The sequence below is a fragment of the Polynucleobacter sp. 78F-HAINBA genome (genome assembly GCF_018882325.1).
Classification (GTDB): Bacteria; Pseudomonadota; Gammaproteobacteria; order Burkholderiales; family Burkholderiaceae; genus Polynucleobacter.
The window spans coordinates 1-57,671 of record NZ_JACVOQ010000008.1; the positions used below are offsets into that span (position 1 = coordinate 1).

The 57,671-nt window shown below is 47.7% G+C and carries 50 protein-coding genes (1 of these 50 running past the window's edge); 20 read left to right on the top strand and 30 right to left on the bottom strand.

The genetic code is table 11. The features are described from left to right. From ICN11_RS10800 to groL, 3 genes are all read left to right on the top strand, one after another. Positions 1 to 108 (top strand): IS3 family transposase (locus ICN11_RS10800; RefSeq protein ID WP_370623601.1); only part of this gene is annotated, 108 nt, incomplete at its 5' end. Positions 109 to 634: 526 nt separating this feature from the next. Beyond that, a complete protein-coding gene (locus tag ICN11_RS08660; protein ID WP_015421939.1) occupies positions 635 to 925 on the top strand; it encodes a co-chaperone GroES in 291 nt (96 codons plus the stop codon). 26 nt (positions 926 to 951) lie between these two features. After that, positions 952 to 2,604 (top strand): chaperonin GroEL, encoded by a 1,653-nt coding sequence (gene groL, locus ICN11_RS08665; protein WP_015421938.1) that lies wholly within the window; start codon positions 952 to 954, stop codon positions 2,602 to 2,604. A 153-nt stretch (positions 2,605 to 2,757) separates the two neighbouring features. Here the strand turns inward: groL and ICN11_RS08670 are convergent, their stop codons facing one another. The 3 genes from ICN11_RS08670 to ICN11_RS08680 are packed head-to-tail and all read right to left on the bottom strand — an operon-like array spanning position 2,758 to position 5,651. Continuing rightward, positions 2,758 to 4,125, bottom strand: a complete 1,368-nt coding sequence (locus tag ICN11_RS08670) for an NAD(P)(+) transhydrogenase (Re/Si-specific) subunit beta (RefSeq protein WP_216230038.1) — start codon at positions 4,123 to 4,125, stop codon at positions 2,758 to 2,760. Positions 4,126 to 4,157: 32 nt separating this feature from the next. Further along, the gene (locus ICN11_RS08675) at positions 4,158 to 4,496 is read right to left on the bottom strand and encodes a proton-translocating transhydrogenase family protein (RefSeq protein ID WP_011903634.1); all 339 of its coding nucleotides are present in this window, start codon (positions 4,494 to 4,496) and stop codon (positions 4,158 to 4,160) included. Between the two features lie 24 nt (positions 4,497 to 4,520). Continuing rightward, on the bottom strand, positions 4,521 to 5,651 hold the full coding sequence (locus tag ICN11_RS08680; protein ID WP_216230039.1) for a Re/Si-specific NAD(P)(+) transhydrogenase subunit alpha: 1,131 nt from the start codon (positions 5,649 to 5,651) through the stop codon (positions 4,521 to 4,523). Positions 5,652 to 5,827: 176 nt separating this feature from the next. Between ICN11_RS08680 and mnmA the strand changes: the two genes are divergently transcribed. After that, positions 5,828 to 6,943, top strand: coding sequence for a tRNA 2-thiouridine(34) synthase MnmA (gene mnmA, locus ICN11_RS08685; protein WP_216230040.1), 1,116 nt, complete (start codon positions 5,828 to 5,830; stop codon positions 6,941 to 6,943). 4 nt (positions 6,944 to 6,947) lie between these two features. Here the strand turns inward: mnmA and ICN11_RS08690 are convergent, their stop codons facing one another. Continuing rightward, positions 6,948 to 7,562, bottom strand: a complete 615-nt coding sequence (locus tag ICN11_RS08690; protein WP_216230041.1) for a glutathione S-transferase N-terminal domain-containing protein — start codon at positions 7,560 to 7,562, stop codon at positions 6,948 to 6,950. Between the two features lie 94 nt (positions 7,563 to 7,656). Between ICN11_RS08690 and purB the strand changes: the two genes are divergently transcribed. After that, positions 7,657 to 9,036 carry an adenylosuccinate lyase gene (gene purB / locus ICN11_RS08695; RefSeq protein WP_216230042.1) on the top strand — a complete coding sequence of 460 codons (1,380 nt, stop codon included), beginning with the start codon at positions 7,657 to 7,659 and terminating at the stop codon, positions 9,034 to 9,036. Beyond that, positions 9,033 to 10,415: a 3-deoxy-D-manno-octulosonic acid transferase gene (locus ICN11_RS08700; RefSeq protein ID WP_370623620.1), complete on the top strand. Its 1,383-nt coding sequence runs from the start codon at positions 9,033 to 9,035 to the stop codon at positions 10,413 to 10,415. The genes purB and ICN11_RS08700 overlap by 4 nt, the downstream gene beginning before the upstream one ends. 11 nt (positions 10,416 to 10,426) lie before the next feature. Here the strand turns inward: ICN11_RS08700 and secF are convergent, their stop codons facing one another. From secF to queA, 5 genes are all read right to left on the bottom strand, one after another. Beyond that, the gene (secF, locus tag ICN11_RS08705) at positions 10,427 to 11,401 is read right to left on the bottom strand and encodes a protein translocase subunit SecF (protein ID WP_216230044.1); all 975 of its coding nucleotides are present in this window, start codon (positions 11,399 to 11,401) and stop codon (positions 10,427 to 10,429) included. Positions 11,402 to 11,404: 3 nt separating this feature from the next. Further along, positions 11,405 to 13,264 (bottom strand): protein translocase subunit SecD, encoded by a 1,860-nt coding sequence (gene secD / locus ICN11_RS08710; RefSeq protein ID WP_216230045.1) that lies wholly within the window; start codon positions 13,262 to 13,264, stop codon positions 11,405 to 11,407. Between the two features lie 25 nt (positions 13,265 to 13,289). Beyond that, on the bottom strand, positions 13,290 to 13,616 hold the full coding sequence (gene yajC, locus ICN11_RS08715) for a preprotein translocase subunit YajC (protein WP_215375725.1): 327 nt from the start codon (positions 13,614 to 13,616) through the stop codon (positions 13,290 to 13,292). Between the two features lie 122 nt (positions 13,617 to 13,738). Beyond that, positions 13,739 to 14,896, bottom strand: a complete 1,158-nt coding sequence (tgt, locus tag ICN11_RS08720) for a tRNA guanosine(34) transglycosylase Tgt (protein WP_216230046.1) — start codon at positions 14,894 to 14,896, stop codon at positions 13,739 to 13,741. After that, positions 14,889 to 15,929 carry a tRNA preQ1(34) S-adenosylmethionine ribosyltransferase-isomerase QueA gene (gene queA / locus ICN11_RS08725; RefSeq protein WP_216230047.1) on the bottom strand — a complete coding sequence of 347 codons (1,041 nt, stop codon included), beginning with the start codon at positions 15,927 to 15,929 and terminating at the stop codon, positions 14,889 to 14,891. Before queA ends, tgt begins: the two co-directional genes overlap by 8 nt. A 30-nt stretch (positions 15,930 to 15,959) precedes the next feature. On the opposite strand from queA, the gene recG reads away from it, so the two are divergent. Together recG and ubiA are read left to right on the top strand one after the other, a co-directional pair. Further along, the gene (gene recG / locus ICN11_RS08730; RefSeq protein ID WP_216230048.1) at positions 15,960 to 18,047 is read left to right on the top strand and encodes an ATP-dependent DNA helicase RecG; all 2,088 of its coding nucleotides are present in this window, start codon (positions 15,960 to 15,962) and stop codon (positions 18,045 to 18,047) included. A gap of 36 nt (positions 18,048 to 18,083) precedes the next feature. Beyond that, positions 18,084 to 18,941: a 4-hydroxybenzoate octaprenyltransferase gene (ubiA, locus tag ICN11_RS08735; protein WP_216230049.1), complete on the top strand. Its 858-nt coding sequence runs from the start codon at positions 18,084 to 18,086 to the stop codon at positions 18,939 to 18,941. On the opposite strand, the gene proC is transcribed toward ubiA, so the two are convergent. Genes proC through ICN11_RS08760 form a run of 5 tightly spaced genes read right to left on the bottom strand, consistent with a single transcriptional unit; the run spans position 18,938 to position 24,465 of the window. Continuing rightward, the gene (gene proC / locus ICN11_RS08740; protein ID WP_216230050.1) at positions 18,938 to 19,798 is read right to left on the bottom strand and encodes a pyrroline-5-carboxylate reductase; all 861 of its coding nucleotides are present in this window, start codon (positions 19,796 to 19,798) and stop codon (positions 18,938 to 18,940) included. The two genes, ubiA and proC, sit on opposite strands and share 4 nt — an antisense overlap. Further along, complete coding sequence (locus ICN11_RS08745) at positions 19,795 to 20,520, bottom strand: YggS family pyridoxal phosphate-dependent enzyme (protein WP_216230051.1); 726 nt, start codon at positions 20,518 to 20,520, stop codon at positions 19,795 to 19,797. The genes proC and ICN11_RS08745 overlap by 4 nt, the downstream gene beginning before the upstream one ends. After that, a complete protein-coding gene (gene glcF, locus ICN11_RS08750; RefSeq protein WP_216230052.1) occupies positions 20,520 to 21,797 on the bottom strand; it encodes a glycolate oxidase subunit GlcF in 1,278 nt (425 codons plus the stop codon). Before glcF ends, ICN11_RS08745 begins: the two co-directional genes overlap by 1 nt. A gap of 17 nt (positions 21,798 to 21,814) precedes the next feature. Beyond that, positions 21,815 to 22,960: a glycolate oxidase subunit GlcE gene (gene glcE, locus ICN11_RS08755; RefSeq protein WP_216230053.1), complete on the bottom strand. Its 1,146-nt coding sequence runs from the start codon at positions 22,958 to 22,960 to the stop codon at positions 21,815 to 21,817. Next, the gene (locus tag ICN11_RS08760) at positions 22,960 to 24,465 is read right to left on the bottom strand and encodes an FAD-linked oxidase C-terminal domain-containing protein (RefSeq protein WP_370623621.1); all 1,506 of its coding nucleotides are present in this window, start codon (positions 24,463 to 24,465) and stop codon (positions 22,960 to 22,962) included. The genes glcE and ICN11_RS08760 overlap by 1 nt, the downstream gene beginning before the upstream one ends. Before the next feature lie 27 nt (positions 24,466 to 24,492). On the opposite strand from ICN11_RS08760, the gene ICN11_RS08765 reads away from it, so the two are divergent. Then, positions 24,493 to 25,062: a cob(I)yrinic acid a,c-diamide adenosyltransferase gene (locus ICN11_RS08765; protein WP_216230054.1), complete on the top strand. Its 570-nt coding sequence runs from the start codon at positions 24,493 to 24,495 to the stop codon at positions 25,060 to 25,062. A 51-nt stretch (positions 25,063 to 25,113) separates the two neighbouring features. Here the strand turns inward: ICN11_RS08765 and ICN11_RS08770 are convergent, their stop codons facing one another. From ICN11_RS08770 to ICN11_RS08785, 4 genes are read right to left on the bottom strand one after another with little or no spacing between them, the layout of a single operon-like run. Next, a complete protein-coding gene (locus ICN11_RS08770) occupies positions 25,114 to 26,238 on the bottom strand; it encodes a 3-deoxy-7-phosphoheptulonate synthase (RefSeq protein WP_216230055.1) in 1,125 nt (374 codons plus the stop codon). A gap of 19 nt (positions 26,239 to 26,257) precedes the next feature. Next, a complete protein-coding gene (tldD, locus tag ICN11_RS08775) occupies positions 26,258 to 27,748 on the bottom strand; it encodes a metalloprotease TldD (protein ID WP_255539929.1) in 1,491 nt (496 codons plus the stop codon). A gap of 24 nt (positions 27,749 to 27,772) precedes the next feature. After that, complete coding sequence (locus ICN11_RS08780; protein ID WP_216230056.1) at positions 27,773 to 28,606, bottom strand: carbon-nitrogen hydrolase family protein; 834 nt, start codon at positions 28,604 to 28,606, stop codon at positions 27,773 to 27,775. A gap of 4 nt (positions 28,607 to 28,610) precedes the next feature. After that, positions 28,611 to 32,780 carry a YhdP family protein gene (locus ICN11_RS08785; RefSeq protein ID WP_216230057.1) on the bottom strand — a complete coding sequence of 1,390 codons (4,170 nt, stop codon included), beginning with the start codon at positions 32,778 to 32,780 and terminating at the stop codon, positions 28,611 to 28,613. A gap of 78 nt (positions 32,781 to 32,858) precedes the next feature. Here ICN11_RS08785 and glnE point away from each other — a divergent pair, with 78 nt between their 5' ends. Then, complete coding sequence (gene glnE / locus ICN11_RS08790; protein ID WP_216230058.1) at positions 32,859 to 35,675, top strand: bifunctional [glutamate--ammonia ligase]-adenylyl-L-tyrosine phosphorylase/[glutamate--ammonia-ligase] adenylyltransferase; 2,817 nt, start codon at positions 32,859 to 32,861, stop codon at positions 35,673 to 35,675. Between the two features lie 5 nt (positions 35,676 to 35,680). Here the strand turns inward: glnE and recN are convergent, their stop codons facing one another. Next, positions 35,681 to 37,351, bottom strand: a complete 1,671-nt coding sequence (gene recN, locus ICN11_RS08795; protein ID WP_216230059.1) for a DNA repair protein RecN — start codon at positions 37,349 to 37,351, stop codon at positions 35,681 to 35,683. 26 nt (positions 37,352 to 37,377) lie between these two features. Further along, on the bottom strand, positions 37,378 to 38,283 hold the full coding sequence (locus tag ICN11_RS08800) for an NAD kinase (protein ID WP_216230060.1): 906 nt from the start codon (positions 38,281 to 38,283) through the stop codon (positions 37,378 to 37,380). Positions 38,284 to 38,320: 37 nt separating this feature from the next. Here ICN11_RS08800 and hrcA point away from each other — a divergent pair, with 37 nt between their 5' ends. The 5 genes from hrcA to dnaJ all read left to right on the top strand — a co-directional run bounded on the left by hrcA (position 38,321) and on the right by dnaJ (position 44,464). Continuing rightward, complete coding sequence (hrcA, locus tag ICN11_RS08805) at positions 38,321 to 39,343, top strand: heat-inducible transcriptional repressor HrcA (protein ID WP_216230061.1); 1,023 nt, start codon at positions 38,321 to 38,323, stop codon at positions 39,341 to 39,343. 44 nt (positions 39,344 to 39,387) lie between these two features. Beyond that, positions 39,388 to 40,482 carry a ferrochelatase gene (hemH, locus tag ICN11_RS08810; protein WP_216230062.1) on the top strand — a complete coding sequence of 365 codons (1,095 nt, stop codon included), beginning with the start codon at positions 39,388 to 39,390 and terminating at the stop codon, positions 40,480 to 40,482. Between the two features lie 82 nt (positions 40,483 to 40,564). After that, positions 40,565 to 41,125: a nucleotide exchange factor GrpE gene (grpE, locus tag ICN11_RS08815; protein ID WP_216230063.1), complete on the top strand. Its 561-nt coding sequence runs from the start codon at positions 40,565 to 40,567 to the stop codon at positions 41,123 to 41,125. A 174-nt stretch (positions 41,126 to 41,299) separates the two neighbouring features. Then, a complete protein-coding gene (gene dnaK, locus ICN11_RS08820) occupies positions 41,300 to 43,234 on the top strand; it encodes a molecular chaperone DnaK (RefSeq protein ID WP_015421906.1) in 1,935 nt (644 codons plus the stop codon). Positions 43,235 to 43,333: 99 nt separating this feature from the next. Continuing rightward, on the top strand, positions 43,334 to 44,464 hold the full coding sequence (dnaJ, locus tag ICN11_RS08825) for a molecular chaperone DnaJ (RefSeq protein WP_015421905.1): 1,131 nt from the start codon (positions 43,334 to 43,336) through the stop codon (positions 44,462 to 44,464). Between the two features lie 14 nt (positions 44,465 to 44,478). Here the strand turns inward: dnaJ and panB are convergent, their stop codons facing one another. The 6 genes from panB to ICN11_RS08855 form a co-directional block, all read right to left on the bottom strand. Then, positions 44,479 to 45,294, bottom strand: a complete 816-nt coding sequence (gene panB, locus ICN11_RS08830; protein WP_216230064.1) for a 3-methyl-2-oxobutanoate hydroxymethyltransferase — start codon at positions 45,292 to 45,294, stop codon at positions 44,479 to 44,481. Positions 45,295 to 45,311: 17 nt separating this feature from the next. Then, the gene (gene folK / locus ICN11_RS08835) at positions 45,312 to 45,839 is read right to left on the bottom strand and encodes a 2-amino-4-hydroxy-6-hydroxymethyldihydropteridine diphosphokinase (protein ID WP_216230065.1); all 528 of its coding nucleotides are present in this window, start codon (positions 45,837 to 45,839) and stop codon (positions 45,312 to 45,314) included. Positions 45,840 to 45,909: 70 nt separating this feature from the next. Then, entirely contained in the window at positions 45,910 to 47,310 is a 1,401-nt protein-coding gene (gene pcnB, locus ICN11_RS08840) for a polynucleotide adenylyltransferase PcnB (RefSeq protein ID WP_216230066.1), read from the bottom strand. Beyond that, complete coding sequence (locus tag ICN11_RS08845) at positions 47,307 to 47,987, bottom strand: HAD family phosphatase (protein ID WP_216230067.1); 681 nt, start codon at positions 47,985 to 47,987, stop codon at positions 47,307 to 47,309. Before ICN11_RS08845 ends, pcnB begins: the two co-directional genes overlap by 4 nt. A 4-nt stretch (positions 47,988 to 47,991) precedes the next feature. After that, positions 47,992 to 48,750, bottom strand: coding sequence for a DnaA regulatory inactivator Hda (gene hda, locus ICN11_RS08850; RefSeq protein ID WP_216230068.1), 759 nt, complete (start codon positions 48,748 to 48,750; stop codon positions 47,992 to 47,994). Between the two features lie 12 nt (positions 48,751 to 48,762). Beyond that, complete coding sequence (locus ICN11_RS08855; RefSeq protein WP_216230069.1) at positions 48,763 to 49,752, bottom strand: AI-2E family transporter; 990 nt, start codon at positions 49,750 to 49,752, stop codon at positions 48,763 to 48,765. Positions 49,753 to 49,825: 73 nt separating this feature from the next. Between ICN11_RS08855 and purM the strand changes: the two genes are divergently transcribed. After that, a complete protein-coding gene (gene purM / locus ICN11_RS08860) occupies positions 49,826 to 50,878 on the top strand; it encodes a phosphoribosylformylglycinamidine cyclo-ligase (protein WP_216179680.1) in 1,053 nt (350 codons plus the stop codon). A 14-nt stretch (positions 50,879 to 50,892) separates the two neighbouring features. Here purM and miaA read toward each other — a convergent pair whose 3' ends face one another. Beyond that, positions 50,893 to 51,897: a tRNA (adenosine(37)-N6)-dimethylallyltransferase MiaA gene (gene miaA / locus ICN11_RS08865; protein WP_216230070.1), complete on the bottom strand. Its 1,005-nt coding sequence runs from the start codon at positions 51,895 to 51,897 to the stop codon at positions 50,893 to 50,895. A gap of 67 nt (positions 51,898 to 51,964) precedes the next feature. Here miaA and ICN11_RS08870 point away from each other — a divergent pair, with 67 nt between their 5' ends. After that, on the top strand, positions 51,965 to 52,624 hold the full coding sequence (locus ICN11_RS08870) for a DedA family protein (protein WP_216230071.1): 660 nt from the start codon (positions 51,965 to 51,967) through the stop codon (positions 52,622 to 52,624). 32 nt (positions 52,625 to 52,656) lie between these two features. On the opposite strand, the gene ICN11_RS08875 is transcribed toward ICN11_RS08870, so the two are convergent. Together ICN11_RS08875 and murJ are read right to left on the bottom strand one after the other, a co-directional pair. After that, positions 52,657 to 53,499, bottom strand: a complete 843-nt coding sequence (locus ICN11_RS08875; protein ID WP_216230072.1) for a SirB1 family protein — start codon at positions 53,497 to 53,499, stop codon at positions 52,657 to 52,659. Between the two features lie 5 nt (positions 53,500 to 53,504). After that, positions 53,505 to 55,058, bottom strand: coding sequence for a murein biosynthesis integral membrane protein MurJ (murJ, locus tag ICN11_RS08880; RefSeq protein ID WP_216230073.1), 1,554 nt, complete (start codon positions 55,056 to 55,058; stop codon positions 53,505 to 53,507). A 153-nt stretch (positions 55,059 to 55,211) separates the two neighbouring features. On the opposite strand from murJ, the gene rpsT reads away from it, so the two are divergent. Continuing rightward, complete coding sequence (gene rpsT, locus ICN11_RS08885; RefSeq protein ID WP_015421893.1) at positions 55,212 to 55,478, top strand: 30S ribosomal protein S20; 267 nt, start codon at positions 55,212 to 55,214, stop codon at positions 55,476 to 55,478. Between the two features lie 75 nt (positions 55,479 to 55,553). On the opposite strand, the gene ICN11_RS08890 is transcribed toward rpsT, so the two are convergent. Beyond that, the gene (locus ICN11_RS08890) at positions 55,554 to 55,868 is read right to left on the bottom strand and encodes a DUF3579 domain-containing protein (protein WP_216230074.1); all 315 of its coding nucleotides are present in this window, start codon (positions 55,866 to 55,868) and stop codon (positions 55,554 to 55,556) included. A 153-nt stretch (positions 55,869 to 56,021) separates the two neighbouring features. On the opposite strand from ICN11_RS08890, the gene argF reads away from it, so the two are divergent. Both argF and ICN11_RS08900 read left to right on the top strand, forming a co-directional pair. After that, positions 56,022 to 56,969: an ornithine carbamoyltransferase gene (gene argF, locus ICN11_RS08895; protein WP_216230075.1), complete on the top strand. Its 948-nt coding sequence runs from the start codon at positions 56,022 to 56,024 to the stop codon at positions 56,967 to 56,969. Between the two features lie 54 nt (positions 56,970 to 57,023). Further along, positions 57,024 to 57,671: the 5' portion of an argininosuccinate synthase gene (locus tag ICN11_RS08900; protein WP_215333849.1), read on the top strand. 582 nt of this gene lie beyond the right edge of the window; the window shows 648 of its 1,230 coding nt (coding positions 1-648); the start codon lies at positions 57,024 to 57,026; the stop codon falls past the right edge of the window.

The following is a 57,671-nucleotide window of genomic DNA, read 5'->3' on the forward strand; positions in this document are numbered from 1 at the left end:
GATTACATCGAAATGTTTTACAACCCGGTTAGACGCCATAGCTACAACAATGGGCTTTCTCCGGTAAGATTTGAACAGCAGTACCAAGCGAGGTTGGGAAGTGTCTAGGATATTGGTAGCGATTCAAATCTCTATCTTCTTTAATTCTGAAATTGTAATTAAATGAGTTCAGTTACTAGAATTGCAGTGACTAGTTCTGGCCGATTTCTGCCCCATAGGAACCCCGAATATCCCATTTTGAATAACTGCAATTGAACGAAAAACGGCCTGTACCTAATTAACCGTTGTCATGACTTTGGTTACTGACGGCATTATTTACAGAAAAATTAGATAACTTCCCTCAATAAATATTCGCCTATATTTAATGTCAAAATTTGTAGAAAAATCATATCTCTATGATTTTTATGGATTTCTCAGTTCAATCACGGGTATCCAGAGTTCAATCCTTAAGAAACTCCAACATTTGCCCTTGAAATCCCTGGAATCAGACCTATATAATCAGCACTCCCTACACGCGAGTGCTAAAACAGGCTTATTCAGCTGAAAAGCTTGTTGCCTTCGTGTTAAGAGATTGCAACACATTGATTTATATTAGTTTTTTAATTAGTTAACACTTACTAACATAGGAGAAGGAATGAATCTGCGTCCTTTACATGATCGCGTAATCATTAAACGTTTAGATCAAGAATCAAAAACTGCCTCTGGAATCATCATTCCGGATGCTGCTGCTGAAAAGCCGGACCAAGGCGAAGTATTGGCAGTTGGCCCAGGCAAACGTGATGACAGCGGTAAGTTGAATGCACCAGACGTCAAAGTTGGCGATCGCGTGTTATTTGGCAAATATGCAGGTCAAACAGTTAAGGTCGGCAGCGACGAACTTCTCGTAATGCGCGAAGAAGACATCATGGCTGTTGTACAGAAGTAATCGGTACCTAAGAAAGGAACTCAATCATGGCAGCAAAAGACGTCGTATTTGGAGATAACGCCCGTACCAAGATGGTAGAAGGCGTAAACATTCTTGCGAACGCAGTAAAAACAACTTTGGGACCAAAAGGTCGCAACGTCGTTATCGAGCGTTCATTTGGCGGCCCAACCATCACTAAGGATGGCGTATCCGTAGCAAAAGAAATCGAACTCAAAGACAAGCTCCAGAACATGGGTGCTCAGATGGTGAAGGAAGTTGCTTCCAAAACTAATGACATCGCTGGTGACGGTACAACTACCGCTACTGTATTGGCTCAGTCTATCGTTCGCGAAGGCATGAAATACGTAGTTTCTGGCCACAACCCAATGGACTTGAAGCGCGGTATCGACAAAGCTGTAGCAGCTGCAATCGAAGAACTCAAGAAAATCAGCAAGCCTTGCACAACTACTAAAGAAATCGCTCAAGTTGGTTCAATCTCAGCTAACAGCGACCACAGCATTGGTCAGCGTATTGCTGAAGCAATGGAAAAAGTAGGTAAAGAAGGTGTTATCACTGTTGAAGATGGCAAGTCATTGGAAGATGAGCTTGAAGTTGTAGAGGGTATGCAGTTTGACCGCGGTTACCTCTCCCCATACTTCATCAACCAACCTGAAAAGCAAGTTGCCGTATTGGAAACTCCATACGTTCTCTTGTTTGATAAGAAAGTAAGCAATATTCGTGATTTGCTCCCAGTACTCGAGCAAGTAGCAAAGTCTGGTCGCCCATTGTTGATCATTGCAGAAGATGTTGAAGGCGAAGCCTTGGCAACTTTGGTTGTGAACAACATTCGCGGCATCATCAAGACTTGTGCTGTTAAGGCCCCAGGCTTTGGCGATCGTCGTAAAGCCATGTTGGAAGACATCGCGATTTTGACTGGCGGTACAGTAATCGCTGAAGAAATCGGACTCACACTCGAGAAAACAACTCTTGAGCATTTAGGTCAAGCGAAGCGTATCGAAGTTGGCAAAGAAAACACCATCATCATTGACGGTGCTGGCGATGCTAAAGCAATCGAAGCGCGCGTGAAGAACATCCGTGTTCAGATCGAAGAAGCGACTAGCGACTACGACAAAGAGAAGTTGCAAGAGCGCGTTGCCAAGTTGGCAGGCGGTGTTGCAGTGATTCGTGTTGGTGCTGCTACTGAAGTTGAAATGAAAGAAAAGAAAGACCGCGTTGATGATGCATTGCACGCAACTCGTGCAGCGGTTGAAGAGGGTATTGTTCCTGGCGGTGGCGTAGCATTGTTACGCGCGATGCAAGGTATCAAAGGCTTGAAAGGCGATAACGCTGACCAAGACGCAGGTATCAACATCGTATTGCGCGCAATGGAAGAGCCAATTCGTATCATCGTTTCTAACGCAGGCGATGAAGCTAGCGTAGTTGTTAATGCAGTGTTGGCCAGCAAGGGCAACAACGGTTACAACGCAGCAACTGGTGAATACGGCGACCTCGTAGCTCAAGGTGTGATCGACCCAACTAAGGTAACAAAAACTGCATTGGTTAATGCCGCTTCTGTTGCAGCCTTATTGTTGACAACCGATTGCGCAATCTGCGAAGCCCCAAAGGATGATTCCGCTGGTGGTGGCATGCCTGATATGGGCGGCATGGGTGGTATGGGTGGAATGGGCGGCATGATGTAATGGCCGTAAATTTCCTCAGCTATCAAGCTGTAGAAACTAAAACGCCTAGTTCAAAAGACTAGGCGTTTTTTTATTGATATATAGACCACAAACTTTAGACATTAAAAAACCGCCCGAAGGCGGTTATTTATTTGTAGCTGGTTAGATCGATCTTTAAGAAACTGATTTCACCATGTCTTCAACCACTTTCTTCGCATCACCGAAGACCATCATGGTTTTGTCCATGTAGAAGAGTTCGTTATCTAGGCCGGCATAACCAGCTGCCATCGAACGCTTGTTCACGATGATTGTCTTAGCTTTGAATGCTTCTAGAATTGGCATGCCGAAGATTGGGCTACCCGGTGTACGTGCAGCAGGGTTCACCACGTCGTTCGCACCCAGCACAAGCACTACGTCAGCCTGACCAAAATCACTATTGATGTCTTCCATCTCAAATACCTGATCGTATGGAACTTCAGCTTCAGCCAAGAGAACGTTCATGTGTCCAGGCATACGACCTGCCACTGGGTGAATCGCATACTTCACGGTTACGCCATGGTGGGTGAGCTTCTCTGTTAATTCTTTCAGAGCGTGTTGAGCACGGGCAACTGCCAAGCCGTAGCCAGGAACAATCACAACGGTGTCCGCATTCTCCATGAGGAAAGCTGCGTCTTCTGGGGAGCCAGTTTTGTAGTTCTTTGGACCGCCGTCATCAGCGCCACCAGCAGAAGCTTCAGCACCAAAGCCACCTAGCAATACCGCCAAGATGGAACGGTTCATCGCTTTACACATAATGTAAGACAGAATTGCACCAGAAGAGCCTACGCAAGCACCAGCAATAATCAATACTGGGTTGTTCAATGTGAAGCCAATACCTGCAGCCGCCCAACCAGAGTAGCTATTGAGCATGGATACAACGACTGGCATATCTGCGCCACCGATTGGGATGATCAAAGTCACACCCAATACCAAGGCGATCGCACACATTACTAAGAATGCTTCGTGGCTTCCTGTCATGAAGTACATGACGCCACCAGAAACCATACCAATAGCAAGAACGAGGTTGAGTAAATGTTGGCCAGCAAATGTCACTGGCTTACCGCTAACCTTGCCGGATAGTTTTCCGAATGCAATAACGGAGGCAGTAAAGGTAATTGCACCAATAAATGCGCCAATAAAGAGCTCAATCTTTTGCGCGCCAGTATGGTCATGCGCTGGATTGTAAACAGCTGCAATCGCAATCAATACTGCTGACAAACCAACAAAGGAGTGCATGAGCGCTACGAGCTCAGGCATCTTGGTCATCTGTACACGCTTAGCTGCGAGTGTTCCAATGATGGCGCCGCCAACAATTGCACCAATGATCAATGAGAAAACTGGCTTAAAGTCAGGAATCATGAAGGTGGTGATCACGGCAAGCAACATGCCGATCATGCCAAAGGTGTTGCCTTGACGTGAGGTTGTTGGTGATGACAATCCACGCAAGGCGAGGATGAATAGCACCGATGAAATGAGATAGGAAATCGCGGTTATGTTTGACATTATTGTGGTCTCTATAAGATCTTGTTCTAGTTTTATTTAGTTCCAGCCGCATCAGCCTTTGGGGCTTTTTTCTTGAACATCTCAAGCATGCGACGGGTGACCATAAAGCCACCAAAAATATTGATTGATGCTAAGAAAACTGCCACTGCTCCAATGATGCTGGTGAGGGTGATCTCATCGCCACCAATTACTTCAGTTTGAAGTAGGGCGCCAACAATAATGATTCCAGAAATAGCATTAGTAACCGCCATGAGTGGAGTATGCAGTGCAGGTGTCACATTCCAAACTACGTGGTAGCCAACAAAAATGGCCAATACAAACACGGTGATGTTTTGGACTGTGAGGATGCTTTGAAACGCAGCGAGATCCATGATGTTTCCTTTGAAAATTCTTTATTAGTTTTTACGGACGGCTTGGCCATCACGACACATGAGGCATGCACTTACGATGTCATCATCAGCTGGGATAACTAGCTTCGCTTCTGCATCAACGATGAGTTTCATGAAGTCGAGCAAGTTGCGTGCGTAGAGGGCGGAGGCATCTGCAGCCACCATGCTTGCAAGGTTGGTGTAACCAATGATCTTCACACCATTCTTTTCAACAATCTTGTCTGCCTCTGTCAAAGGACAGTTACCTGAACCGTTATCGCCACGACCAGCTGCTAAGTCGATCACGATGGAGCCCGGTTTCATGTTGGCAACGGTGTCGCTGTGCAATAAGACTGGCGGCTTGCGACCTGGAATCAAGGCGGTAGTAATCACGATGTCAGCTTGTTGAACACGCTCTGCAACTAAGGCTGCTTGACGTTTCATCCAAGCTTCTGGCATTGGACGGGCGTAGCCGCCAACACCTTGAGCGATTTCACGCTCTTCATCTGTTTCATAAGGCACGTCAACAAACTTGGCGCCGAGGGATTCAATTTGCTCTTTGGCAGCAGGGCGCACATCAGACGCTTCGATGACGGCGCCTAAACGCTTCGCAGTTGCAATAGCTTGCAGGCCGGCAACACCAGCACCCAAGATCAGTACACGCGCTGCTTTAACGGTTCCTGCTGCAGTCATGAGCATGGGCATAAAGCGTTGGTATTCATTTGCACCAACCATCACCGCTTTGTAGCCAGCGATGTTGGCTTGTGAAGACAAGACGTCCATGCTTTGTGCGCGAGTAGTGCGAGGGGCAGCCTCTAATGAGAATGCAGTCACACCTTGTGCAGCCATAGCAGCAATATTGTCGTTATCAAATGGATCGAGCATGCCAAGGAGCACGCTGCCGGATTTAATTTGCTTGAGCTCTGCAGCTTCAGGCGCGCGTACCTTGAGAACGATCTCCGCCCCAAAGGCATCAACTGCGCTACCAATCGTTGCACCAACTGCTTCATAAGCAGAATCAGGTTGGCTGGCTTTAACGCCCGCATCTTTTTGAATAACGACTGTGTGGCCTTGGCCAATCAGTTTCTTTACGGTTTCTGGTGTCGCGGCAACACGAGTTTCCCCGGGTCTGATTTCCAGCGGTACGCCTATGCGCATGGCATGTCTCCAAATGCTAATGTTTCAAAAAATCTATTTTAGGTATATATACGCGAATACACATATATATGCATACCCTTATGTTTTATCCCGCCTCATTTCAGCTATTGAGGCTAACTTGAGTTAAGGCTTCTACAATGGGGTTTTTAGTTTATATTGAATTCTCGCATTTTTTGATGATCCCGCTCAATTCTTCCGCAATACCAGCCTCAAAACCATCCAAAGTCGTCGTTGGCATGTCTGGAGGGGTGGATTCGTCGGTAGCAGCCTGGATGCTCAAGCAGCAAGGCTATGAAGTAATTGGCCTTTTCATGAAAAATTGGGAAGATGACGATAGCGATGAGTATTGCTCCGCACGCCAGGATTGGTTGGATGTTGTGTCTGTAGCGGACATGATTGGCATTGATGTTGAAGCGGTCAATTTCGCTGCTGAGTATCGCGAGCGTGTTTTTGCTGAGTTCTTGCGAGAATATGCTGCTGGCAGGACGCCAAATCCCGATGTTTTGTGCAATGCAGAAATTAAGTTCAAAGCCTTTTTAGATCACGCCATGAGTTTGGGCGCAGATGCCATCGCCACCGGCCACTATGCGCGGGTTCGGCATGAAGGCGGTCAAGTGCAATTATTAAAGGCAGTGGACGCCAGTAAAGATCAAAGTTATTTCTTGCACCGCTTAAGCCAAAGCCAATTAGCAAATGTACTTTTTCCTTTGGGAGAGATTCCAAAAACAGAAGTGCGCAAGATTGCTGAGCAAATTGGCCTGCACAATGCGCGTAAAAAAGATTCCACCGGTATTTGCTTTATTGGTGAACGCCCTTTCCGAGAATTCCTAAACCGCTACCTGCCACGTACTCCAGGCCCTATCAAAACGCCTGAAGGTAAAACGGTTGGAGAGCATATGGGGCTTGCTTTCTTTACCCTGGGGCAGCGTAAAGGCATTGGCCTAGGCGGTAGTCAAGATGGCAATGGTGATGCTTGGTATGTGGCCCGTAAAGACGTAGCGAACAACACTTTGTATGTTGCTCAAGGTCACGAGCACCCATGGTTACTGGCTAATCAGCTTTCTGCAATTGATGCCAGTTGGGTCGCAGGCTCCGCACCCACCCCAGGACAATATTCAGCAAAAACCCGTTATCGCCAATCAGACTCTGCGTGCTCACTTGCGGCAGGATTGGAAGGGCCTCTCAGTTTTGAGCTGGCTTTCCCGGAGGCCCAGTGGGCAGTCACCCCGGGTCAGTCTGCCGTTTTGTACGACGGTGATATTTGCTTAGGCGGCGGAATTATTTCCACCTAAGGATTTAGGCTGCTGGGGGCGCTGTTTGGGCAAAGGAAGGTCTTTGCATTAACTTTTGATACAAGGCATCCAGATTGGGGTATTGAGCCTGCCAAGCGACATCCGGGAAGCGGAATAGCATATAACCTAGCGCACAACCCACGGCAATATCAGCCAAAGTCATCTGGTTGCCGTGGCACCAGGCGTTTTCACCTAATTCACGGGACATTTGGGCTAAAGCGGAGTCAATTTTGCCCATTTGACGTGTAAGCCAGTCCGGACTTTGCTGCTCTGGAGGGCGTAAGGTCACTTCTAAGCGGGCCAAAATACCGGCATCTTCCACCCCATCAGCCAGTGCTTCCCAGGTTTTAACCGTAGCGCGTTCGCGACTACCTACTGGAATAAGCTTGCTGACAGGGCTGAGGGTGTCTGCATACTCAGCAATCACCCGAGAGTCATAAATAGCCTCACCATCATCCAAAATCAAGCAAGGAATCTTACCCAAAGGATTGTTATGGGCAATTTTGGTGTCTGCGGCCCAGACATTCTCGAGTTCTAGGTCTACATCAACCTTCTTTTCCAAGAAAACAATGCGTACCTTGCGTACGTAGGGGCTAGTGAGGGATCCGATGAGTTTCATGTGGCTCAGTATAGCCATCCCAGCCAAATTGGGTTGCTTTCAAGAACGATTAAAATCAGGGTTTATTGACACATTCAATGTAAAGGCAATATTCGTGAGTCAGCCGATTTCTACCCTCAACGCACTTTCCCCTTTAGATGGCCGTTATGCTGGAAAACTAGACGCCTTGCGCCCTTGGTTATCCGAGGCTGCATTTATGCGTCAACGGGTGTTTGTGGAGATCCATTGGCTCCTAGCTTTGGCCTCCGCAGGTTTGCCAGATGTTCCAAAAATTAATGCGGCCGATGAAGCGTTTTTATTGTCCTTGCCAGAAAATTTCTCAGATGCGGATGCTCAACGCATTAAGGATATCGAAGCGGTTACTAACCATGATGTCAAAGCGGTCGAATATTTCTTAAAAGAAAAAGTCGCCGGCCGTCCAGACTTATTGAAGGCCAGTGAATTTATTCACTTCGCTTGCACCTCTGAAGATATCAACAATACCTCGCATGGTTTGATGTTGCGTGGGGCGCGTGACGAAGTCTTGTTACCGCAACTCAGAAAAGTACTTTCTGTATTAACGGATTTGGCGATTGAGAATGCTAAGGTGCCTTTGTTGTCACGCACTCATGGCCAGCCTGCCTCCCCAAGTACATTAGGTAAAGAGTTGGCAAATATTGCCAAACGTTTAGAGCGTGCGATTGCAACCATTGCCGCAGTTCCACTCTTAGGAAAAATGAATGGTGCAGTTGGTAATTACAACGCGCATTTATCTGCTTATCCAAATTTTGATTGGGAAAACTTTTCTAAGAACGTAGTTGAAAAACGTTTAGGCCTTACATTCAATCCCTATACGATTCAGATTGAGCCACACGATGGTATGGCCGAGTTGTTTGATGCGATTGCTCGTGCCAACACAATCTTATTAGATATGGACCGTGACTTCTGGGCTTATATTTCAATTGGCTACTTTAAGCAACGCACTAAAGCGGGTGAGATTGGATCTTCAACCATGCCGCATAAAGTGAACCCAATTGACTTTGAAAATTCTGAGGGTAACTTGGGTGTAGCCAATGCCTTGTTGCGTCACCTCGCTGAGAAGCTGCCGATTTCTCGCTGGCAGCGTGACCTCACGGATTCAACTGTATTGCGCAATCTCGGACCAGCTTTTGGCCACAGCGTTTTAGCTTATGACAGCGCCTTGCGTGGATTAGGTAAGCTGGAAGTGAACCATGCTGCTATTGCCGCTGACTTAGATGAGTGCTGGGAAGTATTGGCAGAGCCAGTACAAACCGTGATGCGCCGTTATGGCATCGAGAACCCGTATGAGCAACTCAAAGAGTTAACTCGTGGCAAGGGTATCAACCAAGCTGATTTACAAGCCTTTATTCGTGGATTGCAGATCCCGGATGATGCAAAAGCCTTATTACTTGAGATGACTCCATCTTCTTATTTAGGCAAGGCGGTCGAATTGACCGAACGTCTGAAAAAGTGAGTTTGACTCCAAACCTTGGACGCGCACCGCAGGATTCGCAATACGGTGCCCGCCCCAAGTTCTGGTTTGCTGTTTATCAATTGCTTTGGCATCTACTCTTGCCATTCGCATTTATTCGTCTGGCTTGGCGTACACGCCACTCATCTGAATACTTAAGTCATTTCGCTGAGCGCCTAGGCTTTGCTTATGGGAAAAATATTACTCAGCGCTCAGTATGGATTCATGCGGTATCCGTTGGTGAGACTAGAGCTGCTCAGCCTCTGGTAGAGGCTTATCTGGAGCGTGGTGAAACAGTTCTGCTAACCCACATGACTCTCAATGGCCGTCGCACCGGCGCCACCTTATTTGCAAATGCAATTGCTGCAGGTCAGCTACGCCAAGTTTATTTGCCCTATGACCTTTGTTGGTCTGTAGCTAATTTCATTCGTGCATTCAAGCCCAAATTCGGTTTGTTTATGGAGACTGAAGCCTGGCCAACCATAGTGTTCTATTGCGCGGAAATCGGCCTGCCCTTGTTTTTGGTTAATGCACGCTTATCTGAGCGTAGTGCTCGTCGAGTGAATCGATTTGGCAAGGCCGGCAGATCTTTATTTCAGGCGTTTGCAGGGATCATGGCGCAAACGCAATTCGATGCTGATCGCTATCGCAGTCTTGATGTCAAAAAAGTGGACATCGTTGGTAACCTCAAGTTTGATGTGCCGCTGGATCCAAGCCTAGTTCAACAAGGTAAATCTTGGAAGCAAGAGTTACATACTGAACAGCGCCTGATGGTCTGCGCTGCTAGCACTCGGGATGGTGAAGAGGAAATCATTCTGAAGGCTTGGAAGGATTTGCTCCTGAGCAATGCTTTTGATGTGGCTCCATTGCTTTGCCTGGTTCCCCGTCACCCTGAACGCTTCTCAGAAGTAGCCAATCAAATTCATGATGCTGGTTTGAAGTTTCGACGCCGCACAGAATGGATGGAAACGCCAAAGAGTGATATAGGGATAGATGTGATTCTCGGTGACTCGATGGGCGAGATGCCCATGTATTACAGCGCTGCTGACTTGGTAGTTATGGGTGGCAGCCTACTTCCCTTTGGCGGCCAGAATCTGATTGAAGCTTGCGCTGCTGGTTGCCCCGTATTGCTCGGTGAGCATACTTATAACTTCCAGCAGGCTGCATTAGATGCAATAGAGATGGGTGCTGCAAAGCGTATCCAGGGCGAACTGCTATTGAGCGAGCCAATTGCTCTTATGGAAGCTTTAAAAGAATTGCTATTGAATGCTGCCGAGCTGGAAAAGATGTCGAGTGCTGCAACGGCCTACTCGATTAAGCATCAAGGTGCGACTAAAAAAATATTAGCCGCCCTTGAGCATCAGAATTTCACACTTAACTAAGTAATTAAAGCTTAAACCTGTGCCCCAAAGTTTGGGTCATCATTGCGGCCTGTGTCTTCAGGCTTGCGTTCACCTTTAACCAAATCCTCGCGGGTCACTCCAAGCCACATCGCTAGAGCCGCTGCCACGAACACTGAAGAGTAAATACCGAACAAGATACCAATGGTGAGTGCCAGGGCAAAGTAGAAGAGGGTAGGGCCACCAAAAATCAACATAGCCAAAACCATCATCTCAGTACTACCGTGAGTAATCACGGTACGGCTGATTGTGCTGGTAATCGCATTGTCAATAATCTCGCGGGTATTCATCTTGCGGTATTTGCGGAAGTTCTCGCGAATACGGTCAAAGATCACCACGGACTCGTTTACTGAGTAGCCTAATACGGCTAGTACAGCCGCCAATACGGAGAGTGAGAACTCCCACTGGAAGAAGGCAAAGAAGCCAAGAATGATCACAATGTCATGCAAGTTCGCAATGATGCCGGCGACAGCAAATTTCCACTCAAAGCGGAAAGAGAGGTAAACAACAATGCCGATGATCACAAATAGCAGAGCCATCAATCCGTCTATTGCCAGCTCACGCCCAACCTGTGGGCCTACGAACTCAACACGTTGCAACTTCACGCCGGAAGTTGCTGGTTCAAGCGCCTTCATCACTGCTGCACTTTGATCTGCAGAGGAAATCATTTTTCCTTCAGCATCTTTTTGTAGCGGCAGGCGAATCATTACATCGCGTGAGCTACCAAAGTTCTGAATTTGGGTATCGGCGTAACCTAATTTTTCTACATTTGACCTAATGGAATCTAAAGGGGCTGTCTGGGGGTAAGAAACCTCCATCACCGTACCACCTGTGAATTCGATCGATAGATGCAGTCCGTTATGCCAGAGGAAGAAAACAGCAGCTAAGAAGGTGATTAGAGAAACCGCGTTGAGCGCCAATGCATGGCGCATAAAGGGAATATCTTTTTTGATCCGGAAAAATTCCATGACTTATTTCTCCTGTGGGCGCCAAACTTGGCCGATAGCGAGTTTCTGAACTTTTTTACCTCTGCCGTACCAGAGGTTAACCAGGCCACGTGAGAAAAAGACTGCTGAAAACATTGAAGTCAAAATACCAAGGCAATGCACTACCGCGAAGCCTTTGATTGGGCCGGAGCCGAATGCGAGCAATGCAAGACCAGCAATTAAGGTGGTGACGTTTGAATCCAAGATGGTTGCCCAGGCTTTATCAAAGCCAACAGCGATCGCCGTTTGTGGAGCCGCGCCATTGCGCAACTCCTCACGAATACGTTCGTTAATCAAGACGTTGGAGTCAATCGCCATACCCAGTGCCAGGGCCATCGCAGCAATACCTGGCAGGGTTAAGGTGGCTTGCAGCATCGACAACACAGAAATCAATAGTAGCAAGTTCACTGCCAGAGCTACCACTGAGAAGGTGCCAAACAATAGGTAGTAGGCAATCATGAAGACGGAGATGGCTGCAAAACCAATAATGAGGGATTTAAAACCTTTCTCAATATTTTCTGCGCCAAGGCTTGGTCCAATTGTGCGCTCTTCAATGATTTCCATTGGAGCCGCCAGTGAGCCTGCGCGCAACAAGAGGGCTAAGTCATTTGCACTCTCGGTAGTTGGTTGACCAGTGATCTGGAATTTAGAGCCGAACTCACCTTGAATCGTAGCAATCGTGAGAACCTCACCTTTGCCTTTTTCAAACAAGATCATGCCCATTGGCTTGCCAATGTTTTCACGAGTTACTTCTTGCATCACGCGACCACCAGCGGCATCCAAGGAGATGTTGACAGCAGGACGTTGGTTTTGATCAAAGCCGGCGCTTGCATCGGTAATGCGATCACCACTGAAAATGACGGATTTTTTGAATACACCTTGGCGAGTTTCGCCAAAGCGGAATACATCCATGCCTGGCGGTGGAGTCTCACCAATAGCAATCGTAGAAACAATGGGGTCAGCTAGTCTGGATTCAAGAGTTGCGGTACGACCAATAATGTCTTTGGCGCGTGCAGTATCTTGTACGCCTGGTAACTGAACAACAATACGTTCAGCGCCTTGCTGTTGAATCACTGGTTCTTTAACTGCCAATTCATTCACGCGCTTATTGAGAGTGACGATATTTTGCTTGACTGCGTTATCTTGAATTTCTTTCAAGGCAGTAGGTTTAAATTCACCAACTAACTTAGGAGACAGGCCGGTAGGCTTAATTTGCCAAATGAGCTCAGGCTGGCTGGTCATCAATACAGAACGCGCCTTCTCTGCGTCCTCAATACTGCCGAAAGTCAAAGTGATGGAGTCTGATCCACGCTCAATACCTTGCTGGCGAATCGATTTGTCGCGTAACTGGCTGCGAATATCGGTTGCCAAAGAAGTTACCTTCTTTTGAACTGCGCCCTTCATATCTACTTGCAGCAAGAAGTAAACGCCGCCACGTAAATCAAGGCCGAGTGGCATTGGTAATGCATTAAGCGTATTCAACCAGCTCGGAGTATTGGAGAGTAGGTTTAATGCAACTGTGAAATTAGGTTCGTTTTGATCGATATTCAATTTTTGTTGCAGCAAATCGCGGGCGCGCAATTGAATGTCGGTATTGTTAAAACGAATTTTGATTGAACCTACATTGCCTGCGGACTCAAAGAAGATGCCGGTATTGCTGATGTTGTCATCAGTCAGAATCTTTTCGACTCGAGACTGTGTCGCCAAATCAACCTTGATGGTTGGTTTGGCGGACGAGACTTGAACCGCTGGCGCCTCACCGTAGAAATTGGGTAATGAATATAGTCCTCCAATTAATAAAGCAAATAGGATGACTATGTATTTCCAGAGAGGGTAGCGATTCATATTGAGATACTTTTAAACAAACGTATTAAGCAGACTTCAGTGAGCCTTTTGGCAATACTGTTGTGATGGCGCCTTTTTGCATCTGCACTTCAGTGCCAGCAGAAATTTCAACAGTAACAACTTGATCTTTCAATGCAGTTACTTTGCCGATGATGCCGCCAACAGTCACTACTTCGTCGCCAACAGATAAAGACTCAAGCATTGCTTTAGTTTCTTTTTGGCGCTTCATTTGCGGGCGAATCATGATGAAGTACAGAACTGCAAACATCAAAATAAGGGGAAGGAAGCTCATCAAGCCACCAGAATCTGCACCCGCGGCTGGAGCCTGGGCAAAAGCGTTACTAATCCACATACAAAACCTCCATTAATTACCAATTGGAAACTGCTTCAGTTTTAGGCTTTTAAAGCGTAGCCGTAAACCCGCAATTCTAAACTGTATGGGGCTTTGAGGGCTGATTTACTGCCCTAGGGGTATTAATCCTGCCCGGGCTCCACGCCTCGTTGGCGATTCCGATGAAATTCCTCACGATAGGCGCTAAAACGGTCTTTAGCCAGGGAGTCTCTGACCTCCTCCATCAACTGGAGGTAGTAGGAAAGATTGTGGATGGTATTGAGCTGTGATCCAAGGATCTCATTCGCCTTTTGGAGGTGATTTAAGTAGGATCTAGTGAAGTTTTGGCAGGTATAGCAGGCGCAGGTAGGGTCAACAGGGCGATCATCGTCCTTGTATCCTGAATTACGCAGCTTCAGGTCGCCGAAGCGGGTAAATAGCCAACCATTGCGGGCATTGCGAGTCGGCATCACGCAGTCAAACATGTCGATACCCAGGCTGACGCCCAGCATCAGATCCTCAGGTGTCCCAACCCCCATCAAGTAATGGGGCATATGCTCTGGCAGTTTAGGTGCTGTGAAATTGAGGATGCGCTCAAATTCTGGTTTTGGTTCGCCCACAGATAGTCCGCCAATAGCAATGCCATCAAAGCCTTGTTGGCTGACAGCATCCAAGGAGAATTCCCGCAAATTCTCAAACATGCCGCCTTGAACGATGCCAAAAAGGCCATTGCCTGTCTCGAGCTCGCGAAAGCGTTTTAAGGAGCGATCGCCCCAGCGTAGGGACATTTCTAGTGAAGCACGCGCAGTTTTTTCTGAAGTTGCCTGTCCTTTAACTTCGTAAGGTGTGCACTCATCAAACTGCATGGCAATGTCACTATTGAGTACCGCCTGAATTTCCATGGACACTTCTGGCGACATGAATAATTTATCGCCATTGATAGGGGAGGCAAAGGTCACACCTTCTTCGGAAATTTTTCTCAGCGCTCCCAAGCTAAAGACCTGAAAGCCACCTGAGTCAGTGAGGATGGGTTTGTCCCAGCCCATGAAGCGGTGTAGGCCGCCATGCTTCTTAATCACATCCAAACCCGGTCTTAGCCATAGATGAAAGGTGTTACCCAAAATAATTTGTGCTTTGGCCTCATTTAAATCCCGCGGAGTCATTGCCTTCACGGTGCCATAAGTTCCCACTGGCATAAAGATCGGTGTTTGTACGCTACCGTGAGGAAGGTCAAGCTGGCCAAGGCGTGCAGGGCTCGCTGAGTCGCGTGCCAAGATATTGAAGTGAACGGGTTTAGTCATGAGCTTGTCTAGTTAAGAACATCGCATCGCCGTAGCTAAAAAAGCGATATTCATTTTGAATGGCATGTTGATAAGCATTGCGGATATTGTCTACGCCAGCAAAAGCGCTCACCAACATTAATAGGGTTGATTTTGGCAGATGAAAGTTTGTAAGCAAGCAATCCACGGTTTTAAATGTGTAGCCAGGTGTAATAAATAAATTGGTTTCGCCGCTGGCTTGTTGGTTTTGAGCTTGGCTCTCTAGGGCACGCAGGCTGGTTGTCCCGACGGCAATGACTCTGCCACCTGCTTTGTGAGTAGTTTGAATTGCCTCAATGGTTTCCGTCGGAACTGAAAACCACTCGTAATGCATTTTGTGTTTACTGAGATCTTCTTCGCGAACCGGCGTAAAAGTGCCTGCGCCCACATGCAGGGTAACGGTAGCCTGCTGAACTCCGAGTTCATTGAGCTTTTTGAGAATAGCTTCGTCAAAGTGCAAGCCTGCCGTAGGGGCTGCCACAGCGCCGGGATTCTTGGCAACGACGGTTTGATAGCGATTGGCGTCTTCTTGATCTGGCTGATGCTCAATGTACGGCGGTAGTGGCAATTCACCGAAGCGCTCAAGCAACTCAAATACATTCTCAGGGAAGCGCACTTCATAGAATCGGCCGTCATAGCCAATCATTTCTACTGGGAAGGTTTCCCCAGCCTTATTGTGTATGTGAACAATGCTGCCGGTCTTAGGAACCTTCGAGGCTCTAATTTGTACCCAGGCCTGCTTATCACCGCTAATGCGTTCGATTAGGAGCTCAACGTTGCCCCCAGTCTCTTTTTTGCCATGCAGGCGAGCAGGAATGACCTTGGTGTCATTAAAGACGAGTAAATCCCCAGGCTTGATAAGGTTAAGAATGTCGGGGAACTGCCGATCGATCAATTGGGCGACATTATCCCCATTCGCCCTCAGCTCCAGGAGGCGACTATCCGTTCTATTGGCCAGGGGATGCTGGGCAATTAGTTCGGGCGGGAGGTCGTAATTGAAGTCGGAAAGTTGCATAGCATTACCATCAGGTATTGGATTTTAACGATGACGACAAAGCGACCGCCAACTGCACTCGAAAAGATGGGTTTAAACAGCCCTATGGCACTTGCTTTGCACCTGCCATCCCGTTATGAGGACGAGACTGAGCTCTTCACTATCGAGGAGGCTTTGGGGCTTGGAAGATTTCATTCGATTCAGACTCAGGGTGTCGTGATTCGCAATCAAGTCACGTTTCGGCCGAGAAGGCAGCTCTTAGTCACGATTGAGGATGACACTGCTTCGCTGCAGCTCCGATTCCTGAATTTCTACCCGAGCCAGCAAAAGCAAATGGCGGTAGGCGCCAATGTGCGGGTCCGAGGTGAGGTTCGGGAGGGTTATCAAGGCGCAGAGATGGTTCACCCAACGGTACGCGCAGTCACTCCAGACTCGCCACTGCCTGCAAGTTTGACGCCGGTATACCCAGCTAGCGCGGGTCTTTCACAAACCATTATTCGTAAGGCAGTATTAAAGGCTCTGCAGGACGCTAGTCTCAAAGAAAGTTTGGCGGAATTTTTGCCTACCAAACTCATGGCGGAAATTTTGCCATCCAATGATTGGCCGCCACTACAAGATGCAATAAGCTATTTGCACCAGCCACCCGCTGATGCAAATACCCAATCACTCCTGGAGCGGACTCATCCCGCATGGCGCCGGGTGCAGTTTGAAGAGTTGCTCGCACAGCAGATTTCTTTGAAGCGTGCCCATGCTATTCGGAGGGAGAGACGTGCCCCCAGTTTTGAGAAGGATCGGCAAGCAAGTAAGGCAAAAAAAACAAATGCCAGTATTGAAGACGGCTTACAGAAAGTATTGCCGTTCGAGCTGACTAGTGCCCAAGCTCGTGTCTGGTCTGAGATTGGGCTTGATCTATCAAACACCTTTCCAATGAACCGTTTATTGCAAGGTGATGTGGGTAGCGGAAAAACAGTGATTGCGGCATTGGCTGCTGCGCGTGCGATGGATCATGGCTACCAGGCTGCCATCATGGCGCCCACAGAAATTCTGGCTGAGCAGCACTATCTCAAAATGCAGGAGTGGTTTGAGCCATTGGGCGTAAAGATTGCATGGCTCTCGGGTAGCTTGAAGGCTAAGGAAAAAAGACTTGCACAGGAAATGATTGAGAGTGGTGAAGCTCAACTCATTATTGGTACTCATGCCCTTATTCAGGATAAGGTAAGTTTTGCTAAGTTAGGTTTGGCCGTGATTGACGAGCAACATCGTTTTGGCGTAAGACAGCGTTTAGAAATTCAGCAACGGGTTGGCTCTGAATTATTTTATTGTCACCAATTGATGATGTCGGCCACTCCAATTCCGCGAACCTTGGCGATGACCTACTACGCTGACCTAGATGTTTCTGTTATTGATGAATTGCCCCCAGGTCGCAAACCAATTGCCACTAAAGTAGTAAAGGCGGCGCGCAGAGATGAGGTGATCAGCGGGCTGCACGATTGGCTAGCCAAGGGATTGCAAGCCTATTGGGTTTGCCCTTTAATTGAAGAGTCTGAAGTACTGCAACTACAAACAGCCGTTGAAAGTTTTGAGCAGCTCACACAAGCGTTGCCAAATTTCAAAGTGGGATTAGTGCATGGTCGCTTGAAGAGTGAAGAAAAAGCTGCGGTGATGGCAGCCTTCAAAGCCAATGAAATCCAGCTCTTAGTTGCCACTACAGTGATTGAGGTCGGTGTTGATGTGCCCAATGCAGCGTTGATGGTGATCGAGCATGCGGAACGTTTTGGTTATGCACAGATTCATCAGTTGCGAGGGCGCGTAGGACGCGGTTCGGCAGATTCAGTCTGCATCTTGATGTATGCAGAGCCTCTATCTTTGGCGGCTAAAGAGCGCTTGCAAACCTTGCGAGAGACATCAGACGGATTTGTGATTGCAGAGCGCGACTTATCGTTGCGCGGCCCTGGTGAATTATTGGGGGCAAAGCAGTCGGGTGATGCGATGCTCCGGTTTGTGGATCTTCAGCGTGATGCTTGGTTAATTGAGTTGGCGCAGACTGCAGCAGAGCGCTTGCTGGCTGAGCATGGTGATTTAGTAGAAAGACATCTTGAGCGCTGGCTTGGATCTCGCACAGAATTCTTAAAGGCTTGATAATTTAGCTATGAATATGGAAAGAGCTTTTCACTGATGCGCGATCGTATTGTTGCTTATGCCTATTTGATCCGTTTGGATAAGCCGATCGGAACCTTGCTTCTATTATGGCCAACGTTGTGGGCGCTTTGGTTAGCGAGTGGTGGCTTTCCCGAATGGCATCTTCTGATTATTTTCACTTTGGGAACTTTTTTAATGCGTAGTGCGGGCTGCGCTATCAATGATTATGCTGATCAAGATTTTGATCGCCATGTCTTGAGAACTAAAGATCGTCCCATTACTAGCGGTAAGATTACTGGAAAAGAGGCGTTGATGGTGGCTGGAGCTCTTGCTCTAGTAGCTTTCCTACTGATTCAACCCCTGAATGCACTCACCAAAGAACTTTCTTTCTTTGCTTTGGCAGTTGCGATTCTCTACCCCTTTACCAAGCGCTTTTTTGCTATTCCGCAGGCTATCCTTGGTATTGCCTTTGGCTTTGGGATTCCGATGGCCTATGCGGCGGTATTGGACTTTATTCCGCTAGAGGCATGGGTTTTGTTTATCGGTAATATTTTCTGGGCTATCGCCTATGACACGGCTTATGCCATGGTCGATCGTGATGATGATTTGCGTTTAGGCTTGAGAACCTCAGCCATTACATTTGGCCGCTTTGATGTGATCGCAATTGCCCTGAGTTACAGCGTGCTATTTCTGAGTCAGATTTGGGTTGCGCAGTTGGCAAACCTCAGTAATTACTTTTGGGTGGGGTGGTGCTTGGCTTTAGCTTGCGCCGTTTATCACCTCAAATTGGTTTCTACGCGCAAGCGCGAAGAATGCTTTAAAGCATTTCGCCACAATAATTGGTTGGGTGGATTCCTATTTCTAGGAATCCTATTGGGCCTGGCTCGCTTTTAGTTCTTGCCTAGTTCGTCACCCATGGCTTTGCCACGTTGACTTGCAGCATCAATCGCTTTTTCCAGTGCGCCATGCCAATCAAGTTGCTTAAGCATATCGAGTGCTGCAGCTGTTGTGCCGCCCTTTGAGGTAACTCGCTCGCGCAATACACCTGCATGCTCATCAGAGTTATGGGCAAGCTGTGTAGCGCCTTCTAAAGTCGCATAAGCTAATTTACGAGCGGTAGCCGCATCAAGCCCAAGTTTTTCACCGCTTGATTGCATGGCTTCCAAGAAAGCAAAAACATAGGCGGGACCACTTCCAGAAACAGCGGTAACGGCATCCATCAACTTTTCTTCATTAACCCAGACTGCCTGCCCAACTGCATTGCAAATAGTTTCGGCTAGGGCGCGATCGGATGCGTTGACTGCAGAATCTGCAAATAAACCGGTAATGCCTTTACCAATGAGGGCGGGGGTATTCGGCATGGCGCGAACGCAGCGCTCGTGGTCAAGCCAGCGACTCATATCTTTGAGGCGGATGCCTGCGGCAATACTGAGGATCAATGGGCCCGGTGCTGTTGCATGCTTGAGCTTTGCGCTCAAAGATTTGGCAACTACATTGAAATCCTGAGGCTTGATGGCCATGACTACGACATTGTTCTTAGAGAAATCAAAGGCGATCTGATCTAGTGCGCCAATAATCTGGACGCCAAAATCTTGATGTAATTGCAGCCCAGTGCTGGCATTGGCTTCAACCACCGAGAGTTGGTTAGCTTCAAAACCATTAGCGAGTAATCCGCTAATTAAGGCGCGACCCATATTGCCACCACCAATAAAGGTGATGTGGGCATTCTGGTTTGTTTGTTGTGTGCTCATGCTTTTATCTTATCGCGCTTCCCAAAAATGGCGCTTCCTATACGTACCATGGTGCTGCCTTCCGCAATTGCAGCCTCCATATCATCCGACATTCCCATGGAGAGGGTGTCAAAGAAATCATACCCAATATCATGGCTGTGCTTTACTTTAATCCCGGTAAAACACTCCCTGACTGCCGCAAAGGCTTGGCGTTGTTGCTCCACATCTTCGCTGGGCGCGGGAATGGCCATGAGTCCGCGAAGAACGAGATTAGGGAGTTTGGCGACTGCATTGCAAAGCGCCTCTACTTCCTCAAGAGCTAAACCGCTTTTGGATTCTTCTGCACTCACATTGATTTGAACGCACACTTGCAAGTCGCCCAAATCTGGAAACTCTCCGCGCTGGCTAGATAGTCGTTCAGCAATTTTGAGTCTATCGATACTGTGAGCCCAATCAAAGTGTTCTGCGACATCGCGCGTCTTATTGCTTTGTAGTGGACCAATGAAGTGCCACTCGAGCCAAGGGCGTAATTTAGCCAGTTGCTGAATTTTCTCAACACCTTCTTGAACATAGTTCTCACCAAAGGCAGTCTGTCCGGCATGCATCGCCTCCTCAACTGCCAGAGCAGGAAAGGTTTTACTTACCGCAAGTAGCCCAATATCTTCGGGTTCGCGCTTAGCTGCCAGTGCTGCTAATTCAAGGCGCTGTTTTACCAACATTAGGTTGGCGGTAACTTGACTCATTATTTAGCTCGGCCCGCTTGGCTGACGAGCTGATCAACGATCTCGATCCAATGCAAGACCGGAGTGTCTTTCTGTTGAAGATGGGTGATGCAACCAATGTTTCCAGAAACAATTACCTCGGCACCCGATTCTTCACAAGCAGCATTGAGATGTGCAAGTTTGTTCTTGCGTAATTGTTCCGATAGCTCTGGTTGTGTAACCGAATAGGTTCCCGCTGAGCCACAGCACAGATGGCTATCAGCACAGAGGCGAACTCCAATACCAATGCCGGAGAGAAGACCTTCAACCTTGCCTCGAATTTGTTGACCATGTTGCAGTGTGCAGGGCGGGTGGTACACCACGCCAGGCTTAGGGTCTGCTCCTACAAGAGAAATCAACTCACCTTCAAGTGCTGGCAAGATTTCTGAAATATCTTTAGTGAGATAAGAGATCTTTTTTGCTTTACTTGCATATTGCGGATCATTTGCAAATAGATGTCCATAGTCTTTGACCATGACGCCGCAACCAGAGGCAGTCATGACGATGGCTTCTACACCTTGCTCGACCTGTGGCCACCAAGCATCGATATTCTGTTTGGCGTTATCTAGACCGCCGGCTTGATCATTGAGGTGATAGCGTAATGCGCCACAGCAAGTGGCATTCGGTGCGCTAATCAATTCAATCTTGAGTGCATCTAAAACACGTGCCGTTGCTGAGTTGATATTTGGCAACATACCTGGCTGTACGCAACCCTCGAGCAAGAGCATCTTACGAGAGTGACTTGCTTGCGGCCTAGCATAGGGATCAGTGTTGCTGGCCAATGCTTTATTTTTTGCTTCCGGAATCTTGCGCTGGATGCCAGCAGGCATGAGTGGGCGCACCAAACGACCAATTGCCATTGCTGAATTAAATAACTTAGGACTGGTTAAACCTTCTTTGAGTGCCCAGCGGGTGAGTCGCTGACCAATAGGGCGTTCAGGCGTATTTTCTTCCGCCCACTTGCGACCGATATCCACTAGATTGCCGTATTGCACGCCGCTTGGGCAAGTGCTTTCACAATTGCGGCAAGTTAGGCAGCGGTCTAAATGCATGCGTGTTTTTTCGGTTGGAGCTTGCCCTTCAGCTATTTGCTTGATGAGATAGATGCGACCACGTGGTCCATCGAGTTCATCGCCTAGAATTTGATAGGTAGGGCAAGTAGCAGTACAGAAGCCACAGTGAACGCACTTTCCTAGAATTCTGGCGGCCTCTATACCTTCAGGAGTATTGGCGAATTGGGGGGCGAGTTGAGTTTGCATAGGAAGACTAAAAGTACTTAAGGTAGGCGTGAAGTAGCAAATACGCCTGCTGGATCAAAGGCGGCTCTTAGGCGTGCTTGTACTGCCTCTAAAGCAGTTGAGTGCGCTTGCTCACTCAGGAGGGTAAAGCGTTGCTTGCTTGAATCCACACCGCTCGCTTGCTTAAACCGAGTAGCATGTCCACCATGGGTATGGGCTAAGGCTTTGAAGCATGCAAAAGTAGCATCATCACCAGGTGCTTTAATCCAGCGCTGCTGACCATGCCATTCCAAAGCAATGTCGCCAACGGTGCTTTCAATTGCTAGTGGGCCACATGCGGCTGGTAGGGCTAAGCGATAGAGTGTGTCAGTGCTATTTAGGCATGTGAAAACAGCTAAGCGCTGTTCACGTAAGTCGGCCCAAAATATCTGCGCAACTGCTGGATCAATTTCAATAGCATCGATAGCAGCATTCATCAGGGGAATGGCAGCTTTAACGGCTGCAAGCGCACCGGCCAAACGAATAGTCAGCTCACCATCTTGCCTTGGTTCACCGATCCAACAGCTGGCCGATAGTGGCAGTGGTTGCCCAGCCCATTCATTTAAAACTCGTAAGGCTTTTTCTTGAGAGATCTGGCAGCGTAAAGTGGCCGTCGCCGCTGGCTTTGGCAGCACCTTTACGGAGGCCTCGAGCAATAGTGACAAGGTTCCCATGGATCCAGGTAGCAAGCGTGAAACGTCATATCCAGCTACGTTCTTCATCACCTTGCCGCCAAAGGATAAATCTTGACCTTTACCATCCAGGATGCGCGTGCCAAGAACAAAGTCACGCAAGTTACCAACGCTAATTCGTCCAGGCCCTGCTAAGCCTGCGGCAATGGCGCCACCAAAAGTTGCGGTATCACCAAAATGGGGTGGTTCAAAAGCTAGCACTTGATTCTTTTCAGCTAGAGCTGCTTCAATTTCCTTTAATGGCGTACCAGCACAAGCCGTAATCACTAACTCTTCAGGCTGGTACTCCAAGATGCCAGAGTAAGGGCGGGTATCTAACTTGGCATAGGAGTTAGCGTTGCCATACCAAGACTTTGTGCCACCACCTTCAATGGATAGCGGTGTTTTGTTTTTGGCTGCCGCCAAAATTTGCTCACGAAATAAATCAATATTCATATTATTGGACTGAGACATTAGAAGCGCTCCAACTCAGGATGCGGAAGATTGCCGCCACTAATGCGCATACGACCATATTCAGCGCAGCGATTTAATGTAGGGATAGCCTTATCAGGATTTAATAATCGTTCAGGGTCAAATGCTGCTTTAACCCCCCAGAAAGATTCGCGCTCACCTTCACCAAATTGAACGCACATGGAATTGATCTTTTCAATGCCAACACCATGCTCACCGGTAATCGTGCCATCAAGCTCAACACAGGCTTCTAAAATCTCAGTTCCGAATTCTTCAGCGCGATGCCACTCTTCTTGATCGGCGCCGTTAAATAAAATGAGAGGATGCATATTGCCATCGCCCGCATGAAATACGTTCAAGCAAGCAAGGCCATATTTCTTTTCCATTCCCTGAATGCGTCTTAGTAGGGTGCCAATATTTCTGCGTGGGATCGTGCCGTCCATGCAGTAGTAGTCAGGCGCTAAGCGTCCAGCTGCAGGGAATGCATTCTTACGACCACTCCAAAACTTGAGGCGCTCGGCTTCATTCTGAGAAATCTGAATACCGCTAGCGCCTGCTTGTTCGAGCACTTTAGTCATGCGCTCAATTTCTTCAGCAACCTCTTCGGGCGTACCGTCTGACTCGCACAGAAGAATGGTCTCGGCCTCGAGGTCATAGCCTGCATGAACAAATTCTTCTACGGCACGAGTGGTAGCTTTATCCATCATCTCTAAGCCGGCAGGAATAATGCCAGCAGCAATAATGGCAGCAACTGCATCCGCCCCTTTTTCAATATCGTCAAAGCTCGCCATGATGACGCGCGCCAATTTTGGCTTAGCAATTAACTTCACAGTAACTTCAGTGACAACCGCAAGCATGCCTTCGCTACCCATCACGATTGCTAATAAATCAAGTCCTGGGGAGTCTGGAGCAAGACTGCCAAATTCCACAATCTCGCCGTTCATCAAAATGCCGCGGACTTTTAAAACGTTGTGAAGCGTGAGTCCATATTTAAGACAGTGCACACCACCAGAGTTTTCATTCACATTACCGCCAATAGAGCAGGCAATCTGTGATGATGGATCTGGCGCGTAATAGAGGCCAAGATGGGCAACTGCTTCGGAGATGGCCAAATTCCGTACACCTGGTTGCACCACCGCAGTTCTGGTGAAGGGATCAATGCTGACAATCTTTTTGAGCTTAGCTAGCGAGAGCACTAAACCCTGGGAAATGGGCATGGCACCACCAGATAGGCCTGTGCCAGATCCGCGTGGAACGATGGGCACTTGCATCTCAAAGCAAATCTTCAGAATCTGAGCAACTTGCTCCTCGGTCTCTGGAAGGGCAACTGCCAGTGGCATGCGTCGATAGGCTGCTAAACCGTCACATTCGTAGGGAATCGTGTCCTCAGGCTCCCACAGCAATGCATGCTCCGGGAGGATGGGGCGCAGGGCCGATACCAATTTAGATTGAAGGGCTGTAATAGCCGCGAGCTCGGGGGGTGGGGTCACCATATTCATAGGAATCATTTTAGCCATTTACCTATAATTAGTTTTATGGGAAATCGACTTTCAAAAATAGCCACCAGAACTGGTGATGCAGGCATGACCGGGCTTGGCGATGGTAGCCGAGTGGAAAAGGATCATCTGCGCATCTGCGCTATGGGTGATGTGGATGAATTGAACTCCGAAATCGGTGTTTTGATGACTGAATCGATCCCCGAGAGTCTTGCTGAAGAGTTAAAAACTTTATTTTTGCAAGTGCAGCATGATTTATTTGATTTGGGTGGCGAGCTTTGTATTCCCAATTACACCTTGCTCAAACCAGAGCATGTTGCTCAGTTAGATATTTGGCTTGAAAAATACAATGCCACTTTGCCTCCTTTAACTGAATTTATTCTCCCGGGTGGAACACGTGCAGCTGCTCAGGCACACGTATGCCGAACAGTTTGTAGGCGTGCCGAACGTTCGATTGTGCGTTTAGGTTGGGAGGAGCCTCTGTACGATGCTCCACGTCAATACGTCAATCGCTTGTCCGATCTCTTGTTTGTATTAGCACGCGTACTCAATCGTGCGGCGGGTGGTCAAGACGTTCTTTGGAAGCACGAAAAAAAAGAGACTAAATAAATTAGTATCTTTTTAATTCAATAAAGCTGCATCACTTTATTTCACAGTTTCTTATTTCTTTGCTTTTCTGCGGTTCTTTACAGCCAAAGCTAAGCGTTGTAATACATTAACTGAGTCTTCCCAGTTAATGCAGGCATCAGTAATGCTCTTACCGTACTCCAATTTACTCGGATCATCTTTTCCAGGCGAGAATTTCTGGGCACCATCATTCAGGTGGCTCTCGATCATCACACCAAAAATTTGGTGTGAGCCAGATTCAATTTGTTCGGCAATATTTTCTGCCACCACAATTTGAAGCTCATGTTTTTTGCTGGAGTTTGCATGCGACAAGTCAACCATCAAACTGGCTGGAAGCTTTGCTGCTTCTAGCTCAGAGCAGGCTGCTTGCACATACTGCGCTTCATAGTTAGGCTCTTTACCGCCGCGCAAAATAACGTGACAGTCCTTGTTACCTTTGGTTTCAACAATAGAAACCTGACCATTTTTATGTACTGATAAGAAATGGTGTGGGCGGCTAGCCGCTTGAATTGCATCGGTAGCGATCTTAATATTGCCATCAGTGCCATTCTTAAATCCGATTGGTGCAGACAAACCTGAAGCAAGCTCACGGTGAACTTGGCTTTCAGTTGTGCGTGCTCCGATAGCGCCCCAAGAAATGAGGTCAGCAATATATTGCGGAGAAATAACATCCAAGAATTCGCTACCAGCAGGCATACCAAGGCGATTAATTTCCATCAATACTTGACGAGCGATTCGCAAACCTTCTTCAATGCGATAGCTCTCATCTAAGTACGGGTCATTAATCAAGCCCTTCCAGCCAACAGTCGTGCGTGGTTTTTCAAAATAGACGCGCATCACAATTTCGAGCTCACCAGAAAAACGATCACGTTCAGCAAGTAGTCGTTGGCAATACTCTAACGCTGCACGGGGATCATGAATCGAGCAAGGCCCGATGATGACAAGAAGACGATCATCTTTTCCATGAATGATGTCGCGAATCTTTTTACGCGTTTTGCTAATGAGGGCTTCAGTCGGTGTTCCCGAGATTGGGAAGAAGCGAATTAAATGCTCTGGGGGTGGCAGAACGGTAATGTTGTGAATGCGTTGATCATCCGTGTCTGACGTTTTATCGACGGCAGCGTACCAGTTTGCGGGATTAGTATTTTGTTGGCTCATACGGCTATTTTAAGCCGTATTAAGCGGTTCCCCCGACAGTCAGGCTGTCGATGCGTAAAGTTGGCTGCCCAACGCCCACGGGGACGCTCTGACCTTCTTTGCCGCAAACCCCAATGCCACCGTCTAATTTCAGGTCATTTCCGATCATGGAGACCTGTTTTAGGGACTCCGGACCGCTACCAATAATGGTGGCACCTTTTACTGGGTATTGAATTTTGCCGTTTTCTACCCAATAGGCTTCTGAGGCTGAAAACACGAATTTACCGCTAGTAATATCGACTTGACCCCCTCCAAAGTTTACTGCGTAGAGGCCGCGTTTGATGCTGGCTACGATTTCTTGGGGGTCATCTTTGCCAGCCAACATGTAAGTATTGGTCATGCGGGGCATTGGTAGGGAGGCAAAACTCTCGCGTCGACCGTTTCCAGTCAGAGGCATATTCATCAGACGAGCATTCAGGCTGTCTTGAATATAGCCTTTCAAAATGCCGTCTTCAATCAGGGTAGTGCACTGGGTAGGTGTACCTTCATCATCAATATTGAGTGAGCCGCGACGACCAGAGAGGGTTCCATCATCTACGACGGTGACACCCTTAGCGGCAACGCGCTGTCCAATACAGCCGGCAAAAGCAGATGAACCCTTGCGATTAAAGTCGCCTTCAAGGCCGTGACCTACTGCTTCATGCAATAGCACTCCAGGCCATCCTGGACCCATGACTACGGTCATTGGTCCGGCAGGAGCGGGGCGAGAGTCTAAGTTAATCAATGCGCCATCCACAGCTTCATCAACATATTGATTAATGAGCTCAGTATTGAAGTAATGGTAATCATGACGAGCGCCGCCGCCTGAGGATCCAGACTCGCGACGGCCATTTTGTTCGGCGATCACATGTACTGATACTCGTACTAGAGGGCGTACGTCGGCAGCTAGTAAGCCATCAGCTCGAACTACAAGCACCACATCAAACTCACCAGCCAAGCTAGCCATCACTTGAATGATGCGGGGATCACGGGCTTTTGCGCGACGCTCAATACCTTCAAGTAAGGCAATCTTTTCTTGTGGTGCCAGTGAATCTAAGGGATTTAAGTCTGAGTAGAGTTCGTTGGATGCGGGTGTAAATATTTTGCTCGCAACAGCTCGTGTACCGCCTTGAGGGCCAATTACACGGGTGGATTTAGCCGCCTTGTTGAGAGCTTCTAAATTAATTTCATCAGAATAAGCAAAGGCAGTTTTATCGCCATAGATCGCGCGCACTCCAACACCTTGATCAATGCTAAAGCTACCGGATTTGACAATGCCCTCTTCTAGACTCCAGCTCTCGCTGCGGGTATGTTGGAAGTAAAGGTCGGCATCGTCGAGCTGATGCGTAAACATGTTGCCGAAGGTATGATGCAAATCTTGCTCAGAAAGGCCAGTTGGTTCAAGCAGAATAGATTTAGCCAGCTTAAGAAGGTCAGCCTGCTTCTTGGGTTTAGTCCAATCACTCGGAAATAATGCTTCTGGTGCTCTCATCTTGATTTAGCTGAACTTTCTGTATTAAAGCTTGCGGTGTTTTAGTGCGGGTAGCTTAGAGCGTACCTCTTTTAATTTATCTTTGCTGAGTGTGCCCTGAATAAAACCTTGACCTTCAGGAAGCTTGCTCAATATCTCCCCCCAAGGATCAATTAGCATGCTTTCACCCCAGGTGCGGCGCTGATTAAGATGAACGCCGCCTTGGGCTGAGGCTAAAACATAGCATTGGTTTTCAATAGCGCGGGCGCGCAGCAGAATTTCCCAATGGTCTTTGCCGGTAGTGTAAGTAAATGCAGCTGGAATGATGTGGCAATCAACTTGCCCAAGCGAGCGATATAACTCTGGAAAACGTAGGTCGTAACAGATGCTTAAGCCAAAACGCCAGTCAACTTCATTGAGCCTGATTGTAAATTGACCGGGTTGGCTACCTGCAGCAATAGTTTCAGATTCCTCGTAGCGCTCTGTATCAGTCTGAAAGCCAAATAAATGAATTTTGTCGTAGCGGGCGATTTGCTTGCCTAAAGGATCAAACACCAGGGAAGTGTTGAGAACTTTGTTCGACTCTTTAGCCTCTAGAGGTATGGTGCCAGCAACCAGAAAGATATTGTTTTCTTGTGCCACAGCTGCAAGGCGTTCTTGAATTAGGCCCGAGCCTGCAACTTCTCTCACATTTACCTTATCAGTATCTTTTAAACCCATCAAGCAAAAATATTCTGGAAGAACGGCAAGCTGAGCCCCGCTCTCCGCAGCAGCTTTAGCCAAATATGCTGCAACTTCGAGGTTCTCATTAAGACTAGGGGTCGATACCATTTGTATCGATGCTACGTTGAGTTCAGAAGTATTTCTTGGCATATTCATCTGCTTAGCCTGGCATTTGGGTAGAAGGAGTTTGATTATTAGGTGGGATTACGGGCGCGGAATTAGGCGAGCTAGGTTTAGTTTGCTCTTTCAGGAGATTCTTAGTGCGAATTGTCTCTAGCGTTTTCGCATCAAGTGGTTGGCCCTTCTGATCAAGCGGAATCACTTCCGGATTCTCCCAAGAGCCCTGAATCAAATAATCCGTTTGTAAAGTGCGATTAATTTGATTGGTAATGAGGTACTGACCCACTACCGCTCCTAGACCGATAATAGGGTTGATCACGAATGCCGCTAGTGATCCAGCGGTAGCATCAATTGTGGGGAAAATAGTGACGCGAAGATCTTGCGACTCATTGGGGAAATTAATTTGTCCGGTCATCGCTACACGAGCTTGATCTAGGATCATGGTGAATTGCTTGGTTTGTGCAATTCCCTGTGCGATCTCAAAGTTGCTATTTATTGTGTTAAAGGGAGTGCCTTTGGTTGCCAGGTTGCCTAGACTGCCCTTTAAGTCAAAAGTGGCAAATCTAAATAAACTTTGCAGACTTAGAATGTCCAGTAATTTTGCTCCATCGGTATTGACTTCGAGTAGGCGACCCTTAGCAAGGTCAAGGCTAATGTCACCCGCAAGAGAATCATAGTTTGGTGAAAAGGGAGACCCAGACCACGAGAGTACAGCATTGAGTTTTCCTTCACCACCTTCTACCGACTTAGAGTTACTCCAATGGGAAATGATTTGTCCTGCATCTTTGATATTCACATCTGCAGTGAATGAGCTCAATTCATTATTTTTTGGAGTACGGGCAAGCCATTGACCCTTGATTATCGAGTTGCCTTGTGGATTATTAATCTGAATGGACTCGACCTTCATGAGATCCTGACTAGTTCTAGATTTGATCTTCACTGCGCCTAGCTTTGCTTTTGTCCAGCTCAAGTCATCGATTGATAAATCTAAGCTGGGAATCGCGTTGGGGCTGACGGGCGTCTTCAGGGAGGATGATTTTTGTGGCGCATCTTCCTTATTTGGTAAGTCTGGAGCTGCGCGTTGATCTGGCATCTTCAGGCGCGTGAGTCTCCCAGTAATAAATCCGCTCGGATGATCGATGCTACTGGATTGCCATTGCACTTGACCAGCAATTTGTGGGGCATTCAAGCGCAGTTGCCAGACTGTATTTTTCTTCTGAGACTGCATACTGACGTCAGTCCATTCGCGGTCCAGGGCAATTAATTTTTTCACTTGAGCGGATACTTGGATACCGTCCTCAGGCGCGTCGGATTGCTTAAAATCACTCGCTTTATTCGTTGATTTATCCGCTCCAAAAAACTCTATCCATTGATCGAGATTGAGTTCATTGCTGGCCAGGTGGAAAGAAGTACCTTGTTGCGGAAGTGGCGTTGGGGTTCCTACTCCCAATGCATTTTTTACGTCATTGGCTGAATTAAGGTTTCCCTGGAGGAAATATTGGTCTCCCAGTTTTCCAGACCAATCTGCGCGCACTGGATTGCTCTTACTTGCTGGATAAGTTTTTAAGCTCAATTCGCCCAACATAGGAGCGCCAGCTAATTTCTTGGCGGGTGCTGGGGCAGAGCTTGCCCAATTACGTAAATCAAACTTCAAATTGGTTTGGCTGCCAGCCTTATTAAAGTTGATCAAGCCTTCATATTTAGCTGATCCACTCATTGCAGTCAAAAGTGCGGGATGAGTTCGAGACTTTAAATTTCCCGAAATATAGTCTTTTATAAAGCTGGCGTTGATGTCACCACCAATGCTGAAGCTAGTGTTGCCTACTGCAGATGGTGCGCTAGAAATCTTCAGGGCTCCACCTAAAAAGTTTGCAGTGACATTTTCGAACTCTGGATTGACCTCGGTAATTCGCAACTTACCCTTTAGGTTCTCTAATGGGGGAGCTTGTCCCCATTGAGCTTGATTTCCGGGGAGATTAATTTTTACATCAAAGTTAACATCGTCACTTCCAGACAATGGGATTTTTAAATCAAGACCCAAATTCACTGGGCCTTTGAGGATGAGATTCTTTGCCAGGTTCGCTTGTTGAACGCCCACAGGTGATGCGAATACGTACTCAAGAATTTCAGAGCCATCCCCTTCGATCGATCCATTGATGAATAAGGTGAGATTTTTAGCGCTGAGATTCGGGATTTGAGATTTGACGGCGGTAAGCGCTACTTTTTTATAACTTGCTTTATCGATGTCAATATTAAGAACTGCCTGCCTAATGTCGATGTTGCCGCTGACATTACTAAATGCTTGCCAAACTCCTTGGCTTCTCGGAAGTAAGGGTGCCGGCTTGAAGCTTGCTTTGGAGAAAGGTAGGTGCAAGCTGAGTTCCCCAGCAGTTCCGCTTGGGTAAGGTGCTTGATTCGGGTCGCCCTTGATGTGTAAAGAGCCATTTTGAATCTCTCCAGAATCAAAAGCTTTGCTTAGGTATAGCCGGCTATCTTTATCCATCCCAACAGGTAGATAGCGATGTGCTGTCGCTAATTTCGCCTTAACGAATTCCATATCTAGCGTCATTTGATCGGGCTGCTTGGTAGCGCCGATCAGGTAGTTAAGATCAAAATTGGTGGTGATTTCGGAGTTGCTGAGCTGCATTTTTTTAGCATTGATTAACCAGCCCCCTTTTTGTTTGGACCAATTGATATTCCCTTTTGCGCGATCTAATTGAATCTCAGAGTCAGATAGAAAATCATTCATCACCAACTCAAGATTGCTGGAGTCAAGCGTAAAGTTGCCTTGCTTCTGATTGCTGACTAAGTTGCCAGATAAATGTGAAGCTGAGGGCATTGATTTATTTACCCCTGTGAAGCTAATGTCATTGAGCTTTGCGCTGATAGTGAAATCGAGCTTGTTGGAAGAAAACCAATTTCCTGGTATGGGTAAGGCCGCAAGGGCGGATTGACTCTCAGACCAATTCATATCCAAATTCTGAAGCTCGCCATCCGCCTCAGAAGTTTTTATCCACTGATGAATCTTTTTTGGGAGTGGAAGATTGAGTGCAAAGAGTGCAATATCTTCCATTTGTATTTTGGGTGAAGAGAGGCCGAACTCTTTGATCTCGCCACCATCTTTTGGTGAGCGCCAGCGGAAAGTAATCGGACTTAATTTATCTAAGGGGGCAGTGGCGGGGCTGTCGATATTGCGCCATGACAAAGTTTTTGTTGTGATGGAATTGAGGCCGCCATCCGTGTCTTGCACTAGATCAGTTTCTAGCCTGCCAAATTCAACCGGATCTTCACCTTTATTTAATTGCACTATAAGTTGATCGGCTATTAAGGATATTTGTCCGCCATTGACCTTCCCGCCATCAAGCCCCAGATTGCCTTTGGAGTTGAGTTTCCCGGCCAAGTCATATAGCGGAAGGCTGAGATCTTTGGAAATTCGACCCAGGTTCAGTTCAGAAAGTTCCCATGTAAAACTTCCGACCCAGTCCCGCCAATCGCCCGCTTGTCCAGCAAGATGGTGAACAAATTCAGCCTGGAGTTTGATTGGGTTGGGGCTCCAAGGCGTTTGCGTGATTAGCTCAGCATCATGACTGCGAATGCCATTAGTGAGATGAGCACGTTGAATATCAATAGAGGTTTTTAGCTTGCGACTTTGTTGATCTTCCCAAAAAATTTTGACATTGCTAATTTGGATATCATTTTGAGCAAATAACCAATTCTCAGTTGCAAAATTATCAGCGCTGCTATGAATGGGAATTCCGCCAATAGAAACTTCGCCTTTGACATCTCGTTGTGCGTACAGTTGAACCTGATCAAGGGTGATTTCATGAAAATAGGGGGCTAGGTGATAAAAAGACAACCAGCTGAGTTGTCCGCTGATATCTTGAATGAATAATGATGGAGTAGACGAATTTGGATTGTTAAAGCGCAATCCCTGAATTGCAAAGCTCGGGCGAATTCCAGTCCAAGAGACCTGCACGGCATCCATCGTGACATTGGCGCCTAAGCGCGAACTCATGAGGCGCTCTAGGGTGGGCTTCGATTTCTCAATCTGAGGCCATAAAACAAAACGTACCCCAAGATGGCCAAGTACAAAAAACACCACCGTGATGCCGGCAAGGATGAGGGCACGCTTACGCCAACGACTGCCAGAACCTGGAGGACGTTTTTGAAGCACGCTCTGCAGGCGAGTCCGGATAATATTTCGAAGCATGGACTCTATTATCCGTCAGCCATTGGGCGATCTCCAAGCTTCTGAGGTTTGTGTCTAAAGTCGGATTAATATGGAGAAATGACCGAATTTGCCGCCCAAATTGAATTTTTAAAGCAGCACTCCAGCTACGCTCAACGCTGGCTTAATTCTCACCCTGAATGGGAGGATTGGCTCCAGTCTCAAGCCGCCTTTAAGGTCGATGTCTCGGGTATTCGGGGTTTACTGAGCCCTTGTCAGGATGCTTTAGCACTTCCGGAGCAGGATGAGGCTCAATTTATGGCGGATCTGAGGCTGGCGAGGCAGCGTCTTATGCTCTGGGTTGCCTGCCGAGATCTCAATGGTATGGCCGATCTCAATGAGGTGACTCATGCACTGAGTCATTTCGCTGAGGAGGCGCTGGCTCTTTCGATTGCCTATATACGCGAGGATCTACAGCGTCGTTTTGGCATTCCTTGGAGCTCAGTCACGGACTCGGAGATGCCCTTGATGGTGGTGGGTATGGGTAAGTTAGGCGGTCTAGAGCTTAATCTCTCCTCTGATATTGACCTCATTTTTTTGTACGAGCATGAGGGCGATACTCAGGGCGGCCCCAAAAGCTTGTCCTATCACGAGTGGTTTACTCGCATGGGTAAACGTTTGATTAAGCTCATGGCAGAGCATGATGCAAATGGCTTTGTATTTCGGGTGGATATGCGCCTGAGGCCAAATGGAGATTCAGGCCCTTTAGTTTGTAGTCTCGACATGCTTGAGGAATACTTGCTGGTACAGGGTAGAGAGTGGGAGCGCTACGCTTGGATTAAGGGTAGGTTAATTTCACCATTGCCCGACTCACCCGCCTTTGCTTATTGTGAGCGTGAGCTCGATCAATTGATTCGCCCCTTTGTTTATCGCCGTCATTTAGATTACGGCGTGATTGCCTCCATCCGTGAATTGCATGCGCAGATTCAGCATGAAGCTGAGAAGCGTTCATCCAATCATCATGGTCGATCCAGGGATATTAAGTTGGGTCGTGGTGGCATCCGTGAAATTGAGTTCTTGGCGCAAATGTTTCAGTTGATGCGTGGAGGTACAGATCCTCGCTTTCGCATTCGACCTACTTTAGAAGTGTTGGATTTGATAAAGCAGCAAGGCATTTTGCCGGTTGATGAGGTGGATGATCTTAAGGCGGCTTACGTTTACCTGCGTCGCTTAGAGCATCGGATTCAGGTTTGGGAGGATCAACAGACGCATTATTTACCTGAAGATGAGAGCACTCGTACTCGCTTGGCGGCGAGTATGACTGGCCCCAATCAAATTCAAGAGCAGTCCGCATTCCTTTCGAAGCTTGACCAACACCAAGCAGCAGTAGCCCAGTACTTTGAAAAAGCGTTTGTACTGGATGATGCTGCGCGTCTCGACAGTGCATCATTGCCTGCAGGATGGGCGCCTGATAGCACTCTGTTTCCAGAGGCTGTGGCGCGGTGGTTGGTATGGGCTGATAGCTCTAAGCAGAGACAGTTGCCAGAAAAAAGCAGAATCATCTTTAACAACCTCATTCGCAAGGCTGCAGATAGCCTACAAGCGGATCAGCCGATTGGGATTAGTGCGGACCATACCTTACTTCGTTTTTTTGATTTGTTGGAAGCAGTTGCCCGTCGCAGTGCGTATTTGTCGATTCTTGCTGAGTATCCACAGGCGCTATCGAATGTATTGGCTTTACTCAAAGCCTCTCAATGGGGTGCAGAGTATTTAACTAGACATCCCCATCTCTTGGATTACTTGCTCAACTCGCGTACTGAAAAGGCGTTGATTGAGAACCCCGAGCAGTACTGGCTAGAAGTTACAGCTACTTTGAAAATGCGCCTAGATGACGTGATGTCTGATGGTGATGGCTCAGAGCAGGCGATGGATATTTTGCGCATTACCCACCATACCGAAACCTTCATTACCTTGCTGGCAGATTTGGGAATTGGTGTCGATCATGAGCTTTCTGTGGAGAAGGTCAGCGATCATTTATCTGCTTTAGCCGACTTAATATTACAGACCACTTTTGAACGTGTGTGGTCAAGCGTAGCTAATAAGTTTGAATTACCGCTTGATGCAACTGTGCCATTTGCAGTGATCTCCTATGGAAAGTTAGGTGGTAAAGAGTTGGGATATGCCTCGGACTTGGACTTGGTTTTCTTGTATCAAGCCGAGGAAACAGATTTTGCCGCTCAAGAAATTTATGCCTTACTCGCTAAGCGGATGATCAACTGGTTAACCGCCTATACATCGGCTGGCAGCCTATTTGAAATCGATACACGTTTGCGCCCAAATGGCTCCGCAGGATTTTTAGTAACGAATGCCGATGCGTTTAAGAAATACCAGTTACGCGAGGGCGATAACGCTGCATGGGTTTGGGAGCATCAAGCCCTAACGCGCGCAAGGTTCTCCGCGGGAAGTAAGGTTGTTGGAGGGTTCTTTGACGATGTTCGTTCTGAGGTTTTAAGTCAGAAGCGCGATGTTGATCAGTTGCGTCATGAGATTTTGGAAATGCGCCGCAAGGTTCATGCCGGGCATCCAAACCCTACCCCCGATTTTGATTTAAAGCATGATGCCGGAGGCATGGTCGATATTGAATTCATCGTGCAATTTTTAGTCTTGGCATTTTCAAATACCCACCCACAGCTTATTGGCAACCTGGGGAATATCGCCTTACTACGAATAGCTGGAGAGGTGGGTTTAATTCAGGTCTCAATGGCTCAAGAGGTTGCCGATGCTTATCGTCTGCTCCGAGCGCGTCAACATCGCTTACGTTTAGATGGTGCTGAAAAGACGCGGGTAGATTTGGGGCTTGAGCCTCAACTGGTTCAAGCAAGAGAAGTGGTGCTGGCTTTATGGCAAGAAATATTTCTTGCCCCTTCGGACGCTTGAAAAACCTAGTTTTTCTCTAACAGTTCTCGAGCGTGTCGACGTGTAGTGTCGGTAATCGTTGCTCCGCCCAACATGCGGGCAACTTCTTCCACTCGCTCAGGCCTTCCAAGCGGCATGACTTGGGAAAGGGTTTTATCGTCCGCCTGAGATTTACTTACCTTCAAATGATGATTGCCTTGTGCAGCTACTTGTGGCAAGTGGGTCACACAGAGAATTTGATGTGATTGGCCAAGCTGCCGCAATAATTTTCCAACCGTCTCCGCAACAGCTCCACCGATGCCGGCGTCAACCTCATCAAATATAAGTGTGGGTGTGAATGATGCTTTGCTGGTGATCACGCTAATGGCTAAGCTAATACGAGCCAATTCACCGCCGGAGGCTACTTTAGCTAATGCACGTGGGGTGCTGCCAGCATGACCTGCAACCAGAAATTCAATTTGCTCTAGACCATGAGCACCACCTTCGGCAAGAGGTAGCAAAGCAATTTCCAGTTGCCCGCCTGCCATGGATAGGTCTTGCATGGCAGTGGTAACTTGTTTTCCTAAATCTAGCGCAGCTTTATTGCGTTTTTGCGAGAGTTGCTTTGCTTGCTTAAGATACGCAAGCTCTTCTTGCTTCACTTTTTCACGTAAAGCTTCAATATTTTGAGAAGCGGTTAATGCCTCTAAACGTTCGGTGGTCTCGATAAGGAGTTTTGGCAAATCATCTGCTTCGGTGCGATATTTTCTAGCTGCGCTATGGAGGGCTTGCATGCGCTCCTCTACTTCGCTGAGACGCGCAGGATCTAAATCGAGTTTTTGCAAATAACGATTGAGACTATGCACCGCTTCATCTATCTGAATTTGTGCTGACTCTAAAGCTTGGCTAATATCGCTGAGTGCGGAGTCGTGCTCTGCTAATCCACTCATGTTGCTGCTGACTTTAGAGAGGGTTGACTCAACTGAGTTATCTGCCTCACTCAGGACATCGATCGCTTCTTGGCAGCCACTAATAATTTTTGCGCCATTAGCTAGACGAGCATGCTCACTTTGAATGGTTGTCCATTCACCTTCTTGCGGAGAAAGTTCAGTGAGTTCCTCCAATTGCCATTCCAAACGTTCGCGCTCGCGCTCAATATCTTGGCCAGCATTTTCTGCTTGCTCTAGTTTGCGACGTGATTCATTGAGGGTTTTAAATAATTGAGAGACCTCGGCGGCCAGATCCATATGATTCGCATGGCGATCCAATAGTTCACGTTGCGCACCACCTTTGAGTAATAGTTGATGCGCGTGTTGCCCATGAATATCTACTAATTGATCGCCTGCTTCACGGAGCTGCGCCAAGGTTGCTACGCTACCGTTAATGAAAGCTCGGCTGCGACCATTTACTTCTACAGTTCTTTTGAGGAGCAGGCTTTGCCCTTCATCTTCAAGTGGAAAGCCTTGTTCATCAAGCCATTGATTGAAGTGATCAATTTGCTGTGGATCAATTCGAAAGAGGGCGCTAATTTCTGCGCGGTTACAGCCTTCACGAATTTGACTGCTATCTGCACGCTCACCCAACACGAGGCTAAGTGCATCTAAGAGAATGGATTTGCCGGCACCTGTTTCACCGGTGAGGACCGTGAAGCCCGAGGAAAGATCTAGCTCTAGCTGGTCAACGATGACAAAGTCACGAAGCGATAGGGTTTGAAGCATGCCTTAGCGTACCGAAAAATTCGACATCAGAATGTCGATGGATACTCATTCCAATGTAACTTTTCTCGCAAGGTTTTGTAGTCACTATGGCTGCGAGGGTGAAGTAGGGTGATTGTTTTTTTAGATTGACTGACTTCAATAGTGTCACCCGATTGCAAGTCGGTTTGGGATTGCATATCAAAGTTCACAATCACTTCTCTGCCATCAACCACCTCGATGCTCACCACAATATCTTGCGGTAATACGATAGGGCGATTGGATAAAGAATGTGGGGCAATAGGTGCCAATAGAATTCCTGCTACCCGGGGATGCAAGATGGGGCCGCCGGCAGACAAGGCATAAGCAGTTGAGCCGGTAGGTGTTGACACAATCAAACCATCGGAACGTTGGTTATACATAAATGAACCGTTAACGCGCACTGCAAGCTCGACCATTCCGGAAATTCCAGAGCGATTAACTACGACATCATTGAGAGCGAGGGCTTGATTAATCTCTTTGCCATTGCGCATCACCACTGCATCAAGCAGTGTTCTGGTGTCCGCTTCGTATTCACCAGCAATAATTTGCGGCAAAACAGTTTGAACATTCTGAATGGGGATGTCGGTCATGTAGCCCAAGCGACCCATATTGATACCCACCAGAGGTACATTGCTGCCAGCCAATTGACGTCCAATACCAAGCATCGTGCCATCACCACCTAAAACGACTGCTAGATCGATGGCACCCGCAAATTCTTCGACTTTTTTAATCGGATAGGCGGTTAGTCCCAAATGGCTTGCGGTAGCGCTTTCGACAAAGACTTCACAGTCTTGCTCAGTTAATAGGGTTGCGAGGTCCTTGAGGCGCTCTTGCATGCCGTCAGCCTGATATTTGCCAACGAGTGCAACCCGGCTAAATGCCTTTTTGCTGGAATTTGGGGATGGGCTTAACATATAACGATTAAACCATACGCATAAAATCCCTTCCACTATGGATGATCGTTCCCGCGCCTTACTGAAAACCCTCATCGAGCGCTATATCGAAGAGGGGCAGCCTATTGGCTCACGCACCCTATCTCGATTCTCGGGATTGGATCTTTCTGCGGCCACGATTCGCAATGTCATGGCGGATTTAGAGGAAATGGGCTTGGTCACTAGCCCCCATACTTCTGCCGGCCGTATTCCGACGCCAAGGGGCTACCGTCTCTTTGTGGATACGATGGTGACCGTCCGCCCCTTGGAAGAAATTGCTACCCGTGAGATGGAAAAAGGCCTTTTGCCAGATTCCCCGCAAAGGGTCATGAACTCAGCTGCGCAAATTCTGTCCAATTTGACTCATTTCGCTGGGGTGGTGATGACACCTAAGCGGGCACAAGTGTTCAAACACATCGAGTTCTTGCGGCTTGGCGAAGGCAAGATACTGCTCATCATGGTGACTCCTGAGGGTGATGTTCAAAACCGCATCCTCCCCACCACACAAGACTACACGCCAAGCCAGTTGGTAGAGGCTGGTAATTACATCAATATGCAGTTCGCTGGTAAGAGCTTTGCTGAAGTGCGAGCACATCTAGCTTCAGATCTTGATAACTTACGCAGTGATATTTCTGGCTTGATGGCTTTGGCGCTTCACAGTGGCGTTAGCGATTACGGCATGGGCCAAGGAGACATGCTGCTATCGGGCGAGCGTCGTTTGCTCAATGTCGGTGACCTCAGTACTAATTTAGATAAGCTCCGCAAGATGTTTGACATGCTGGAGCAGAAGTCGGTACTCATGCAGTTGTTGGATGTATCTAGTCATGCAGACGGCATTCAGATCTTTATTGGTGGTGAAAGTGATTTGCTGCCTTATGAAGATCTCGCCGTCATTAGTGCGCCTTATAGCGTGGATGGTCAGATTGTTGGAACGCTCGGCGTGATTGGCCCTACTCGCATGGCATACGATCGGGTAATTCCGATTGTCGACATTACTTCTAAATTGTTATCAGGCGCATTGAGTTCCCCAGTGGGATCTTGATAGCAATCTCATTTTTAATTTTCTTTAATTAAGACGGATCCTCCTTGAATCAGAACCCTCACTTACGCCCTTCTAAGACAGCAGTGTTATTGCTGAACTTGGGAACTCCTTCTGCGCCAACTGCTAAGGCAGTGAGAGCTTATCTCAAAGAATTTCTATCAGATCCACGCGTTGTAGAAATCCCGCGCATTATTTGGTGGTGCATTTTGAACGGCATTATTTTGCCGATTCGTAGTGGCGCTTCTGCAAAGAAATACGCTTCTATTTGGTTGCCAAAACTAGGTTCGCCATTAATGCATTATTCACGCCTTCAAGCAAAAGAGTTGGGTGAGAAATTTGCTAATCACGGTGAAGTAGTGCTGGTGGATCTAGCCATGCGCTATGGTGAGCCTTCAACCCAGCAAGCCCTGGAAGCCTTGCAGGCACAGGGTATGGAACGTCTTTTGTTGTTACCGCTATACCCGCAGTATTCAGCAACAACGACTGCTTCCAGTTTTGATGAAGTGTTTCGTGTCCTGGGAACATGGCGTAATCAGCCTGAGCTGCGCTTGGTAAAGCACTATCACGACAACCCTGCTTACATCACTGCGTTACGTGATCAAGTGCTCGGCGCATGGGATAAAGATGGCCGTCCAGATTTCGCTGCTGGCGATCGTCTTGTGATGTCTTTCCATGGCTTGCCTAAGCGCAATTTAATGAAGGGTGACCCCTATCATTGCGAGTGCTTAAAAACCGGTCGCCTGCTTGGCGAGTCTTTGGGCTTAGAGCTTGGACAATATTTAGTTACCTTCCAATCTCGCTTTGGTAAAGCGGAGTGGCTCAAACCCTATACAGCCCCAACGATTGAAAAGCTAGGCAAAGAAGGTTGCAAGCGAGTGGATATTTTTTGCCCAGGTTTTCCGGCGGATTGCTTGGAGACTTTAGAAGAGATTGCTATGGAAGCGCGCGAGATCTTTTTGGAGCATGGCGGTAAAGATTACCGTTATATTCCTTGCCTCAATAGCAATCCAAAATGGATCGATGCGATGTACGACATCGCCCAACAACATATGTCAGGTTGGAGCTTAGGTGTGGAGTCTGATGCGGTATTGCAAGAACGTGATCGTCTAGCTGAGTTGGCTAAAGCCAAAATTGCTTAAACTCAGTTGCACTTGAAATTGCTTTAATCGGCCCCATATTGTTGAGAAGTAGCCATTCTGATAGAAAAGTGAATTTGCACCTATGACCCAAGAAAATCAAAATCCATCCCCTGAGCAGGAAAACATTGCCGTTGATCCTCAGGCCGAGGCTGGTGCCAATGCTGCTCCTGCAGAAGCTGAAGCAAAGACGCCTGAGCAAGAGATTGCCGAGTTAAATCAAAAGCTAACGGAGATGCAAGACAACTACCTCCGCGCAAAAGCCGAGGGTGAGAATATTCGTCGTCGTGCTGCCGAGGATGTTTCTAAGGCGCATAAGTTTGCGATTGAGAGTTTTGCCGAGCATCTCGTGCCGGTAACGGATAGCTTGTACGCAGCCTTAAATGCAGAGGCGGTTGATGCCAAAGCCTTTAAAGAGGGTCTGGAAATCACCTTAAAGCAGTTGCTCTCCGCCTTTGAAAAAGGCCGCATGACCGAGATTAATCCAGCTGTAGGCGACAAGTTTGATCCTCACCACCACCAGGCGATTGCTTCCGTACCGTCGGAACAAGAGGCCAATACCGTGGTTTCAGTGCTTCAGAGGGGTTATTCCATCGCTGATCGCATTTTGCGCCCAGCCTTGGTAACCGTGAGCGCACCGAAATAAGTCATTTAAACCCCTAAATTAGGGGTTTTTCACCAAAAAGCGGGATAAAAAGGCAGAAATCTGCCTTTTTTGCATTTTTAGCCCTTGAATTCCTTCTTTTTGACCCCATTTATTGAATATCGATTTATTCGCAGTTTTACGAAATTACACATAACTTAATTTTTTGGAGCCATTATGGGAAAGATTATCGGAATTGACTTAGGAACCACGAACTCGTGTGTATCCGTTGTTGAAAACAATGCACCTAAAGTTGTCGAGAACGCAGAGGGCGGCCGCACAACTCCTTCCATCATCGCTTACGTTGAAGATGGCGAAGTATTAGTTGGCGCACCTGCAAAACGCCAATCAGTCACCAATCCTAAAAACACTATCTACGCAGTGAAGCGTTTGATGGGTCGCAAATTTACTGATGCTGAAGTGCAAAAAGACATCGGTTTGATGCCTTACAAAATTGTTCAAGCGGACAACGGTGATGCTTGGGTTGAAGCGCGTGACAAAAAAATGGCACCACAACAAGTGTCAGCAGAAATTCTGCGCAAAATGAAAAAGACAGCCGAAGACTATCTCGGTGAAGAAGTAACTGAGGCAGTGATTACTGTTCCTGCTTACTTCAACGACAGCCAACGTCAAGCAACTAAAGATGCTGGTCGTATTGCTGGCTTGGACGTCAAGCGCATCATCAATGAGCCAACTGCTGCTGCATTGGCATTCGGCTTAGACAAGCAAGACAAAGTGGATCGTAAGATCGCTGTGTATGACTTGGGTGGCGGTACATTCGACGTATCCATCATTGAAATTGCTAACGTTGACGGTGAGAAGCAGTTCGAAGTGCTCTCTACTAACGGTGATACCTTCTTGGGTGGCGAAGACTTTGACCAACGCATCATTGATTGGATCATTGCTGAGTTCAAGAAAGAGCAAGGCGTAGATTTGAGTAAAGACGTATTGGCCTTGCAACGTTTAAAAGACGCTGCTGAAAAAGCCAAGATTGAATTGTCATCTGCACAGCAAACTGAAATCAATTTGCCATACGTAACTGCTGATGCAGGCGGTCCTAAGCATTTGAACTTGAAGCTCACTCGCGCTAAGTTGGAGTCTTTGGTAGAAGAGCTGATCAACCGTACAGCTGGTCCTTGCTTAACTGCAATTAAAGACGCTGGCGTCAATGTGGCTGACATCGATGACGTGATTTTGGTTGGTGGTCAAACCCGCATGCCTGCAGTTCAGGACAAGGTAAAAGAGATTTTTGGCAAAGAGCCACGTAAGGACGTGAACCCAGACGAAGCAGTTGCTGTTGGTGCTGCGATTCAGGGCTCTGTATTGTCTGGTGATCGTAAGGACGTATTGCTCTTGGACGTAACTCCATTGTCATTGGGTATCGAAACCTTGGGCGGCGTAATGACCAAGATGATTCCGAAGAACACAACTATCCCTACTAAGCATTCACAGGTTTACTCCACAGCGGAAGATAACCAGCCTGCGGTAACCATTAAGTGTTTCCAAGGTGAGCGTGAGATGGCTGCTGCCAACAAATTGCTCGGTGAGTTTAATTTGGAAGGTATTGCTCCAGCACAACGCGGTATGCCACAAATTGAAGTGACCTTTGATATTGATGCCAACGGTATTTTGCATGTAACTGCAAAAGACAAGACGACTGGCAAAGAGAACAAGATCACCATTAAGGCAAACTCTGGTTTGACTGAAGAAGAAATTCAACGCATGGTGAAAGATGCTGAAGCAAATGCCGATGAAGATAAAAAAGCATTGGAACTAGTAACAGCGCGCAACACTGCCGATGCTTTGGCTCACTCAACCAAGAAAGCCTTGGAAGAGCATGGCTCCGCATTAGAGGCTTCCGAGAAAGAAGCAATCGAAGCTGCCCTGAAAGAATTGGATGAGGCAATCAAGGGTAGTGATAAAGCTGCTATTGAAGCTAAGACTGAGGCTTTGGGTAAAGCTAGTCAGAAGTTAGGCGAAAAAGCCATGGCTGCTGAACAGGCTAAAGCTGGTGGTGCCGCTCCTGGCGCAGCTCCTGGTGGCGCGCAAGCTGCCGCTCCGGATGCTGACGTAGTGGATGCGGATTTCAAAGAAGTGGACGATAAGAAGTAATCCCTTATATTGAAAGCTATTTAACGTAGTTTAGAAGTACTTAAATAACAAGTCGGCCTCGTGCCGACTTGTGTCATTCAGGTTGTTGAGAGGAATTTTGTGCCTAAAAGTAAACGCGATTATTACGAAGTGCTTGGTGTTGCGAAAGGTGCCAGCGATGAGGAGCTAAAAAAGGCTTATCGGAAAATGGCGATGAAGCATCACCCCGATCGCAACCCCGATAGCAAAACAGCGGAAGCCCAATTCAAAGAAGTTAAAGAGGCTTACGAAACCCTTACAGATCCAAACAAGCGCGCTGCTTATGATCAATATGGTCATGCGGGCGTGGATCAGTCTAGTGGGTTTGGCGGCGGCGGCTTTGGCGGTGGTGGTTTTGCAGATGCCTTCGGCGATATCTTCGGTGATATTTTTGGCCAAGGTGGTGGACGTCAGTCGGGACCACAGGTTTATAAGGGTGCTGATTTACGTTACAACATGGAGATCACTCTCGAGCAAGCTGCCGAGGGTTACACCACGCAAATTCGAGTACCAAGCTGGAGTGATTGCAAGCCATGTCACGGAACCGGCGCAGAGCCTGGCAGCAAAGCTGAGAGATGTACTACTTGTGATGGTCATGGTCAAGTTCGTGTCCAACAGGGCTTCTTCTCAATGCAGCAAACTTGCCCCAAGTGTCGCGGCACTGGTGAGTACATTCCGAAGCCATGCAAGACTTGCCATGGCAGCGGTAAACATAAAGAACAAAAAACACTCGAAATCAAAATCCCTGCGGGTATTGATGATGGCATGCGCGTTCGCTCAGTTGGTAACGGCGAACCTGGCGTGAATGGCGGACCATCTGGTGATCTTTATGTAGAAGTGAGAGTTAAGCCCCACAAGGTATTTGAGCGCGATGGCAGCGATCTGCATGTGCAAATGCCGATCTCTTTTGCAACTGCAACGATTGGTGGCGATATTGAAGTTCCAACGTTGTCAGGGCGCGTCGAGTTTCCGATTCCTGAGGGTACGCAGACTGGTAAAACATTCCGTTTGCGCAACAAGGGAATTAAAGGTCTACGCTCAACTATGGTTGGTGATCTCTTCGTTCACGTTGCTGTTGAGACCCCAGTAAAGCTGACTGATGAGCAAAAGAAATTACTGCAAAAATTTGATGACAGCTTGAAGTCTGGTGGCGACAAACACAACCCTCATCAAAAGGGTTGGTTTGATGGTGTGAAGAGTTTCTTTAGTTAACTAGTAGCTCAAGCTTATCCAGCAAAGCCGTGTTCGGGTCCGGGGAATTTTCCGGATTTCACTTCTCGAACATAGGCTTTGACGGCTGCCTCAATCGAGGCGTGACCATCTAGAAAGTTTTTAACAAACTTTGGTGGCTTTCCAGGGCTGATGCCCAGCATATCTTGCAGAACCAATACTTGGCCGGAGCAATCTGCTCCCGCGCCGATTCCAATCGTAGGAATGGAGAGCGACTCGGTAATCAGCTTACCCAATGAAGACGGAATTGCTTCGAGCACAATCATTTGCGCACCAGCTTGCTCGCAAGCAATCGCTTGTTCGAGCATCAAGCTTGCAGCGTCTTTAGATTTACCTTGAACTTTATAGCCGCCGAGGATATGGACAGATTGGGGTAGCAAGCCCAGGTGCGCGCAAACAGGAACGCTGCGCTCTACTAAATACTGAATGATGTCGATTTGCCAATCACCACCTTCAAGCTTGACCATATCCGCACCTGCGCGCATGAGTTCTGCTGCTGAATCCAGGGCTTGGACTGGATCGCCATAGCTGGCAAAAGGAAGATCGGCAATGATGAAGGCGTGAGAGTTGGCGCGGGCCACGCATTCTGTGTGATACGCCACTTGCTCAACGGTTACCGGGGTGGTGCTCGAGTGACCTTGAATCACATTACCCAGAGAATCCCCAATCAGGATGGTTTCGACCCCGCAGCGATTTAATAGGGCTGACATCGTTGAATCGTATGCCGTCAGCATAGTAATTTTTTCATCCTCGGCACGCATGGCGAGGAGCTTAGAAATCGTAATTGGCTTTTCGCCTTGTAAGTAACCCATGGCGTGAGTTTAATGAATTAATGCGCTGATTGGCTATAAACGTCTTTTTCACCGCAATTACAGTTGCGGCAACGTAGTTTTTCGATGCGCTGCTCTGCTACATTGGGTAAGTAGGCCTTGAGTTCGCCCCAGTTCGGCAAAAAGAAATCAGGGGCAATTTCCAGTAAAGGCAGGAGGACAAAGGAGCGTTCAGTGATTCTAGGGTGGGGAATCGTGAGTTCGGTATCTGTTTGGGATACGCCCTCGAATGCCAGAATATCCAGATCAATCGTGCGGGGTGCATTGGCGTAAGGGCGCTCACGGCCAAATTCTTGTTCAACCGCTTGGCAAACGTGCAATAAGCCATAAGGACTTAATTGCGTTTCAATTTCAATCACTGCATTGATGTAGTCGCCACCAGTAGCTTGGAAGGGCGCACTTTGGTAGAAGCAGCTTTTGGTTAGGATTTGGAGTTCGCAGCGCTGCGCAAGGCACACAATCGCGTCAGTAATAAGCTGACGCGTGTCACCGATATTGCCGCCAAATCCAATAAAAGCTCGAGCCATGCTCATTCCAAACGAGAGAAAACTACACGAAACTACCGAATCTACTTTACTGAATTTTTCTCAAGTCTGCTTAGTCTGCTGCACCTTCAGTGGGCGTAGCTACTTTGGCTTTTCTACGGCGACGTCTTTTTGTAGGGGAGGCGCTATTTCCAACCTCATTTTTGACGCTAGCCATCAAGGCTTCCTGGCCTTCTGGATCGGTAGCAATGAAGTCAGTCCACCATTGCCCTAGAGAGGGATTTTTCTCCCCAGTGGCGCAGCGCAGCAACATAAAGTCATAACCCGCTCTAAAGCGTGGTGATTCAATCAGGCGATAAGGGTAGCGTCCAACTCGCTTTTCAAAACGGGGCTGCATGGACCAGATTTCTCGCATATCGCTTTCGAAGCGACGCTGAATGACCATGCCGCTACTTTGGCTGGCAATAGTCTCATCCATCGCATCATGCAGTGCTGGAATATTAGAAATCCCTTTAGCGATATTCTTTTTCCAATTACTCAGTAGATCAGGCCAGAGTAAAGTCGCAAACAAGAATCCTGCGGAAACACTTTTCCCGGATTGAATACGTTGGTCGGTATTCGCAAGGGCAATGCGTACAAAATCATTTGCTTCTTTTGAATTTGCACTTTTATCTAATATGTGATCCAGTAAAGGTAGGAGGCCGTGATGTAGTCCCGCATCCTTCAGGCCTTGAATCGCAGCCCATGAGTAACCTGACATGAGTAGCTTAAGGATTTCATCGAAGAGACGAGCGGATGGAACATCATGAATCAACTTGCCTAATTTGGCGATAGGAGCGCGTGTTGCTGCATCTAAAGTAAAACCTGTCTTCGCGGCAAAACGAACTGCCCTCAACATGCGAATTGGATCTTCGCGATAGCGCTTAGCTGGATCACCAATCATGCGCAGAGTTTTCTTCTGCATGTCGGCCATGCCACCGTGATAGTCGAGCACGGTCTCGGTAGCGGGATCGTAGTACATCGCATTAATGCTGAAATCCCTGCGAGCAGCATCCTCATGTTGGCTGCCCCAGACGTTATCGCGTAGGATGCGGCCATTTTCTGCTACGTGCTCGCCAGCGTTTTCTAGTAAGGCTCTGAAGGTGGATACCTCAATGATTTCAGGTTGGCCTTTGCCAAAGAAAGTCACGTGCACAATCTGAAAGCGGCGGCCAATCAGGCGCGCTTTGCGGAACAACTTTTGTACTTGCTCGGGCGTGGCATTGGTTGCCACATCAAAATCCTTTGGACCAATACCTAAAGCTAAGTCTCGCACTGCGCCACCGACAATAAAAGCATCATAGCCAGCTTGCTGCAATGTTTGGGTCACCTTCACGGCATTTTTAGATAGCAAATGTGGGTCAATGCGGTGAGATTTTTTAGGGATTCGTTTCGGTGCGCCAGAGGTATGGGCCGCAGTATGTCGGACCATTGGGTCGCGACGCAAAATACGTTTAATAAATTTGGTAATCATGCAAACAGTTCAAGTATGGGCCAGTGACGTTTTGCGGCTTCATCACGTAGGCGAGCATCTGGATTAGTAGCAATAGGGTTACTAACTTTTTCCAGGAGAGGTAAATCATTCATAGAGTCTGAATAAAAATAACTTTGTGGCAATTGGTCTAATGCGAGATCTTGTGTGGCAAGCCAATCATGTACTCGTTGAATCTTGCCTTCTCGAAAACTCGGGATGCCTTTAACTTCGCCGGTGAAAGCGGCGAGAGGGCTATCTCCCGCAGTGGCAGGTTCAGTAGCTACGAGATGTTCAATGCCAAAACTTTCTACGATGGGGCGAGTAACAAAGCTGTTGGTTGCAGTCACAACGCAGCAAAGGTCGCCAGCATCTTGGTGGCGCTTTACTAAATCAAGCGCTTGTTGACGTATCTGGCCAGTAATCACTTCTTGCATAAATGCGTCATGCCATTCTTTGAGCTGTGCACGAGAATGCTCCGAGAGTGGCTTCAAAGCAAAGCGCAAGAACTCCTGAATATTGAGCTTGCCATCTTTGTAATCTTGATAGAAGCGTTCATTTTGCTGTGCATAGTATTTGCTATCTACTACGCCAATACGCGCCAAGAACTGACCCCATTCGTAATCGCTATCGCAGGGGAGAAGAGTGTGATCTAAGTCGAACAGTGCTAATCGGGTCATTAATTTATTTGGGCTGTAAAAGCTCTCTAACAAGAGGCAAGGTAACAGCACGTTTTGTTTCTAGTGAATAAGCATCCAAAGCATCAATCAAGGCCATGAGGTTTGGCATATCGCGATAAAAGCGATTTAACAACCAAGGCAATACATCTGGGGATAAAACCAAGCCGCGCGCTTGCGCTGCTTGCTGTAAGGCCTCTATTTTCTCATCATCGCCCAAAAGATGAGTTTGAAAGATCAAACCCCATCCTAGACGGGTGCGAAGGTCTTCTCTAAGGCTTAAAGCGCCAGGGGCGGCATTGCCTGCCATGAAGATGTGAATGGCTTTGCTGCCCTGAATGGCATTCAGAATACGAAATAAAGAGGCTACCAAGCGCTCATCAAGTCGATCCACGTCATCCACAGTGATTACAGAGGGTTTATCGCTTGCACAGAGGGTGAGCAGGCTTTCTTCTAGGCGTACCCAAGAAATCGGTTCATTGGGGGTGAGGGGGAAATACTCCAAACCCAATTCCTGGGCGGCATCGCCAATAGCGCTTAGCAAATGGGTGCGACCAGAGCCTTCTGGTCCCCACCAATAGATCCAGCGTTGGTTCAGCGGATCTTCACTAGCCTCTCTTGGGGCGTTTATTTCCCAAACTTTGACTAAAGCCAACAAGGCCGAGTGCAGCGCCAAGTTTTCTCCAGCTAGAAAATTACTTAAGCTGGGTTTAGGTGTGTGACTAATATCAAGCGCAAACTGTTTTGGTAGTGAGGAGTTATTCATTGCTGCAGAAACTTATTTTTGATACCAAGAGCTTTGGGTGTAGCGTGACCAGCCATACTGTAAGAGCACCAAACCAACTGCACTAGTAGGTAATGCCAGTAACACACCAAAGAAGCCAAATAATTTCCCAAATAACAGCAAAGCAAAAAGCACTGCGACCGGATGTAAGCCAATTCGTTCGCCAACTAGGCGTGGTGTGAGGAAGAAGCCTTCAATAAATTGTCCTAGTCCATATAGCACTAGGACGCCAATGATTGCACCCCCAGGCCCAAATTGTAAAAGGGCCGCAAGGATAGCTAAGGTAAAGCCTAGGGTAATGCCGATGTAGGGAATCACAATCATCAGAGCGGTGAATACGCCTAATGCTGCCGCACCTTTAATGCCGATTACGCTTAAGCCAACGCTATAAAAAACAGACATGATGGAAATAACGATCAGCATACCTCGAAGATATTGCGATAGCAGTCCATCCGCATGCATGGCTAAGTGGTGTACTGTTTCTTGCGCACGTAGCGGAACGATTTTTCTAATGAGTTTAAAGAAGTGATCCCAATCAATCAGAAGATAAAACATGACAAATAGGATCAGAACTGCATTCACAAAGCCGGCAATCACAGAGCTGCCCGAAGTCAGCACTGTCTCAACAGTGGAGGACATGAGGGCGTCGGAATTGTCGTTGAAGTGGTCAGTAATCTTTTGGGTGGCGCTAGATTTGAGGGTGCCCCAATCCACATTGATGTGAAATTCACTTAACTTAGGCCCAAGCCAAGATTGGGTGTTTTGGATCCAATCCGGAAATTGGGCTTTAATGAGGGGGATTTCAGTTTTGAGGAGGGTAATAAACAGGCTCAAAATCAAAAAACACACTCCAAGACCAATAATCATGGCAATCCCGGCAGCAGCTGCGCGGGGTAGGCGACGCCTCTCAAGCCACAAGCAAACTGGGCGTAGGGCATAAGCCAGAATAAATGCGGTCAGAAAAGGGGTAAAAATTTCAGCCATCGTGCTCGAATCCTCTAGAATTCAATGATTCTACCGACCAAGTAGTGTTTTTTACTAATCTTCTATCTCTGCCATGAACTCATCTACTAATTCTTCCTCAAAAGGCCTTTCCTACCGTGACGCTGGCGTCGATATTGACGCTGGGGATGATTTGGTGGATCGCATCAAGCCTTTGGCTAAGAAAACCATGCGCGAAGGCGTATTGGCTGGGATTGGCGGCTTTGGCGCCCTGTTTGAGGTGCCAAAACGCTATAAAGAGCCGGTATTGGTATCTGGCACTGACGGCGTTGGCACAAAATTGAGATTAGCTTTTGAGTGGAATCGTCACGACACGATTGGCCAGGATTTGGTGGCGATGAGTGTGAACGATATTTTGGTTCAGGGTGCTGAGCCCCTCTTTTTCTTGGATTACTTTGCCTGCGGCAAGCTCACTGTAGATACTGCGGCCACTGTAGTTGGCGGCATTGCCAAAGGTTGCGAGCTGTCTGGTTGCGCACTCATTGGTGGTGAAACTGCTGAGATGCCTGGCATGTACCCTCCAGGTGAATATGACTTAGCTGGCTTTGCTGTTGGCGCAGTTGAAAAATCCAAAATTATTACTGGTGCAACCATTACTCCTGGCGATGTCGTTTTGGCAATTGCTTCGAGTGGCGCACATTCCAATGGTTACTCATTGGTTCGCAAAATTATTGAGCGCGCGGGCGCCAAGCCAACCGATGATTTGGGTGGCCGCTCTTTGGGTGATGTGGTGATGGCTCCTACGCAAATTTATGTGAAGCAGTTGCTGAAGTTGATCGGAGAGGTCAATGTGAAGGGCATGGCGCACATCACTGGTGGTGGCTTGGTGGACAACGTGCCACGCGTGCTCCCAGAAAATACGCAAGCTGTATTGCATCGCGATAGCTGGCAAATGCCAGAGCTCTTCCGCTGGTTACAAATGAAGGGTGGCGTAGCGGATGCAGAAATGGTGCGTGTATTTAACTGCGGTATCGGTATGGTGGTGATCGTCACTGCCGATCAAGCGGATGCTGCAATCCAATCGCTCAAAGCTGAAGGTTTGCATGCTTGGACTGTTGGCGAGGTTGTAGAGCGTCCAGCTGGTGCGCCGCAAACTATCGTTATTTAATACTCGGTCAAAGCCTATTTGCTTAGGCTTTGTTTGCAGTACTCTATGGCCGCTTTCAACTCATCTGGGTTGAAAGGGTCAAATGTTTTTCTTCCGGCAATCGCGCGCAACCAAGTTAACTGTCGCTTACCAAGCTGTCTAGTCGCGGCCAGTGCTTTGTAGCGCATTTCAGCTTGATCAACTTCACCAGATAGATATTCCCAGACTTGTCGATAGCCAACAGAGCGAATGGCAGGTAGATCACAATGCAGGTCAGGATTTTTTCTGAGTAACTCAACTTCCTCTAGCAATCCACCGACCAGCATTTCATCAAATCTTTTTTCTAAGTTCTGATGCAGGCGCAAACGATCACTTGGTTCTAGTGAGATCAGATCAATCCAATCTGGGATGGATGATCCTTCTCTGCCATCTTCGCTTGGCGAATCTGCCAAGAGCCCCGACATGGGTTTGCCAGTAATTTCATAAACCTCTAAAGCACGTTGTACTCGTTGAGAGTCATTGGGCTGTAAACGTGCGGCGGTAACGGGATCTACTTTGGCTAGCTCAGAATGCATCGCAGGCCAGCCAATCGCTTTGCCTTGTTCATCGAGACGGGCGCGGATCTCTGGATCTGCAGGTGGGAGGGAAGATAGGCCATATGCCCATGCGCGCCAATACAACATCGTGCCACCCACCACAACCGGAATATTTCCGCGCTTCCGGATTTCCTGGCACAGCCGCTTGGCATCATTTGCGAAGCGCGCGGCTGAATAGGATTCAGTGGGATCCAGGATATCGATTAAGTGGTGCTGAACCGCAGCTTGTTCTGCTTTAGTTGGTTTGGCGCTACCAATATCTAATCCGCGATATACCAAGGCGGAGTCCATGCTGATTAATTCAACGGTTTGACCTATGGATTTGGCATGCTCCGCTAATGCCATGGCGAGATGGGTTTTGCCTGCGCCTGTGGGGCCAACAATACACAGTATGGGTGGCTGATCAGATGGATGCGTAGGCTGAATGTGAAGTTCAGTTTGCATACCGCATTATAGGAATGAAATGCCGCAATCGGTATTACTAGCCTGTTAATATCCTTGCAACTAATACATGGAGCGCGATTTGATCGATACCTTATTGCAGTTAGGCGATTTGCTGTTGCACATTGATCGTCATTTAGACGTAGTGATTCAGCAATATGGCTATTGGGCGTATGGCTTGCTCTTCGCTATTGTTTTTGCCGAGACCGGTTTGGTAGTTGCCCCATTTTTGCCAGGTGATTCATTATTGTTTATTGCCGGAGCCTATTGCGCTACTGAGCATTTCAATCTGTGGACCCTTTGTATTGGATTGTTAATCGCGGCTATTGCTGGCAATACTGTGAACTACTTCGTTGGTCGCTGGATTGGCGAAAGAATTTTTAGTAGCCAGTCTCGCTGGATTGATCAAGCGGCTTTACGTAAGACACATTCTTTCTATGAGAAGCATGGTGGTAAGACGATTATCGTAGCCCGCTTTTTGCCGATCATTCGTACCTTCGCGCCATTTGTTGCTGGCGTTTCAGCAATGAACTTCTCTCGCTTCCAGTTATTTAATGTTACTGGCGCACTCTTGTGGGTTTTTGGTTTAGTTGTTGCCGGCTACTTCTTTGGCAACATTCCCATCATTCGTCAAAACCTGAATGTGATCGTGTTGATTGGTATTGGTGCTGCAGCTATACCAATTGTGCTGGCTGCGCTATACAAAATATTTCAGCGCAAAAAGAAATAAAGATTAGAAATAAGATCGTTGAATTGGGCTGCTTAGTGCAGCTTAGTCTGACTCTCTAGCGTAGCGATATGCTCACGAATGTCTGCTGCATCTTCTGCGCCAGGCATTTCGCTTAAGTAGCGATGCAGATCCGCTATCGCAGGACGAACATACTCTAGTTGCGCAAAGATCAAACCACGATCACGAACCTCTTCAGTTGAATCTGGCAGCAAGATCACTAGACGCTCTTGAATGCCCAGTAGCCGCTCCCAGCGCTCATCTTCCGAATAAATCATTTTGAGATTTCTCATGAAGCGCGAGAGGATTTCGCGAGAGCTAGAGGCTCTCAAGAAAATATTCAATGGCAGGCTGAGATCGCCGCGATAGCCTTTGGCATCGAGGTATGGATCGAGCATCTCTTGCAATTGATTTTTTGAGAGGGAATCACCATTCAAGGGATCCATGATGATTTCGCCTTGTTGCAAGGAGATGCGCATCATGAAGTGATTTGGGAAAGATACGCCACGAATATTCAAACCAATTTGCTGTCCGAGCTCCATCATCAAGATGGCTAGAGAAATCGGAATGCCGCGACGATTCTCAATGATCTGATGCAGATAAGAATTCTCGGGCGCGTAGAAGTCATTCGGATTGGGACCAAAGCCCAACTCGTTGTAAAAGAAATGCTTGAGTAACTGCAGGCGCTGAATCGGTGGCGTATCCGGAGTAATGCGTTGCTTTAGTTTATTGCCCCACTGATCGATCTGATCAAGCACTCCTTGGACATCGAGGTCAGGGTAGGCATGTTGTGCAACTGCTACCGTCGCCTCGGTTAAGGGGAAGTGTTCGTCTTCAGCAACGAGGGATGTGAAATAGTCGAGTTGTTGTGTTGGCATACGAGCTATTTTGCATGACGTAGGAATTTTTGCCAGCGAATACCGACAAGGCCTAAAGCTGCAAAATAAACCACTGCAGCGGCAGCTAGCCAAGCGGCCACTAAACCTACTCGAGTCCAGGGGGTAGATTGAAGTGCTATCCAATCATGCGCGGTGGCTGCGTAATACAGTAGGAATGCAAAAGGAATTAAAGCCAGCAATAACTGCCCTAGATACTTAAGCCAGGCAGCACTGGGTAGGGCGCCACGTCGATGCAGGCCTACCCAAAGGAGCGTGGCATTCAGGCAGGCGCCAGTACCAACAGAGAGTGCAAGACCGGCATGCCCCAACCAAGGAACAAAAACTAAATTGGCTAATTGGGTTGCCACCAAGACTAGTAGGCCAATCTTTACTGGCGTGCGGATATCTTGCCGTGAGTAAAAACCGGGAGCTAAGATCTTCACCAAAATGAGGCCAATCAGTCCAACGCCATAAGCTGCTAAAGCACGCTGTGTCATCAAGACATCCAAGGCGTTGAACTTGCCGTAGTGATACAGAACTGCTGCTAGTGGCTCACCAAAAATAAAGAGAGCAATTGCGCAAGGAGCAGCTAGCAAAAAGGTGAGTTGCAATCCCCAAATGAGAAGTTCACCAGCATGTACTAAATCATTTTTTGCATTTGCTTTGCTCAGGCTTGGCAGCAAAACCGTTCCCAGAGCTACACCTAAGAGGGCCGTCGGAAACTCCATCAGGCGATCTGCATAAGAGAGCCAGGACACGCTACCCGCTTGTAAGCGAGAAGCAATATTGGTATTGATGATGAGGGAAATCTGAGCAACAGAAACTGCAAAGACCGCGGGGCCCATTAATTTCATGACGCGCCTTGCGTCCGGATTTTTAACTGCTGCTTTGATGGCGCCTGGCAAAAGACCTACCCTAGGTAATAAGCCTAGTCGGGAGAGCGCTGGAACCTGAATCGCGAGCTGCAAAAAACCGCCCAAGAGCACGCCGATGCTGAGGGCGTAAATCGGTTGATCCAGATGGGGCGCCAGAAAGATGGCGCTACCAATAAGGGCTAAATTGAGTAAAACCGGGGTAAATGCCGGAATTGCAAAGCGGCCAAAGGTATTGAGGATCCCGGCTGACAGGGAAACCATGGAAATAAGGCCAATATAGGGGAACATGATTCGGGTCATGACCACGCTTGCCTCGTAGGCAGGGCCACCTTCAAAGCCTGTAGCTATGGCCAGAATCAACAGAGGGGCGCCAATAACCCCCAGGAGTACCGTGAGCAGCAAAGCCCAAAATAAGAGCGTAGCAACGGCATTTACGAGGATTTGGGACTGTTTTACATCCCCTTGACTCGAAATTTCTCCCAAAATAGGGACAAATGCCTGAGAAAAGGCCCCCTCGGCAAAGAGTCGACGTAGCAGATTGGGTAGTCTGAAGGCCACATTAAAGGCATCCGTCCACTCTGAAGCCCCAAAACTACGGGCAATCAGGGTCTCCCGGAGTAGTCCGGTGATCCTGGAGAGCATCGTGAGGGAACTGACCTTAGCGGCAGCAGAAAGCAGATTCATGGGCTAATTTTCCCCTATTTATCAAGCGACTGGGCTTTTTTAGTCCTTTAATGTAAAATCTTGGGTTTTGGTGAGTCAGCTTGCAAATTTGGCGAACCCACGCAGATTTTCAGTTAATCGTATTTTGTAATTTTTATATAGCAAGGTTTAAAGATGGCCAATACCGCACAAGCGCGTAAACGCGCACGGCAGGCAGTAAAACAGAATGAACACAACTCCAGTTTGCGTTCAAAGCTTCGCACTTCCATCAAGGCAGTTCGTAAAGCAATTGAAACTGGCGACAAGGCTGCTGCAGCTAAAGTGTTCGCAGCAACTCAATCAACAATCGACAAGATTGCTGATAAAAAGATTGCTCACAAAAATACTGCGTCACGTCAGAAGTCACGTTTGTCTGCAGCTATCAAGGCAATGGCAGCGTAAGACTTTTATAGTTTTAGGCAGACTCTAGAGAAATCAGAGTCTAAGCCCGCTCCTTATCAGAGCGGGTTTTTGTTTTTAGGGCTGGGATTGTGAATTCGGTTCGAATTCACAGGCTTCTTCGATTGGTAGGCTGTTGTCTTTGGCAAAGTTCATGACAAAGTCGAGCGCTCTCGGATCAAGATCTCTTAGTCTGGTATCAATAACAACGCATTTCACTTTTGCAATAACCACTGGCCTGACATAAGGCGAGTAAGTGAAGCGGGGGTCGCCAGCATCGCCTGGCGGGCGAAAAGTGGCCATCACCCCGCAAAGACGTTCGGCCCAGTCACTGGGACGAAAAGGTTTGCCAGAAGTTGTAATGCCTTGAATGAAAAGCTTTTTGTGGTTCAAGTTGGCGTAGAAATCGTTGTAAGGAATCAGTGTTGCTCAGCCCTCTAGCTTAACAGTCTGCGAAGGCCTTAAGATGACTTTAGGAACTATTTTCGTGCAGTTCGATGCTCCAAACAAAAAATGCAAGCTAAAACTCTAGTAGAAAGCTCAACAATGACATCTTTGGCAAAGCCTCAAGTGCCTGGCCAGGTTAAGCATTACTTGCAGTTTGCTGACCTGACGCGCGAAGAGTACGACTATCTCCTCAAGCGCTCTGCTTGGCTCAAGACCAAGTTCAAAAGTTACGAGACTTGGCATCCTTTGCATGATCGCACTCTAGCGATGATTTTTGAGAAGCATTCAACCCGCACTCGCCTTTCTTTTGAGGCGGGCATACACCAGCTTGGAGGTCATGCCGTATACCTGAACACCCGTGATACCCAGTTGGGTCGTGGCGAGCCCGTAGAAGACGCTGCGCAGGTAATTTCTAGGATGACTGACATCATCATGATCCGCACTTTTGGCCAAGAGATTATTGAGCGCTTTGCTGCCAATTCTCGTGTGCCAGTGATCAATGGTCTAACCAATGAATATCATCCTTGCCAAGTATTGGCTGATATTTTTACCTTTGTAGAGGCGCGCGGCCCGATTCAGGGAAAAACAGTTGCTTGGGTGGGTGATGCCAACAATATGGCTTACACCTGGATTCAGGCAGCAGAGTGTTTGGATTTCCAAATTCGCTTCTCTGCTCCTGGTGGCTACCAGCTGGATGATTCCAGATTGACTGCTAAAGCATTAAAGCATCTCACCGTTTGTAGCGATCCAAAAGAGGCTTGCAAAGGCGCAGACTTAGTTACTACTGATGTATGGACCAGCATGGGCTATGAGGATGAAAATACTTCTCGTATGGCTGCCTTTAAAGACTGGATGGTGGATGAAGAGTTGATGTCATTAGCCAAGCCAGATGCTTTGTTCATGCATTGCTTACCCGCACATCGTGGTGAAGAGGTTTCTGCGGAAGTGATTGATGGTCCTCAAAGTATTGTTTGGGAAGAGGCTGAAAATCGTTTGCATGTTCAAAAGGCTTTGATGGAGTATCTACTCTGTGGTCGTTTGGACTAATTTAAGTAATTTGTCTTTGTTGGTTATTGATTAATTTTTGATTGAATAGAAATCATGTCTGATATTAAAAAAGTAGTTTTAGCGTATTCCGGTGGTCTTGACACTAGCGTGATCTTGAAATGGCTTCAAGATACATATCAATGTGAGATCGTTACTTTTACCGCCGATTTAGGTCAGGGCGAAGAGCTTGAGCCAGCACGTGCTAAAGCGCTGCAGTTTGGCATCAAGCCAGAAAATATTTTTATTGATGACTTGCGTGAAGAGTTTGTGCGTGACTTTGTATTCCCCATGTTCCGCGCCAATACCATTTACGAAGGTGAGTATCTTTTAGGTACTTCCATCGCACGCCCATTGATCGCTAAACGTCAAATTGAGATTGCTCGTCAGACTGGTGCGGACTCTGTTTCACACGGTGCTACCGGCAAAGGTAATGACCAGGTACGTTTTGAGTTGGGTTACTACGCACTTGAGCCAGGAATCAAAGTTATTGCTCCATGGCGTGAATGGGATTTGCTCTCTCGTGAAAAATTGATGGCCTATGCAGAAAAGCATGGCATCCCAGTTGAGATGAAACATAAGCAAGGCGGCTCACCATATTCCATGGATGCCAACTTGTTGCACATCAGTTACGAGGGTCGTCATCTCGAGAATCCAAATGCTGAAGCTGAAGAATCCATGTGGCGTTGGACGGTCTCTCCCGAG

Bases quoted from the DNA above. Each gene is read 5' to 3' on its own strand.
- ICN11_RS08845 (WP_216230067.1), bottom strand. From the start codon at position 47,987: ATGACCCGATTAGCACTGTTCGACTTAGATCACACTCTTCTCCCCTGC.
- ICN11_RS08745 (WP_216230051.1), bottom strand. From the start codon at position 20,520: ATGAGTCAAGTTACCGCCAACCTAATGTTGGTAAAACAGCGCCTTGAA.
- miaA (WP_216230070.1), bottom strand. From the start codon at position 51,897: ATGCAAACTGAACTTCACATTCAGCCTACGCATCCATCTGATCAGCCA.
- ICN11_RS08875 (WP_216230072.1), bottom strand. From the start codon at position 53,499: ATGCCAACACAACAACTCGACTATTTCACATCCCTCGTTGCTGAAGAC.
- groL (WP_015421938.1), top strand. From the start codon at position 952: ATGGCAGCAAAAGACGTCGTATTTGGAGATAACGCCCGTACCAAGATG.
- recG (WP_216230048.1), top strand. From the start codon at position 15,960: ATGACGACAAAGCGACCGCCAACTGCACTCGAAAAGATGGGTTTAAAC.
- ICN11_RS08770 (WP_216230055.1), bottom strand. From the start codon at position 26,238: ATGAGCCAACAAAATACTAATCCCGCAAACTGGTACGCTGCCGTCGAT.
- ICN11_RS08855 (WP_216230069.1), bottom strand. From the start codon at position 49,752: ATGGCTGAAATTTTTACCCCTTTTCTGACCGCATTTATTCTGGCTTAT.
- rpsT (WP_015421893.1), top strand. From the start codon at position 55,212: ATGGCCAATACCGCACAAGCGCGTAAACGCGCACGGCAGGCAGTAAAA.
- glcF (WP_216230052.1), bottom strand. From the start codon at position 21,797: ATGCAAACTCAACTCGCCCCCCAATTCGCCAATACTCCTGAAGGTATA.
- hda (WP_216230068.1), bottom strand. From the start codon at position 48,750: ATGAATAACTCCTCACTACCAAAACAGTTTGCGCTTGATATTAGTCAC.
- secF (WP_216230044.1), bottom strand. From the start codon at position 11,401: ATGGAATTTTTCCGGATCAAAAAAGATATTCCCTTTATGCGCCATGCA.
- glnE (WP_216230058.1), top strand. From the start codon at position 32,859: ATGACCGAATTTGCCGCCCAAATTGAATTTTTAAAGCAGCACTCCAGC.
- yajC (WP_215375725.1), bottom strand. From the start codon at position 13,616: ATGTGGATTAGTAACGCTTTTGCCCAGGCTCCAGCCGCGGGTGCAGAT.
- ICN11_RS08760 (WP_370623621.1), bottom strand. From the start codon at position 24,465: ATGATTCCTATGAATATGGTGACCCCACCCCCCGAGCTCGCGGCTATT.
- ICN11_RS08690 (WP_216230041.1), bottom strand. From the start codon at position 7,562: ATGAAACTCATCGGATCCCTCACTAGCCCCTACGTACGCAAGGTACGC.
- tldD (WP_255539929.1), bottom strand. From the start codon at position 27,748: ATGAGAGCACCAGAAGCATTATTTCCGAGTGATTGGACTAAACCCAAG.
- ICN11_RS08765 (WP_216230054.1), top strand. From the start codon at position 24,493: ATGGGAAATCGACTTTCAAAAATAGCCACCAGAACTGGTGATGCAGGC.
- tgt (WP_216230046.1), bottom strand. From the start codon at position 14,896: ATGACTAAACCCGTTCACTTCAATATCTTGGCACGCGACTCAGCGAGC.
- dnaK (WP_015421906.1), top strand. From the start codon at position 41,300: ATGGGAAAGATTATCGGAATTGACTTAGGAACCACGAACTCGTGTGTA.
- glcE (WP_216230053.1), bottom strand. From the start codon at position 22,960: ATGTCTCAGTCCAATAATATGAATATTGATTTATTTCGTGAGCAAATT.
- queA (WP_216230047.1), bottom strand. From the start codon at position 15,929: ATGCAACTTTCCGACTTCAATTACGACCTCCCGCCCGAACTAATTGCC.
- mnmA (WP_216230040.1), top strand. From the start codon at position 5,828: ATGATCCCGCTCAATTCTTCCGCAATACCAGCCTCAAAACCATCCAAA.
- pcnB (WP_216230066.1), bottom strand. From the start codon at position 47,310: ATGATTACCAAATTTATTAAACGTATTTTGCGTCGCGACCCAATGGTC.
- ICN11_RS08785 (WP_216230057.1), bottom strand. From the start codon at position 32,780: ATGCTTCGAAATATTATCCGGACTCGCCTGCAGAGCGTGCTTCAAAAA.
- purM (WP_216179680.1), top strand. From the start codon at position 49,826: ATGAACTCATCTACTAATTCTTCCTCAAAAGGCCTTTCCTACCGTGAC.
- secD (WP_216230045.1), bottom strand. From the start codon at position 13,264: ATGAATCGCTACCCTCTCTGGAAATACATAGTCATCCTATTTGCTTTA.
- panB (WP_216230064.1), bottom strand. From the start codon at position 45,294: ATGGGTTACTTACAAGGCGAAAAGCCAATTACGATTTCTAAGCTCCTC.
- ICN11_RS08680 (WP_216230039.1), bottom strand. From the start codon at position 5,651: ATGCGCATAGGCGTACCGCTGGAAATCAGACCCGGGGAAACTCGTGTT.
- proC (WP_216230050.1), bottom strand. From the start codon at position 19,798: ATGAGCACACAACAAACAAACCAGAATGCCCACATCACCTTTATTGGT.
- argF (WP_216230075.1), top strand. From the start codon at position 56,022: ATGACATCTTTGGCAAAGCCTCAAGTGCCTGGCCAGGTTAAGCATTAC.
- ICN11_RS08870 (WP_216230071.1), top strand. From the start codon at position 51,965: ATGGAGCGCGATTTGATCGATACCTTATTGCAGTTAGGCGATTTGCTG.
- grpE (WP_216230063.1), top strand. From the start codon at position 40,565: ATGACCCAAGAAAATCAAAATCCATCCCCTGAGCAGGAAAACATTGCC.
- folK (WP_216230065.1), bottom strand. From the start codon at position 45,839: ATGGCTCGAGCTTTTATTGGATTTGGCGGCAATATCGGTGACACGCGT.
- recN (WP_216230059.1), bottom strand. From the start codon at position 37,351: ATGCTTCAAACCCTATCGCTTCGTGACTTTGTCATCGTTGACCAGCTA.
- ICN11_RS08780 (WP_216230056.1), bottom strand. From the start codon at position 28,606: ATGAATATGCCAAGAAATACTTCTGAACTCAACGTAGCATCGATACAA.
- hrcA (WP_216230061.1), top strand. From the start codon at position 38,321: ATGGATGATCGTTCCCGCGCCTTACTGAAAACCCTCATCGAGCGCTAT.
- ICN11_RS08800 (WP_216230060.1), bottom strand. From the start codon at position 38,283: ATGTTAAGCCCATCCCCAAATTCCAGCAAAAAGGCATTTAGCCGGGTT.
- ICN11_RS08675 (WP_011903634.1), bottom strand. From the start codon at position 4,496: ATGGATCTCGCTGCGTTTCAAAGCATCCTCACAGTCCAAAACATCACC.
- ubiA (WP_216230049.1), top strand. From the start codon at position 18,084: ATGCGCGATCGTATTGTTGCTTATGCCTATTTGATCCGTTTGGATAAG.
- ICN11_RS08670 (WP_216230038.1), bottom strand. From the start codon at position 4,125: ATGTCAAACATAACCGCGATTTCCTATCTCATTTCATCGGTGCTATTC.
- ICN11_RS08660 (WP_015421939.1), top strand. From the start codon at position 635: ATGAATCTGCGTCCTTTACATGATCGCGTAATCATTAAACGTTTAGAT.
- murJ (WP_216230073.1), bottom strand. From the start codon at position 55,058: ATGAATCTGCTTTCTGCTGCCGCTAAGGTCAGTTCCCTCACGATGCTC.